Raw genomic sequence first — 57,671 nt, forward strand, 5'->3', positions numbered from 1 at the left:
TTTATCTCCTTGAATATGCTGGAGATACAATGCCTTTTTGCTAATTATGTTCCAAAAGGGATAAAGAGCAGCTAAAAAGGAATAGGAAAGATCTAAAGTTAAGATCGAGATCATCATGGTGGGGCATTTTCTTTTGAAACTTTTGTTTAAAGCGCGCTCATAGAGAGTTTTTGTTGATCATAAAAAAGGGGGGTGAAAACGACAAGGCATGCCTATAGGGCTTTATGAGGTCATTATAATATAGATGCTGTTTTATTTATATTCTTTCATAAATTTGAATTTTTATCTCATGACAATGTTTTGGTTGATAAACATATGATAAGCGTTACGAATGGGAATATATTTATGTTTCATAAATAAAAGCACATTTTGTATAGAGAGCTCTTTCTTTGTGTTTTCGCTATTGTATTCTTTTGACAAATGCTTTTCTTTTTGATTGTATCAAAAAGTTTAAAGAGAGATCTTGTTAGGATATAAAATGTTTCGTTCAACTTTTTTTAAAAATCGTGAAATCTATGGACCTCTTTGTATTGGCTTTGATCCGAGCCATAAAGTTTTGCAATCGTGGAAACTAAGCTTTGATTATAAAGGTCTAAAAGATTTTTGTGATATTCTCTTAACAGCAGTTGTTGGTAAAGTGGGTATTATAAAGCCGCAAGTCGCATTTTTTGAATTATATGGTGTGGAAGGTCTTCAAGCTCTCAAAGAACTGATTGAAAATGCACACGAACAAGGCATATTGGTTCTGGCGGATGCAAAAAGGGGGGATATTGGCTCTACTGCTGAAGCCTATGGTAAGGCTTGGCTTGGTCCAAGTAGTGCGTTCAAGGTGGATGCCATGACAGTTAATCCTTTTTTGGGTTTTGATGCTCTTATTCCTCTGATAAAGGTTGCAGAAGAAACAGGAGCAGGGGTTTTTGTGGTTGTTCAGTCTTCTAATCCAGAGGGGAAACAAATACGAAATGCGCTTATTGGTGATCAGACACTCTCTCTTCATCTTGCACAGTGTATTTGTGATTATAATAGTCAGTCTTCGGTTATTTATCATAATATTGGCCCCATAGGTGCGGTTATAGGAGCGACATTAGGATCTGAATCAAAAGACACAATCGAGCAGTTAAAAAATAGTCTGTTTCTCGTTCCGGGTATTGGCGCTCAAGGTGGAACAATGACACAACTAGCAAATCAATTTCCACAAAGACTTTGGCAGAATGTTATTCCCTCTGTATCACGCTCTATTACAGATGCTGGACGAAATATTGTTGATTTAAAAAATGTTATCAATCATTTTGCAGAACAAGCGCAAAGCACACTGATGTCTTGAGGATTTTTGCATCTGTAATAAATCTGAAGAATTCTGAAAGGGAGGGCTTTTGAGGGGGATGCTTCCGATTTATCCAGAATCAACAGTCGCTTTGAGGTTTCTTTCAACAAGCACAGATGTCTTTTCATTGAATGTTAAGCGGGCATTTCATGTTGAGCGGGGGGCTATGTTCCTATTGAAAATGCAAATATTTTCAGTAGATTGCCTTAAGGGTAAAGGTTTGCATCTTTTAAAAGCAAAAGCTTATGTATATTGTTACCAGTTTCCAGTTGATAAAGTTATTGCAGCGTTTGTTTCTATAAGATAGACACACGTTATCGGTGAATATATATATTGTTGTTAGAGAAAAATATGTTATCAAAACAAGAAAAAACCAAAGCCCGTTTACCCCGGGGGTTTGTTGATCGTACAAGTGCACAGTTGTATGCAACTGAAACAATGATTGCGCAAATTCGTGAAGTTTATGAACTTTATGGTTTTGAAGCACTGGAAACTCCAATTTTTGAATATACAGATGTGCTGGGTAAGTTTTTACCGGATTCAGATCGTCCAAATGCGGGCGTTTTTTCGCTACAAGATGATGATGAGCAATGGATGTCTTTGCGCTATGATCTTACCGCGCCTCTTGCTCGTTATTTTGCCGAGAATTTTGAAGTTTTGCCAAAGCCTTATCGCAGTTATCGTCTTGGCTTTGTTTTTCGCAATGAAAAACCAGGTCCAGGGCGGTTTCGGCAATTTATGCAGTTTGATGCGGATATTGTTGGAACACCAACGGTAGCAGCTGATGCCGAAATTTGTATGATGGCAGCCGATAGTTTGGAAAAACTAGGGTTTCAGCATCATGAATATGCCATTCGTCTGAACAACCGAAAAATTCTCGATTGTGTTTTAGAGAAAATTGGTTTGGGGGGAAATGAGCAGGCTGAAAAGCGCTTAACTGTCTTAAGAGCAATTGATAAGCTGGATAAATTTGGTTCTGAAGGGGTGCGTTTGCTTTTGGGAAAAGGGCGTTTGGATGAAAGTGGTGACTTTACAAAAGGGGCGGAGCTTAAGGAAAAAGAGATTGAGTGTATTCTTACCTTAACTGCTGCTGGAGCTGAAACAACAGAAGAAACGCTTGAGGCTCTTAAAGAAGTGGTTGGTGATCATGTTCAAGGGCGTGAGGGAATTCGTGAGCTTGAGGAAATGCAAGCAATTTTTGCCGCAAATGGCTTTCAGAATCGTATCAAGATTGATCCATCGGTGGTGCGTGGACTGGATTATTATACAGGTCCTGTCTTTGAGGCTACGTTGCTGTTTGATGTTTTCAATGATGATGGGCAGAAAGTTGTTTTTGGCTCCGTTGGTGGTGGTGGGCGCTATGATGGATTGGTGGCACGCTTTCGTGGTGAAAACATTCCAGCAACAGGTTTTTCAATCGGGGTCTCACGCTTGATCGCTGCTTTGCAAAATCTTGGAAAGTTGCCTATGAAGGAGACAACAGGGCCGGTTGTGGTGCTGATGATGGATAAAGAGCCAGAGGCGGTTGCTGGTTATCAAAAAATGGTGATGCAGTTGCGTGGTGCGGGAATTCGTGCTGAGCTCTATTTGGGGGCATCGGGGATAAAAGCGCAGATGAAATATGCAGATCGACGCCAAGCGCCTTGTGTGGTTATCCAAGGCTCACAAGAACGTGAGAGCGGAAAAATACAGATTAAAGATTTGATTGAAGGGGCGCGTTTGTCTCATGAAATTAAGGATAATCAAACATGGCGTGAAAGTCGACCAGCACAAGTGACGGTTTATGAAGATCAATTGGTCAAAACAGTACAGGATATTTTAGCCGCCCAAAAATGATAATGGTAAAAGTCTTTATCGAAGTGATTGTTCGAAATATTTTGGAAATTTGAAATTCAATTTTTAAAATTTGTGCTTTGCTCGTTTATACGTGTTGGTGCACGCGTTCAAAAGCGGGGTTTTGAAGTGCGTGCGGCATAAAAGAGAGATTTTTTAAGAGATAAATAAGCGCTATTTGCTATAAAACGTGCCCTTCTGAGGATGCGATGATAATGCGTTAAAATGAGCAAAAAAAATTGTAACGAACAAAAACTCTGAGAAAATTAAAGGGTTTCACGTAACGCTTCTGCAAAAGTTTATAAAAATATTGACAAGTTCATATTGGCTTCATCTTTGAATTCTCATCTATGAGTATCAAATCCTTTGATGTTCTCTTCTTGGACATTACAAAATCTAGCCTTATTGCAAAAGGAGGGAGAACTAGAGCGTTTTATCCTAAAAGACTTTTTAAGCTTCAAAAAACAATGGAATGACTTAAATCGAACAATTTTTTACAGGAGCATGTTTGGATGAATTGTAAGCTGCCATAATGGTAACTTACTAATAATATGCATTTTTCATAAAGTCAATTCTTTAACGGAGAAATGAAAATGGTCCAATATGATTTTACTCTGCTCTATGAACGAAATCCCTTTATTCTTGAAAGACCTGAGAATATTGGAAAATCATTTAAACTTCCTCCTTCAAATTTCGGATTTGAAGATCTTCCGCAAATTACCTTTTCAGGCGCCTCGTCGTGTCGGCGTATGATTTTTGGGTTATCATTTACTGGTATGAAAGCATTTTTTGTGATGTTGTGGCAGGTAGGGAAAATGTTAGATGAGGGGGATGATGTGGACTTATGGTTTGATCAGATAACATTGGATCATGATATTCTTGAAGAATTTTTGACTTGCGATCTTTCAATTCAAGAACCAGAATATCTTAATTTTGAAAGTTTTAAAGAAGGTATCAAAGAATTAGAAACAAATAAAATTGTAGCGAAGGGGACAAAAAAAGATTGTTATTTCATCAATCCAGATATTTTTGGTCTTCCTGAATGTGATGAAGATTTTGAGTTCGATGAAGAGGAAGAGATAGAAGCACACTTTACGGTAGAATACCCGAATAAACAACTTCTTTAACCGTTTTTCTCTTAGAGAAAAATAAAAGCTTAGAATAAATGGCTATGAGAACAGTAATGAGTCTGTTTATGGTATGTGAATTGGAATGTTTGCGGGATTTTTTTGATTGAATCTTCTTTATAAACGGTTCTTTATGCAGAGCAGTTTTTATACCATATTTGCTTCTTTTTATGAGACATAAGTTAATTTGAACTGTGCGCCTCTTCAAACAAATGTTTGATCTGTATTTTCCCTCTTGATGCTTTTGTGAACCTTGCAGTCTTGATGTTCACAGCTTTCGCCTTTGAAAGCATTTACGAGAAGCATTTTCACTCTTTTTAATCGTTTATTCATATGCCAATCCCACATGTTGTGGGCAAGAAAATGGTTTTGATGGTTGCAATATAAGAAGGGATAAAATGAGACACTCTTATGATATTCAGCTTTCACATTCAATAATGCAAAATTATAAATTATCTCTATAAATCAAACCATTTTCAACATAAAGGTTTTCTCAATATGAGGAGCTGAGCGTTGATTTTGCATAGTTTATCTATATGTTAATCCTTGATGTTTCCGAGAGAGTTTTTGCATGAATTTGCGCATTTGGCAATTGTATCCCCCTTTTTTGATAGCGTGCAACAGCTTTTAGCTCTTTATTTTTTAGCGCTACAACGGGATTTTTCATCGGCAATTTTCCAAGCTTTTGCAAAGCCGTTAAAACATGAAAGATTTATTGAAAAATTATTGTTGGAATATTTTCTCACTGAAGGCGCACAATCAACTTATCGTGTCTGCTTTCACGAATAGAGGTTGCAAAAAGTAAACGACACAAATTTCCTGAGGAGGGAGATTTGTGTCGTAAAATTTTGTTTAAATAGACGATTGGGGGAATTAGCTTTTCAAGGCTTTTAAAACATTTTGTGGTGAAGAAACTTCGTAAGGATCTGTTGCACAATTATCTGAAAAACCTGTTTCTTCGAACCATTGTTCAACTACACCATCATTAATAACAGCTGCATAGCGCCATGATCGCATGCCGAAACCAACATTGTCTTTTGCAACCAGCATACCCATTTTGCGCGTGAATTCACCAGAGCCATCGGGAATTAATTTCACATTTTTGATATTTTGTGCTTTTCCCCAAGCATTCATGACAAAAGCATCATTGACGGAAAGACAATAAATTTCATCAATACCCGCTTGTTTAAATTCATCATAGAGTTTTTCAAAATCAGGCAGCTGAAAGGTTGAGCAAGTAGGGGTAAAAGCTCCAGGAAGAGAAAAAAGAATAACACGCTTTCCTTTAAAGTAAGCATCGCTGTTAACTTCTTGCCACCGATAAGGATTGTCTCCATCCACTGATTCATCGCGTACGCGTGTGTGGAATGTTACATTGGGAACTGTTTTTTTCATCATTATGATGCTCCTGTATTCTTTTACGAAAATTTTGTTTTAAAACAGCCTTCGTATTTAAAAACATATGGCAAAAAGCGTTTTAAATAAAAGGGCTTCTTTAAAAATTCTTACTTCTGGTGAGTGTGCAAATATTTCACACTTCCGTCAAGTAGAATTAATGGTCGACTTTGGATACTCTTCACCTTAAAGTTAAAGGAAAGAATATGAAGGATTGATATGACCGTAAAGACAGTTTTAACCACGGCTTTTGAGGGGCAAAAACCGGGAACGTCTGGTTTGCGCAAAAAAGTGTCTGTTTTTCAACAACCCCATTATGTAGAAAACTTTATACAGTCTCTTTTTAATAACATTGGGCCTCTTGAAGGAAAAATGTTGATTCTTGGGGGGGATGGGCGCACTTTTAATCGTACTCTCCTTCAGATTGTGTTGAAGATGGCGGCGGCGCATGGTGTCTCTCTTATTAAAATGGGAAGGGGCGGTATTCTTTCTACACCTGCCGTTTCGCATCTTATTCGTAAAACTCATGCCCATGGTGGACTTATTCTTTCTGCAAGCCATAATCCTGGTGGTCCAGAAGGAGATTGTGGTATTAAATACAATGTTTCCAATGGTGGGCCCGCTCCTAATTCTTTATGTGATGCTATTTTTGCAACATCGCAACGTCTTTCTTTTTATAAAATTCTTGAAGCACCAGATATTGATTTAGATAGGCAAGGTACGATCTTTATGGGAGCCATGCGGATTGATATTATTGATCCTGTCGCTGATTATGTTGCTTTGATGCAGGAGCTTTTTGATTTCGACTGTATTGCCAAGGCCGTTGATCGAGGTCTTACTTTACGGTTTGATGCCATGCATGCGGTAACAGGGCCTTATGCTCATGAAATTTTTGAAAAATGTTTAGGATTTTCTGAAGGGACGGTGGTTAATGGTATTCCTTTGCCAGATTTTGGAGGCGGTCATCCAGATCCCAATTTGGTTTATGCCAAGGCTCTTTATGATTTATTGATGTCAGAGAAAGGACCAGATCTTGGCGCAGCCTCTGATGGTGATGGAGATCGTAACCTCATTATTGGTCGTCAACAATTTGTTTCGCCTTCGGATTCTTTGGCTATTATGGCTGAACATGCACACCTCATTAAAGGATATCGGAAAGGCGTGGTGGGGATAGCACGTTCTATGCCGACGGGGCGTGCTGCTGATCTGGTTGCGGAAAAAAAAGGACTAAACTTTTTTGAAACGCCAACGGGATGGAAGTTTTTTGGAACCCTTTTGGATGCGGGAAAAGTAACCTTTTGTGGTGAAGAAAGCTTTGGAACGGGCTCTCATCACATCCGCGAAAAAGATGGTTTATGGGCTGTATTATTTTGGTTAAATCTTTTAGCGGTAACAGAAAAAACTGTCGCACAAATTGTTCAACAGCATTGGCACACCTATGGGCGTTTTTACACGTTACGGCATGATTATGAAGAAGTCGAAGCAGACAAAGCTTTGGAAATTATAGAGCATTTGCGTGCGCACTTACCACATGCAGGAACTGAAATTGCTGGATTTTTCGTCAAAAAAGCAGATGATTTTACATATCATGATCCCGTTGATCAGAGCGTTAGTACGCAGCAAGGTATCCGTATTTTTTTCGAGAATGGCGCACGGTTGGTGGTTCGTTTGTCGGGAACAGGGACGCTAGGTGCTACTTTACGGCTTTATTTTGAACAATATGAAAGTGATCCGCGCAAACACAATTTTAATCCGCAAGACGTTCTTAAACCTTTGCAACAGGTGGCATTAAAACTGTTAAATATACAACAAGCATTGGGGAGAGATCACCCTGATATTATCACCTAAGATCATTGGAATGTTTTTTTGTAAAGGTATGATGATTGATCACATGGGTGTGATTTTAGGGGCGTGATTTTATGTGCATAAGGGAGATCTTCCATTTTCAAGCTCTCTTTGTTTTTTCCTCTCTTACATATCAATCGGATTCCTAAAACTGCCGGATTCTTAAAACTAAATGCTGTAGGAAATTATAATCGAGCATAATCGGAGCATTTATGTCCAATGGGTTTGCTCAATGGCTTGATAGAAATTTTTGTTTAATAGGGGAATGTTTCTCATACAAAACAAAATACGATCATTATTGCACATTTCATATGTTTGTTTTAAAGAAGCTTCTCTCTCAAGACACTAAAAACGCATCTTATGCGTGTTGCTTTGAAAGGGATAACCAGCCATCCATTGAGCAGCACCATTTTTACGCTTATGAGAGAGTAAGACGGCACCATTATTCACTTTGCCCGCTTTCAATGTTGGCTCTTATATTTGAGAGTGTTTAGTATTTTGGATAATCGTTTTACACGGCTTTTCCTACTTGTAACATGCAAAAGGCTTTGCTTGTTTCAATGTAAAAGGGGCTGAGAGAATCTCAGCTTATTTATCGGCTCTCATTCAATATACAAAACCATTAACTATGATTATAAATCAGTCTATTCTCTAATATTATGACTGTTATCTTTACTTAAATAAAAGGTTAATTGGGGACATCATTTTCTTGTTTCTCAATGCTGCAATAGTTTTTAGCTCTCTGAGAACGTTTTATTCAGAGATGTTCCTTTTCTAATTGTTTTGTTATCCATTCGTTAATTGCATTGGTGATGTATAAGAAAATGATTTTGATTAATTTATTAGAGAGAATGCAGTGCGTAAATTTTATGATATGCGGGGGGCTTATTTGAGTTGTATAATGATAATCATTTTTATAAACCCATGTATGGTATGTGATGAGGGCATTCATAAACACAGTTGGCAGATGAGAGTTGAAACAAAGGGAAATGTTTTTCTAAAATAATGGACAATAAGCACTTCTTGCTTTATGACCAGTCATAATGAATGATTTTTCTTTTAATAAGGGGAATTTATGACCCAATATCCCAAATGTCCTCGTTGTGATTGTCTTTATACTTATGAAGATGGTGAAAATTTTGTGTGTCCTGAATGCGCACATGAATGGCCACAAAAAAACGATGATACGGTTCTTGTCAATACTGTTTATGATGCCAATGGTCAGATTTTAACAAACGGAGATACCGTTATGGTGATAAAAGATCTGAAAGTAAAAGGCGCTTCATCTGTTTTAAAAGGGGGGACGAAGGTAAAGAATATTCGCTTGGTGGATGGGGATCATAATATCGATTGCAAAATTCCTGGGATTGGTCAGATGAGTTTAAAGTCGGAGTTTGTGAAAAAAGTTTAGGCATTTATTTTCTTGCAATTGTTTTTGCATTTCGTTGGTTTCCTATTTTTACATTCTTCTCTAATTGGGCATATTTTTCTCCAATGGGCTTCTTTTCTTGTTTCATAGATCACACCAATCAGATAGAAGCAATATGTTTTCCTTTATTGCAAAGCCATGTCTCGCAGAGAAATAGCGACACTTTCTTTTCTTTTAATATGTGGTTATGGGGGACTGGATGTTGACTCACAAGCAACAATAAAAGTATGCGCTTTATGAGAAGAACAACGCCGTAAAGTAGACAAACTTATTCCTGCTGAATTGAAAAAATATTCTTTCTTTTTTATCAGATAATTTCTCAAACAACCATAATAGATTTGGCTTCGATGTATTTATTTTTTATGGGTAGTTACACCTTTTTCGTTATATTTATGGAAATGAGATTGAAAATGATAGGGGGAATTCTTGATTTTAAGAATGGAAAAAGGACGCTATGATCTTGACAAGGTCGTACTGTCATTCATTTTCCAGCTCTTAGTTCTGCAACAGTCTCTTATAAAAGTGTGCATAAGCGCTATTAAAAATAGTTTTTGTTATTATCCAGTTTGTGCTGTGTAAGCGGACGATTTTGATTGGTGCAACATAAACAGAATTGAAATAAGAAGAATGTCAGAATTCTCATTCAAGTTGCAAAATGTGATCTTTGTCAACTTGCTGCTACAAAATATTGATTTATAATAATAAATTAGCGTTATTCATATTGAATTAGAACCCCGAATAACGTGGGATTCTCTCATTTCAAATCTGTTCCATGTTGAATCAATTAAAATCACTTGCTTGCACACCACACGCGGGGCTGGCGTGTGGGTAAAGTGAGGAAAGAAAGGAGTAAAAATGGCTCTTATGAATCGTCTTAAGTGCCAAGGGCTGTCGCAACATTGGGGGCTCGCAGATATAATGATGGTGCCGGCTTGCTACAAGAAGTATTTTGCATGATTTTATCGTTTGGAGAGCTGAGAAAGATGAAGCAAATGGGCACTCTATCTTGCAATGTTTTCTTTTTTGGGTTTTCTTTTTTGTAACGGGGTGTATTTTCTTGGTTAAAATTGCATGACAAGATGATGAGATAAAATAAATTTAAAGTGCACGCTCATGCGTTGTACTTCTGTGTACGTATAAATTGGTTTATTGAAACAACTTATGCTCTTAAAAGGGCAGAAAGCTTTTTAAGGCATATGTGGAGGAGCAAGGTGAGTGAAGATATCATTATTTGACAGATTTTTTAACAATACTCTATTTTTATGGCTGCATGGCTTACTTCTAAAATTTCAGGAATAAAATGACGTAAGATTTTTGCACTCCATGTTTGAGCGCTGTTGAAGAGGGGCAATCGGTGTGGTTATTTTACCTATTGAGGTCAATATTTATTGTGGCATGGCTTCAACGCCTAAAACTTCAGGGATAAAATGGCGTAAAAGATTTTCAATACCATGTTTGAGGGTTGCCGTTGAAGAGGGACATCCAGCACAGGCGCCGCGCATATTGAGATAAACAATACCATTTTCAAATCCACGAAAAGTAATATCTCCACCATCATTGGCAACTGCGGGGCGGATACGCGTTTCAAGGAGCTCTTTAATGGTTAAGACAATATCAGCATCTTTTTTGTCATAAAATTCTTCGTTAAGGGCATGGGTTTGTGCTTGTGTTGTGGCGTTGGTGGTGATCACTGGCTCATTGGATAGAAAATGTTCCATAATTGTGCCTAAAATGACGGGCTTAAGATGTTGCCATTCCCCTTCTTTTTTGCTTACGGTGATAAAATCATAACCTAAAAAGACACCATTGATATTGGGAATATTAAACAGTTTAGCCGCTAAAGGTGAGTTTTTAGCTGCTTCTTCACGGTCACGAAATTCTAATACGCCCTCAGAAAGAACCACGCGTCCTGGCAGGAATTTAAGTGTTGCAGGGTTTGGGGTGGTTTCAGTTTGAATAAACATAGATTCTCCTTTTATAATGAAGGCTTGGGAAGATCTTACATTGTATAATATTATATTTTTTAGGCAATAGATCTAATATCTTCATCGGCAAGATTGCTAGGAATAACAATGACAGGGATTGAAAAAGCTGTCCCTTTATTCCCGATTAATTGAACAAGGGGTCCTGGTCCTTCTGTATGTCCACTGGCTGCTAAAACAATGAGTGCAATCCTTTTATCTTCGTCGATCAGTTTGGAAATCTCATCAATTTTTTTTCCTTCACGCACCACTATTTCTGTTTCAAGCGCATGGGTGGTGCGGACTTCATTGGCAATGTCTCCTAATATTTTATGAGCACTTTGCTTTGATTCTGTACGCATAACGTTGTTAACACCCAGAAAATGTTGAAATTCTACACTATCAACGACACAAAGTAATACCAATGTTCTACTGGTATTTTGGGCATGCTGTGCGGCAAACGCAACGGCACGCCGACACTCTGGTGTTTCATCGATAATAACTAAGTTTTTTTTCTTTGGTTCTTTTTTCGGATTTTGGGGTTTGGAAATCATGCACTTTCTCTATTTTGTACAAACGATTTTTTTGCTCTCTACAGTTTTTAGTTTTATTATTTTTATGTATTGTGCAAAAATCCAATAATTTCACGAATTTTTTTCATATTTTCTTCTGCGAGCATACTAGCACGTTTAGCGCCATCATGCAAAACAGAGTCGATATAACCGCTTTCTTGATGAAGGCGACGTAATTCTTCTGTTATAGGGGCAAGCTTATGGACAACAAGGTCGGCTAGAGCTGTTTTAAAATGCGAAAATTGTTGACCAGAAAATTCTAAAAGAATCTTTTCTTTGCTAACTTTGGCAAAGGCGGCATAAATACCAAGCAGGTTATCTACTTCTGGTCGTTCTTTTAAAGCGGTTAGGGTATCGGGAAGAGGAGCCGAATCCGTTTTGGCTTTGCGTATTTTTTTTGCGATAAGATCAGCGTCATCGGTCAAATTAATGCGTGAAAAATCTGAAGGATCTGATTTTGACATTTTTTTTGTCCCATCGCGCAAAGACATAACGCGTGTGGCTGTTGTTCCGATAAGCGCCTCTGGGAGGGGAAAAAAGCCTTGTCTTTTTTCTTCATCTGTTTGCATAGAGATACCAAAATTTAATTCGGCAATACGCTGTGCATAGTCGTTGTTAAATTTTTGTGCAATATCGCGTGTGAGTTCAACATGCTGTTTTTGATCTTCGCCTACTGGAACATGCGTTGCACGATAAACTAAAATATCAGCAGCCATCAAAGTGGGATAGGCAAAAAGCCCGATGGATGCTTTTTCGCGATCTTTTCCCGCTTTATCTTTAAATTGTGTCATGCGTTGAAGCCAGCCGATACGGGCAACACAATTAAAAATCCAGGCAAGTTCAGCATGTTGAAAAACACGTGATTGGTTAAAAATAATGTGTTTTTGAGGATCAATACCGCAGGCTAAAAAGGCTGCTGTCACTGTTCTGGTGGATTCGCGTAAAGTAAGGGGATCTGGGTTGACTGTGAGCGCATGCATATCCACAACACAATAGAGGCAGTGATGAGAGTTTTGCAGTTCAACCCAACGCTGAATGGCTCCAAGATAATTGCCAAGATGTAAATGACCACTCGGTTGTACGCCGGAAAAGACAAGTGGTGTGAAGGTATCCATAGGAGTGCTCTTTCTTCAATTAAGGTTATTCATTTTATTGTTTTTGACAAAGTATAGATATTATGAGCGTTTTTTCAAATTTTTAAGCGTGTGAAAAAAGGAACGGGTGTTGAATAAAAAATAGGCACTAAAATAGATCAAAAATATGCCAATCATGATCCCAGCTAAGGTGATCGCGCGCAAGAAAAATGATGCTTGTGAGGATAAAGGAAAAGACAAAAAACCAAACACATTCAATCCGTAATAGAGGGCTAGTGCACTCAAAAGAGTTGCCATCATGAGACATAATATTCGCTTTATCAGTTGGAAGTCGTATTTCCAATAACCGCGTTTGATAAGGACACTCCACAGCAAAAGGGTGTTGGCCCATCCAGAGGTAATTTCAGCAATAACAATGCCTCGTGCAGATAGAATAGGAAATAATGTTAAGGCGAGACTGATATTGATGAAAACGCAAATACCTGTAAAAATCATCGGTGTTTTGGTATCTTCATGAGCAAAAAAATTAGGAATAAAGACTTTAATGAGAACAAAAGCTGGAAGTCCTAGTCCATAAAGTTCCAGTAATTGTGCAACATGGTGTGTTGATTGACTGGTAAATTGTCCTCGTTCAAAGAGCAAACTGACAATGGGAGTGGAGAGCAGCAAAAAAGCGATGGATGCTGGAAGTGTTAACAACAATGTTAATTCAATAGAGCGATTTTGTAAATGGTGGGTTTCTTTATGCTTTTTGCTCCGCAAAGCGCGTGTTAACTCTGGTAAAAGAACGGTTGCAACGGCAATGGCGATTACGCCTAAAGGCAATTGATAAAGACGATCAGCATACATCAAAGAAGAGACAGCACCCGATTGACTAGAAGCAATGTTGGTATTAATAAGCAAATTAATTTGCGTGATGCCACCTGTGATGGCTGCTGGGAATGCTAAAGTTAATAGCTTACGAACATTAGGACTTAAATGGGGCTGGCGGAAGGAAATTTTCATTCCACTTTGACGCAAAGCAAGGGCAATTAAGGTGAGCTGAAGAAGCCCTGCTGCCAATACACCCCAAGAGAGATTTAAGCCAATATGCCAAGCGTCAAGTTTATAGATCCAAGCATAGGCAAGCACACCAATCAGAATAATATTTAAAAAGAGTGGGGCAATGGCGGCAATAAAATAGCGTCGCAGCGCATTAAGCATGCCCCCCATCATGGCAGCAAGCGACATGCAGGTTAAATAGGGAAACATGATTGCAGTAAAGTGAATTGTAGCGTTAAATTTTGTTGCATCTTCGGTAAAACCTGGGGCAATAATGGTTCGTACCAAAAAAGGCATACTCAGTTCCATCGCAATCGTTAACAGTAAGAGCAGCGAAAAGAGAACGCCAAAGACTTCTTCTGCAAATTTGCATGCCGTTTCGTGACCTTCTTCAGTGATTTTTTTTGCAAAAAGAGGAATGAAAGCAGCGTTAAAGGCACCTTCAGCAAAAAAACGACGAAATGTGTTGGGAAAACGAAAAGCAGCGTTAAAGGCATCAGAAACAGGACCTGTCCCTAGGGCTGCGGCCATAAGCATTTCGCGTACGAAGCCAAAAATACGGCTCATGAGGGTTCCGGAAGCAACTGTTGCAATTTTTTTAATCAATGTCATAAAGATATATCAGCTTTGTTGTAAAGAGAAGCGATGACAGGAGAAATAAAGCGTTTTAAATCGTAAAAATCTGATCTCTATCCTAATCAAGGATACTTTTTGTAAGCGTTTTACGACGGTGTTTATCTTTCTGTCAACAATGGTGCTTGAAGACTTTTTTATGCTCCTTGTTTACTGTTGCATTAAAGTTTTTATTGTTGCCATAAAATAATTAAAATTTCTTTTTCAAACTGAAATATGCGAGTGATATCACAACAATTTGAAGGGATATGTAGGGATATATAATGATAATTTCTCTTTATGGTGTGATGTCGTGAATAGTGCAACCCAATACCGTTCTGTTTTATGTGAGGGGTGTGACCCTATTAAAAGAATGCAAATAAAATAAAAGCGTGGAGCAATGCGCAATTTTCATTATTAAAAAAAACAGCGCTTTAGATGTTTTTAAAAGTCGTAAGGCTGAGCTAAAAGGTGATGGTAAAGCTGGTGATTGGTTTTCACTTTTACGGCTTTATGTTCTCCCAAAATTTGTCTGCCCTCCTGTTTTAGAGATTACATAAACAAGAGGATAGGAAGATATGATCTTTCAACAGCATTTTTGCTGTTCAGGTTTCTTTTCACAGTTGATGAGGATAAAATCTGAGGAAATAAGATAAAATTACTCTCTCATGGTTTCCATTCTCGTTGAGGTGCAATTGATTTGCCGATGAAGGCAGAGGGGGGGTAAAGGCTATCATTTTTACCAGAGGGGGCAAAAAAGTTAAAGTTTATAAACCTTTTAGATATTCATTGCCATTGCTTTTATGTGCTCCGTTTTGTGAGGTTGAATATTTTCTTGTCTTTTGGGACTCTGATTGACGATTTCTATCATTTTTTGCACTTTAATTGCTTCTTTATCAAGGGTGTTGGAACATTTTTTTTCATTATTTTTCTTTATAGATTGATGCTGGATAGATTGATACTGGTTTGGTGCTAAGCGCTCATCGAATTTATGGTTATAAAAATACATGGGTTGTATATGCGGTTCTATCTCTTTTATCTGCTTGACTATTTCCATAATCTCTTTTGCTTTGATGGTTGATGTGCCAAGACTCTTCGCAAGTCTTTCAGGATTATTTTCTTTTATAACTTCATGCTCATTTGAAGATAAGCGCTCATTGATTTTTTTGATATAAGTCCTTATCTCTCCCCTTAATTCAGGAGAGTTTGATAAAGTTTCTTGCTGTTGTGCTTTTGACAAGGAAAGGAGATTTTTCATCCAAGCCTTAGGCATTTCTACCGACTGTTCACACCGCCTTTGTTTTACATGATGGGTATGGAGAATGTCTCTTTCTGTTTGTTTAGAAATATTGATATAACGATCAATGGCTCTACAGAGGGGCAAAATATTTTCTTCAGCATGGGCGCGCGCGTTGTTTTTGATGCCAAATACATTGCTACCAGAAAGCTTAGAAATCGATTGGGGAGAGGTGGTAATTTGATAGGTGAGTTGTTCTCCTTCAGTATGATTTTCATGGATCATCTCAATTCTTTCCCGCAAAATATGACGATTGCCATAAATGATTTGGCACAAAGTTTCTATTTCTTTTCTTCTTGCTTGAATGGATGCGTTGTTTTTTATCCTTGTGGCAATTTCATTGTTGGTAAGGGGGGCTATTGTTTGTGCGGGGATAAGCACTTCTTGCTGGTTTTGAATTTTTGGTGCTGTAAAGGAGAGGGCGTCACCGATTTTTAATGTCTGTATTTGCTCTGGGGTGAGATCTTTTTTATTTCCCAAGATGAAAATTCCGTTAGCATCAAGCATAAAGCCATTGGGTCCACTGCCTCTGTAAAAGCCTTTATAGGTATGACCTTCTTTTGCTGTTATAATAAGATAATGATGAATACTCTCAAGCCCGATATGTTTCATACTGTCCATGAATTCTTTTAAAATAAGTGTTTTTTCTGGATTTGAAATATCTTCAAGCAGATGTTTCATTTCTTCTTTATCGTTATGTTTTAGCGATGCAATACTGGCAAGATTCATACGTTTTTCTGTTACAAGAGAAAAGTCGAGTGTGTGGCCAGCAACTTGCCCAAGTTTTTCAAAAAACATTCGTTGCGTGCGTCCATTGCCTTCTCTGAAAGGATGTGTATAGTTGAGCTGTATCAACATTTCAGTGACATGTTCAACAAATGTTTCGCGGGTTAAGCCTTTTAAACTATTCGTTTCAGCAAGTATTTTATCTAAATTTTCTAGATTCTCCTGTATCTGTTTTGCTGAGGCAAAAGAAATCCCAGCTTTTTTCATCATTGGCATATAAGCAACGGTACCATCTTCAAATGTAAATGGTTTTTCGCGTGTTTGTCCGGCCCATTCAAAAGTATTTTTAAATAGGGTGTGATGAATATATTGGAGATATGTGGAGGTTAGTTTTTGTGGTGGCGCTTCTTGGCGCAGATGAATGATTGCTTTTGTTGTATCATGGGCACATTGCACTTTTAATTTTCCATAGTCTTTTATTCCATATTTATTCTTTAAGGTGATACTATTGGGGTAAAAGAAATTACGGTGTATTGTCTTATTTTCTTCGGTTTCAGGCGGTGAGGATAATTTCTCCTGTAAGGTGAGAGGGATGGTGTCCGTTTTTCTTGCACCAGTATCCCAGTATGCCATTGCTTTTTTTGGGGGCTGTTTTGTTCTTTCTTGATGATCAGAGCGTGTCTCCTTTGTCATTTTGACAGATATTGAATTATTTGTCGCTGTATTACTGCTCTGTAAAATGTTTTTTTGAAAATCTTTTTGCATTTGCCTCATAGCGGAAGCCGATTGAGCAATTGGTTGTGCCATTTGTTCTTTTTCTTGTTCTTGCAAACTTTGGGGCATAACTTCAACGCTGTCATGTAAAGCATGAGGGACAATCCACGGTGAAAAATGGGCTTGTTCTTTTTTCTTTGTTTGAATGGATGCGTTGTCTTTGCTCTTTTCAGTTATTTCATCGTTTTTAAGAGTGGCTCTTTTTTCTTCTGGAAGCAATGTTTTTTGCTGGGTTTTTTCTGGGTTTTGAACTTTTTGTGCTGTAAAGGAGAGGGTATCACCGATTTTTAATGTCTGTATTTGCTCTGGGGTGAGATCTTTTTTATTTCCCAAGATGAAAATCCCGTTGGCATCAAGCATGAAGCCATTGGGTCCACTGCCTCTATAGGTACCATGATAGGTTTCTCCTTCTTTTGCAACGACAGCGAGATGATAATTTTTTTCATCCAATCCAAGCTCTCTCATAGAGTTGGTGAATTCTCGTAAGAGGAGCAATTTTTCTGGATTTGAGATATCTTCAAGCAGATGCTTCATAGGCTCTGGGTTGCCATGTTCCATGGCAGCGGCGCGGACAAAGTCTTTACGTTTTTTGCTCACAAGAGAAAAATCTAGCTCATGTCCTGCTGCTTGAGAGAGTTTTTCAACAAACAGTCTCTTTGTGCGCCTATTGCCCTCTCTGAAAGGATGCAAGTGGTGCAAGTCTATCATTATACTAGCTGCTTGTTCAACGAATTCTTCGCGCGTTAAGCCTTGTAAATTATTCTTTTCAGCAAGCGTTTTATCTAACTTTTCTAGTCCCTCCTGTATTTTTCTGCCAATCGCAAAAGGTTTTGTAAATTCTTTCTTTTTCAAAATGGGCATAGAAGCAACAGTGCCATCTTCAAATGTAAAAGGCTCTTCGCGTGTTTGTCCGGCCCATTCAAATGCACGGGAAAAGAGGCGTTGATGAAGGTATTTGAGATAAGAGGCATTAAACTGCTCTGGTAGAGGTTCTTGGTGCAGTTTTATCATTTCTTTTTTTACATCATTAGAACAGCATTCTTTTAATATTTCTTTATCTTTGATGCGGTATTTATTTTTAAGCACTTTGCTATTGGGGTAGAAAAAATTTTGCGCTTCTTCATTGATTTGCTTTGAAATGGCTGCATTAATTACAGAGTGTTGTTCTTGCAATTCTTCCTGTGTAGAGGAGGCACAATGTTCTGTGTTTTCTTTCATGCATATTTCCTTTCAAATGGTAACATTATTTTTTGATTTTTTTTGTTTACATTTTTTGCCTTATGTTATTTTCATAGTGTTTTCTTCAAAGAAGAATGCCTATTTGAATGATTGAAAAAATTGACCTTATTCGCATGGAACAAAGTTAAAGTTTGTAATTTTTATAAAGTATTATCGTGAAATTTTATCAATGAATTCTGTAAAATAATGGGGTGTCTTATTCAAAATTTTCTGTATTTCATACACCGTCTTTGGTGCAATCTTGGCAAGATAATTGCACCAAAGTTTTGGATGAAAAGCCAACAATTAGGAGATTTATCACGACAAAGCCATTGCTTTTGATGTTTCGGCTCTGCGCGGTCGAACATGCGGCTGGTCTTCCTGTCTAGAAGTTTCTGCAACTTCTTGATGCCGCTTTGCTGTTGAGCGTTCAGGCAGCTTTGGGGGCTGCGATAAGCTTTGCTGCTTTTGTAATTTTTTATCGAGATCGGTAGGTGGTTGATAACGTTTTTGTTGTTCTGCCTGATGGTTTTGCACAATGGTTTCTCTTAACTGTTTTACAGTTTCAGCATACTCCTTAATGACGGTACAAAGAGTAGGAAGATGTTCTTCAGCGGCTTTGCGTGCTCCATTTTTTATGCCAAGGACTTGTCTACCAGCAAGCGGAGAAACAGATGTACAATCCTTTTCAATTTGAAATACAAGCTCTTCTCCCATCTCTGGAATTTTTTGCATATCTTCTATTCTATATTGCAAAATAAATGGATCCTTATAAACAATTTGGCACCAATATTGGATCTCTCTTTGACCATATTGAACCGATGGATCTTTTTGAACTCTGCGGGCAATTTCCTCATTTGAGAGAGGCTGTATTTTCTTTTCTGAATTGAGCGGATTTTGTAAATGTTGATTTGTTAGCTCTTCCTCTTGTGCTTGTCGCTGATGTTGTTGTTCCGTGTGAGAACCTTGTAAAATATTTTCACTTTTTGTATATTTTGAAGTATACACATAACCGTTAATGGCAGCACATAGGGTGGGAAGAGTTTCTTCAGCTTTTCTGCGCGCATGGTTTTTTATGCCAAGAACTTTTCTACCAGCAAGCTTAGAAATAGACTTAGGCTGTTCTGTAACATCCCATAAGAGCTGTTCTCCCATATCGGGGTTTTCTTTGATTGCTTCTATTCTTTCACTTAAAATAAGCCGGTCGCCATAAACCTTTTCGCACAAAAATCGTATTTCTTCTTGATATGCTACGAGCAATAGCTCTCTTTCCATTGTATTAATAGATGGTTTTTGTTCGTGAGACGATTTTGGTTGTTCAATTGCTGTGTGTGGAGAGGCAGGCTTTTGGACGACAGTATCGCTTTGTTTTCTGTTTTCCATACGGTGCGGTTTTCTTGAAGGCGGGACGGCATATGTTCCACTGTCTTGTGATGATGAACTGCTTTGCTGCCTGATTTTCATATGTGATAGTGTTTTGGGTCTAACACTTGGTTCGTGTGTTTCAGGATTTTGGATTTTTGTGCCGTTTTGCACTCTGTCTCTCATGCGTGGGGGTGTTTGCGGAGTAGGCGTTGCATAGAGATGTTCTCCCTCTTGAGCTGTTGTTTTGTTTTGTTGCTTATCTTTTGCGCGTGGAGGTCTTTGTGGAGCTGCTTTTGTGTGCGGAGAGGAGTGTTCTTGGATTTTTGAGTTGGGGATTTTTGTGCCGGTTTGTGCTTTTTCTCTCATGCGTGGAGGAAGGGGCGGAGCCACTTTTGTCTGTAGGGAGGGGGACTCTTTAACTGTTGGTTTATGTTGTTGCCTCTCTTTTGCACGCGGGGGTTTTTGTGGAGCTGCTTTTGTGTGCGGAGAGGAGTGTTCTTGGATTTTTGAGTTGGGGATTTTTGTGCCGGTTTGTGCTTTTTCTCTCATGCGTGGAGGAAGGGGCGGAGCCACTTTTGTCTGTAGGGAGGGGGACTCTTGAACTGTCGGTTTATGTTGTTGCCTCTCTTTTGCACGCGGGGGTCTTTGTGGGGCTGCTTTTTTTTGTGGGGGAGGCGCCTCTTGGTTTTTGGCGTTAGGAGGCATTGTGCTGGTTTGCATTGGGCTTTTCATACGAGGGGGTGGTGGTGGAGCAACTTTTGGGTGGGGGGATAAATTTTCTGGGCGTTTTTCTACAGTTGCTTTTGGCAAACTTTGAGAAACTTGGGAAGGAGGGGTTCTGGTGGGGGATTGTTCAGCCGGTTGTTGAAATTTTTCCATCATTTCGGTGATAAAAGGGGAGGGATTTCTTTTTTTCATACATGTTCCTTTCAAACTCTTCCAATATTGTTTTTAAATACTATTTAAAAATGTACGTTGGTTTTTATTCTGTTTTATGCTTTTTCATTTGCTTTTATGAGAGAGGATATGAAACTGAATGCTCTCGCACGATTTGACTCTCATGGTTCAGATCATAATCATTCTCTAAAGATTATTTTCTCAGTGTTTGGGTTAAGGGACAGAAAAATAAATTTTGTTTCAATTTTTCTCTCTTTCTTGGCGCAAACACCTCTTTCCTGTGTTGCGCCAAGACGTTAGATTCAACGTGAAAACTTATGTCTGTTTAGCTGGCAAAAGCCATCGCTTTTGGGGCGGCAGTTTTGCGAGGACGAATATCTGTTTCTCTTTGTTGCGTAGAGGGTGTTGCTCCTTCATGCGTTACTATTGAAGGCTCGGGACGTTGAGCAGACTGTGAGACGCTTTGTTGTTGGTGCAAGTTTTGCGCTCTCTTAGAAGGTGCTTCATTGTGTTCTTGTTTTGTCTGCTGAGTTTTTGAAAGGCTTTCTCTTACTTGTGTTACAGCTGTTGCATAATTGTCAGCGGCGTCAATGAGGTGAGAAAGACCCGCTTCAGCATGTCTGCGTGCTTTATTTTTAAAGCCACAAAAGTTACGACCAGTGTATTTGTTAAAAGACTGAGGATTTCCGGCAAGTTGCTGTGCCAGCTGTTCTATTGTTTCAGGGTTTCGGAAAAGCTCTTCTGTTTGTGATTGCAAAATGTTTGTGTTGCCAAAAACAACTCCGCACCAATATTGGATTTGGGCATGGTGTCTTTTGACTTTTGAATGTTGTTGAATTTGGGTAGAAATTTCTGTCTCTGAAAGCGTTTCTTTTTCCCTTTGGGAACGATCTGGTTTTTTTAGAAGTTCAGCGACGGCTTCCTTCCCCATAAAGCGTTCATAGTTTTTGAGTTCTTGCTCTGGAGATTGTAAGAGGCTCTCTCTTGCCTGTTTTACGGCTTCTGTATAACAATCAACGGTGATACTGAGAGCGGAAAAACACTCTTCCGCTTGTTTACGCACTCGATTTTTAAAGCCCAACATGCTGGTGCCGGAAAGTTTAGCAAGACTTTCAGGATGGGCTGCCATGCGCCATGAGAGCTCTTCTCCTGCAGCGGGATTTCTTTGAATTTCCTGCATTTTTTCTTGCAAAATGTTTGGGTTACCATAGGCACTTGCGGATAAATGTTGGATTTCTTCTTGATAGGTTCTAATTAATGAATGGTGTGGAAGCAATAGAATGATTTCTTCCTCTGAGAGAACTCTTGTTGTCCTTTGGGTAACTTGTGAAGTAACTGTTGAGTGTGTCGTTTCAGGTTTTTGCTGCCTTTTGGTAGAGCCGCCTCTTGTTAACGAAGCTGTTGGATTTGTTGATGCATGTACAGTTTCTTCACTTAAAAGAGATTGTCTTTCCTCATCTTCTTCCGGTATGGATGACAGTCTTTTGCTTTTTGAAGGTGTTTCTTTAGGAAGGGGGGCTGCGCCTGAGACCTCTGCCGCCGCTTGTTCATAGAGCCTTATAAGTTCTTGTATTGAAGAGGATGGAAAAGGATGAGGGTGTTTTTTTTTCATGCATGTTTCCTTTCAAAAATTGTTTTAGAAAACCTCTTTGGTGCATTCTTGCCTTTTATACTTGGATCGCTTTGAGACAAAAGAAATATCGAGCTGAATGAGCTTCCAAAGATCTGCGCTATTTGCAATCAGCTTAATGGACATTTGTGTCTTTTATATAGTTTTTTTGTGAAATATTATCAATAAGTTATGGTCAATCACAAAGTACATTTTTAGGACTATTTTTTGTAACATTCTAAAACAATTCTTGGCGCAATCGCAATAAAACGATTTGCGCCAAGAAATTCACTGAAAAAGAGATTATATGAAAAACAAAAATTGATCTGTTTTTATGTTTATGCCCCCTTACATGGCATAAGCTATCCCTTTTTCTCCTTGTCTTTGTCGTTGTGGACTGTGTTCTGGACTATTTTGTTCTTGTCCTCTTTCGTGATGACGATGATGGTGATGATGGTGATGATGGCGTCTTTGTTCCGCTAGAGGGGTTTGCGATAGCCTCTCTGTGGCTCTTTCTACAGCCTTTGTATAATCATCAATGGCGTCAACAAGCGGTTTAAAACCCTCTTCAGCTTCTTTGCGTGTTTGACTTTTTATGCCAAGTGCGGTACGGCCAGCGAGCTTATGTATAGATTCAGGATCTTCAGCAAGTTGATTTGAAAGCTCTTTTCCTTTATTGGGATCTGTAAGTATGCTTTGCAAATGTTTTTGGAAAATTGTATCATTGCCATAAACAATTTTACTCCAATGTATGACCTCTTCTGCACGTGCTTGGACCTGTGGATTTTTTAAAAGCATTACACTCTTTTGGTCAGTTGTGAGAGAAGGTGAAGATGATCTTCCTTTTTGTTGTGGAGAAACCTCTGTGTAGTTAGTTTCAGTTTCTTGTTGTCTTTGATTATGGTGTCTCCCTCTTGAAAGAGGAGAAACGCTGCTCACTGATGCGTATAGAACTTCCTCTTCACGTTTTGGGGGAGCAACCGTTGTGTAATCGGTTTCAGTTTCTCGCTGTCTTTGCTTAGGGTGTCTCCCTCTTGAAAGAGGGTCAATTTCGCTAACTGATGCGTATATTAGCTCTTCTTCTTGGTTTTGGGTGCGCTGGTTTCCTCTGTTTTGTTTATTAACTTGTGCATAGAGGGGCTCTTGGCTCTTGGCTTCTGAGTGTGGGTGACTTTTTTTCATGGCTGTTTCCTTTCAATATTTTTAGAAAACCTCTTTGGTGCATTCCCCACTTTTAGTTTTGATAACTTTTATATAAAGGAAGATATCCAACTGAATGACCGCCAAAGATTTCGCGCTATTCGGGAGTAGTGTAACGGACCTTTGTGTCTTTTATACAGTTTTTTTATGAAATTTTATCAATAAGTTATGATAAATTATAGGATTCTTTTTTAGAACTATTTTTTGTAATATTTTAAAACAACTCTTGGCGCAATCCCGATGAAACGATTTGCGCCAAGAAACTCACTGAAAAAAAATTACATGAAAAACAAAAACTATCTGTTTTTACGTTTATGTCCACTTACATGGCAAAAGCCATTCCTTTTTCTCCATGTCTTTGTCGTTGTGGGCTGTACTCTGGACTATTTTGTTCTTGTCCTCTTGCGTGATGATGATGGTGGTGGTGGTGGTGTCTGTGTTCTGCTTCTCTTTCTGGATTTTCTTGTTTTTGACCTCTTTCTCTTTCCTGTTCACGTGTAAACTGTTTATGGAGCTTTTGTGCCGTATGTATATGCCTCTCAAGAGCTGAGCAAAGGTGGGTAAACTCATCTTCAGCTTCTCTGCGGCTTGGAGATTTTACACCAAGTATTTTGTGACCTGCAAGCTTACCAGCGCTTTGAGGATTTTCTGCAAGGTCCCATAAGATTTGTTCTGCATTTTGAGGATCGTCAAGGATCTTCGCAAGTGGTCCATTCAAAGCATGTTCTTTTCCATAAACAACTTTGCATCGCTCTTGGATTTCTCTTACACCATATTGAAAGCTTGTGTTTTGTAAAAGCCTTGTTGTAACCACATCTTTTGGGGTTCTGGGAGGGGAGATTCTATTTCCGCCAACGCCTAGATAGATGGGATTTTCTAGTTGTTCAGACTCTTGCCCGCCTTCAGCCCCCATGCCAACCGTTGTATAGACAGATTCGAGTGATCTTTGGGGAGAGCGTCCACCATTTGCACCAAAATCAAGCTCTGCATAGAGATGTTCTGGTTCTTGGGGATGTCGTCCACCCTGTGCACCTCCACCAACTGTGTCGTAGGGTGTTTGCCAACCTTGCGCCGCCAGATCCGTTATTGAATAGGGGTTTACGAGTCTGTCGGTGCGTCGCCCATCACTCGGTCTCCCACCAAGTCTGTCATAGGAATTTCCTAGTGGCTTTTGGGGAGCATAGATCGTTTTTGGTGGTTGTTGAAGTGTATATTGTTGTGAGTTGCGCTGTTCTTTGGGTGGTTTGTTAACCTTTGCGTAGAGGTCTCCTACATTAGAAGCTCCTAGATTTTGTTGTTCAAGTGGCTTTTGGGGAGCAAAGACCGTTTCTGGTGATTGTTGAAGTGTATATTGTTGTGGGGTGCGCTGTTCTTTGGGTGGTTTGTTAACCTTTGCGTAGAGGTCTCCTATATTAGAAGCTCCTAGATTTTGTTGTTCAAATTGTCGTCTTAGTTCCTCTACATTGGTAGAAGGAGTTGGGTGACTTTTTTTCATGGCTGTTTCCTTTCAATATTTTTAGAAAACCTCTTTGGCGCATTCCCCACTTTTTTGATATTTTTAGGACAAAAGAAGAATATCAAACTGAATGGTCTCCAAAGACTTCACGCTATTCATATTGATATGTAATGGACATTTATGTCTTTTATACAGTTTTTTTATGAAATATTATCAATAAGTTATAGTAAATTATAGGATTCATTTTTAGGACTATCTTTTGTAACATTTTAAAACAATTGGTGGGCGTAATGGAGATAAAATGATTGGTATAAAGAGTTCTGTTGGAAGGCAAAAGTTCACGCGTTTTTAGCCGGTAAGAGCCAGCGATGAAGAGCGACTAACTTTCAAGCTGCGAGCTTGACATTGTGCTTCTTGGGTGTTCTTTACAGTATTCGCAATTTCTTTTGCTTTGCTTTCCGATGTCCCAAGGAGGCAAGCTAGTCTGGTATAATCTTTTTCTTGTATGGCTTTACGATCTTCTGAGGATAGACGATTGTGTAGTTGTCGTGAAAAGGTATGGAGTTCTTGTCGCAGTGAACGAGAATGCAATAAAGCTTCCCTTTGTTGTTCTTCTGGTAAGGCAAAAAGGTTTTGTAAATTTTTTCCAGGTTTTTCGACAGTGTGGTTCAGGCGATTTTGTTCTCTTTGGTGTTGCTCTAGAATTTCATCTTTTGTTTGTTGTGTTATTGCGCCATAATTTTTAAGGGCTTGGCTGAGTTGTGGAACAGCCTGTTCGGCTTGTCTGCGATTTGAACTTTTCATGCCAAGTATTTTACTCCCAGCAAATTTAGAAATTGATTGAGGGTTTTGTAGAGTTTCATCGGCAAACTGATTTCCTAAGTTTGGAGCTGCCGTTATGATATCCAATTTTGTCTTTAAGGCCTGGGTTTTACCATAAACAGTCTTTGATAAATTTTCGATTTCTTTTCGGCACGCTTCAACATAAGCGTCATTTGAAATCCTTGTGAATAACTCTTCATGGGTAAGAGGGGCTAAAGTTTCTTTTGGGATCAGTGTTTCTTTTAAGCTTTGAACGTTGGTTTTTTGAAAGCAGAAGCGGGCACCGTTTTGTAATGTTTTGACGAGTTCTGGGGTGAGATCATCTTTGTGTCCGACGACGAAAGCCCCTTCTATTTCCATGACAAAACCTTCTGCTGAAAAACCTCTAAAGATGCCTTCATAGGTTACATCTTCCTTTGCTGCAACAACAACACGATCGTTAATTTCATCCAGTCCAGCGTTTCTCATTTGGGAGATGAACTCTTTTAAAACAAGGGATTTTTGCGGATGGGTGATATCTTCAAAAAGATCTTTCATCGGTTGGGGATTGCCATGTTGCATAGCTTCAATACAAGCTGCTGTCATCCGTTCTTTTGTGATGAAAGAAAAGTCAATGGTATATCCTGCGGCTTGTCCAAGTTTTTCCATAAACATTCGATTTACGCGCCCATTGCCTTTTCTAAAAGGATGTGCGTGCTCGAGCGCCATAAAAACTTCAGCGGCACTTTCAGCAAATTCTTGGCGCAATAAACCTTTTAAATTGTTCTTTTCATTAAGTGTTTTTTCGAGTTGTTTTAGTTCTTTTTGAATCTGCGGTCCAATAGCAAAAGGAATTTCATAGGCTTTGGGACGCATCGCCGGCATATGGGCAGTGGTGCCATCTTCAAATGTAAAGGATGTATCACGGGTTTTTCCAGCCCATTCAAAAGTTTTGTAGAAGAGGCTCCAGTGGATTAGTTTTAGATAGGAAGCATCAAATTTTTGTGGGGGTGGTTCATGGCGAAAATTTACGGCTGCTTTAGTGACGTCATGGGTACTGCGTTGATACAGTTTTTTAGGGTCTTTGATGCCATATTTATTTTTGAGTGTTTTGGTTCCTTTATATAGATAATTTTGCTCTAACATGTAATCTCTCCTAAGTAGGTAGGGTGGTGGTTGATGAGCGTCTTAAACGCTGCATGTGAAAAATTCCCCTTCGCGTATTCTTTTGAGATTTTGGGTGTTATGAGAGGGAGTGCTTTTCCCTTCAGTGTATGGATGTTGTATCAATCGTTTTGTGATGCTTTTGAAAAGCTTTTCTGATGTTTCCTTTGTTTATTATCTTGTACTGTAAAATGCTGGTATTTAGGGCGCTGATATGAAGCCCATGAGTGGTCAGAAAATGGATTTTCTATAAATTGACTCTGGGTAAAATCTTCATTTTTTGAGGTGTAAGGAAGAGGTCAAAAAGAAAAATGTTGCTTAAAATTGTTGTTTTTTCCTTTAACAAAGTTGTTTGCAAGAGCGCTTTGATGAGGGGCGTGGATATAGCGGGTGTAATCGCTCTTGGTTAGTGGATGGTGCTGGTACTTTTCATACACAGCTCTCAGATTGGTGAATCTATGGGCAAAAGCAGTCATCAAAAATTTTTCTCCATTATATTTTTTTATTGCTCCATATGAATATCTTGCCATACGAACATCTTTTTTGTGTATTTTTGCAACAAAATGTTTTTTACTTTGTGTTGTTGCTCTTATTGTATGCGCTGCTTTAAGATTTAAGACCCATAAGAGAATAAAAACTTTTCTTTGGTTGGGGAGAAAAGCCTTTTTCAGCGCTTTATCATTAAAATAGAACACTTTATGATATCGTAAAGGGGGAAAAGCTTGTATAAGAATGATTTATTCATTTTGGTGTATATCTTGGATGTTTTTTGGGGGGAGGGAGAAAATCGATGTTTGTCGTGTGGGGGTTTTGAGAGCTTCTTGTCTCAAAGGCAAATCTTTTGTTGATTATGTTCTTTAATGGAGGAACGCCCTTGACGTAAAACAGAATACCATTGGGGTGCTAATTCACGGGCTTGTTTTAAAGAGACATCTTTTAACACACCCATTTGGCGACGGTGCTCATAAATGGTACAACGTTAAAGCCTCCCATGAAGTGTATAAAATCTATTGAGCTTTCCCATTTTTACGCTTCATAAAGAAGCCAGTATCCTCACATACTTTGAGTGCCTAATGTTTCGGACAAGACCTTGGTCCTTAGAGACGGTTCATAAAAAGGTATGCCTTTCTTGTACAGTTTCACTCTACATGAGGCTCTCGCTTGTGACATGCAGGCGACAGAGTTTTGATTGATGCAACACGACATGGAACAGATTTAAGATGAGAGAATCTTACGCTATTTAGTCTCTTATTTAACAAAAAAATATAAATTATCATTTATAAATCAATTTATTATATAAATTATAGATGAAAAACTTTGTAGAAATGGGTTCCTTTTCCAAGTGGAGATATTAGTGTCGCTATTGGTTGGGTGTATGGGCGTTTTTATAAAGACTTTTTAAAGACCATGGGCGCTGATAAAGCTGATAAAACGATGCACAAAATATAAAACAGAAAATATAAAAAGAAAAATCACGGATTTTTTGAACCTGTTTTTCTTGTATGCGGGCGGTTATTTTTTGTCAATATCGCATCATGGAGGATAGTTTTTCTTTTGTGGGGTAAAGTGGTTTTTTGTAGCTGCGGCTAACATTTTTTTCCTTCTGAAATAGATGGCGCAACCACATTGCGAAGGGGAGCCTTGCATCAGAATAATTTGTTCATCTTGACGCATTTCTCGAATAACTTCGTGGGGTAAAATGAGTGCTCTTTTTAAAATATTCATATAACCACGAAAATCGACTCCATATAAGACAAATAAAATAGGCTTTTGTAGCTTTCGTCAGTAGTAATCATGACGTTTAAAAGGAATTAACAATTATCCTGTCCAATTGCTTTGGATATGGTGTATATGCTATGTGCAAAATTGGTGGTAGGGCGCTTAAGTAGTCTGTTTTTTGCATGTATGATAAGAATATTAAAATATCTCTTCCACATAGGTGTTTAAATCAAAAAAACAAAGTTTCATATTTTTTAGTTGGCCATAGAAAGTGTATTTGAACGATTTTGTGTGCGTGTGTAGAATTGGCTATGAGCGTTCCTTGCTTTTTGAACAATGTCGGTAATTTCTCGTGCTTTCTGTTCTGATATACCAATACTTTGTGCAAGTGTTTCATAATCTTTGTTTGTGATCGCACTACATTCGTTTGATGAGAGACGATGTTCTAAACTGTTTATAAAAGTACGGAGCTCTTGGTGTAATTGAGGAGATTGAGATAAGATTTCTCTTTGTTTTTCCGGTGATAAAGCAAAAATATTTTGCAAGTTTTGACTGGGATTCTCTACCGCTTTTCCAAGGCGTTCTTGTCTAATTTTATGGTCTCGAGTGACTATATTATAGGTAGCTTCTATAGTATACACATAATTCTCAATTGCAAGAGAGAGCACATCAAGATAATTTCGAGCGTGTATACGTGCCGGATTTTGTAGACCGCATATACTAAAACCTGCAAGAGGAGAAACAGAGTGCGGTGCCTGTTTAATCTGATTAGCAAACTGTCTGCCTAATTCTGGATTTTTAATAATCTCTTCTATTTGTTCGTTTAATACGTTTGCGTCACCATAAACAGTTTTTGTGTAAGCTCGGACTTGCTTTTGAGCTTTGAGAACGTAACTATCTAGCGCAACTGTTTTGGCACATTCACTTTTTGTGAGAGGTGCTAATGTTTCTTTTGGAATAAGCGTGTTTTCAAGCTCTTTGCTGTTGGGGGCGGTAAAGGTAATGATATCACCAGGTTTTAGTGTTTTTAATCGTTCTGGTGTGAGATCATCTTTGCTACCAATGATGTAAGTTCCTTGCACATCGAGTATAAAACCTTCTGAATAACAACCTTTATAAGTTCCTATATAGGTTTCTCCTGCCTTTGTTGCTATAACAAGACGATCATCCACGTTGCGTCCCGTATTGTTTATATGGTCCATAAATTCTTTTAAAAGACGTATTTTGGGGGGATTGGAGATATCCTCAAAAAGATCTTTCAACAGTTGTGTATTGCTATATTGCATTGCTTCGCTACAGGCAGCCATCATACGTTTTTGTGTGACAAGCGAAAAGTCAAGCTGATGTCCTGCAGCTTTGGCAAGATTTTCAAAAAAGACTTGTTCTGTGTGCTCATTGCCATCTATGAATGGGTGGATTTTGTGAAGAGAATAAAATAGACTCGTTGCTTCCTTGACAAATTCTTCGCGTGTTAAGCCCTGCAAATTGTCTTTTTCGGCAAGCGTTTGATCTAATTTTTGTAAGAGTTCAGGGATTTCTTCACCGGTTGCAAAATTATTGCCCCATTCCATTCTTTTCATTTCTGGCATGGCGGCAATGCTATCGTCTGTAAATGCGAAGGGGATATGGCGCAGATGTCCAGCCCATACAAAGGTATTTTTAAACAATTGTTGGTGGATATGGCATAGATAAGTTGAATTAAAATATTCTGGCAGGGGTTCTGCACGCAGATTGATCATGGCTTTTTGCCTATCATGTGAGCATTTTTCCAGAAAGCGTTTTAAATCTGTTTCTCCATATCTATTTTTGAGAATTTGGGTACCAAGATAGATATAATTATGGGGTGAGGGAATTCCTTTTGTTTTTTCTTTTGCTTTTGGCATTGTTACATTCCTTATAATGTTACATTGTCCATGAGAGTGTGTTAAACTTTTTGTTTGAAAATCCCCCACGCATATTGTTTTGAGATGTTGAGACTTGGGTGAGGAAAAAATCCCTCAAATTCGTAGGTGTTTTTGAGTGTATCAATCTTTATCTTGGCACTTTTTTCTTTTACTGAGAGAGAATGGTTCATTTGGGTTGTTTTCATGCATATTGTCTTTTAATTTTTTTGTAGAAAAATTTCCCTATAAAAGCGGTGCCTTCAAAAGTTTCTTGATAGGATTCTCAAGGCATAGATATGATTGGTATTTATTATTTGGAGATGAGGAGAGTGCTTTATAAAGAAAATTGGCATTGGTAAGCACAGGCATAATACCATCATTTAAAGACTTTTCCCCATATTTTTCTTGTTGTATCAAGCGGGAATTCCTTCTTTATAGGCTTTTATGAGATAGAATCTCTGCTTTTATCCTTTGATGTTTTTGTTTTGATGCATGGCCTCCATTAGAGGGTGTTTTTTAGTTTTTCTGTGCTTTTGGGGCAAAACGGTTTTTTGCAGCTGCGGCTAACATTTCTTTTCTTCTAAAATAGATCGCTCGACCACAACGTAAAGGGGGTTGTCCTTGCATCAGAATAATTTGTTCATCTTGACGCATTTCTTGAATAACTTCGTGGGGTAAAATGAGAGCTCTTTGTTGGTAATTGATGTTGTAAGAGCTCTTTCCTAAAGATAAGCCTCTTGATTTGTTCGTTCCGGTTACTTCAACGGTCATTTGACCACAGCGTTCTGAAATGTCTTTGGCAGTTTGGAGATCTTTAATGGCAGCATAGCTGACAAAGGAACAACTTTCAAACCATGAACGTGCTCCTGCTTCTCCAAAGTGGTTGACCAACTGACCAGAGGATTGATAGAAGAGCATCAAGGATGTACCGTATTTACGTCCACGGTCGCGGGCTTCTTCTAAAATATTCATATAGCCTAAAAGATCAACTTCATCTAAGACAAATAAAACACGTTTTTTATAGTTACCGTCTGCTGTAACCATGGCATTGAGAAAGGCGCCAATAATCACACGTCCAATAGCTGGATAACTGTTTAAAATGCTTGCGGGGAGATTGAGAAAAACATCTGTATTGCCATTGGTAATATCTGAGGAAAAAAAATCATCTCCGCAGACAAGATCTGCATAATTGGATAAAGAAAGCCATTGGGTGTCTTTTGAGGCGGTGGTATAAACCCCTGAAAAGGTTTGCTCTGCCATTTCTGTAAAAATACCAACCATTTCACGAATAAAAGGAGAAGGTGTTGTTTCTTGAATCATGCGTAATTGATTAACAACAGCTGTTTCTGATTGAGAGAGAATACCACGCAATGTTTTTAAATTGCGCTCGCTGTCTTCATATTCATCAGAAAATACAACATGAGCAAGAAGAGCTGTTAATAGATTATGGGCTTGTGTTGAGAAATATTCCGCTGAAGAATTGTCTGATTTTTTATCTGTAAGAAGCAACTTTGAAAAGCTTACAATATTCGCTTCGCGTTGTGTGCGTGGTACGCTGTCGTCTAAAAGCCAATCGATGACATTAAAGTTTTTTGTTAACAATGAGTTAGGATCGAGAACAATGACATTTCTATTTCCCATTTTTTGACGCGCAAATTTGACCATTGGGGCAACTTCTGTTGAAGGATCAAGACAAATAATAGACCCTGGATAGGTTAAACACGTAGGAACTACTGTACTTGTTGTTTTATAGCCACCAGAACCAGCAAAAAAGATCATATGAGTTGAACCAAAATCAAGATTAAAGGTTAGCAAAGGGGCTGTTCCACCCTTTCCCCATGTTGTTTTATTGCCAGGTGCAAAGGGAATGTTGCACACATTATCTTGATCGACACGGTATCTTTCACCCACAACAATTTGCCCATTGGCAGGAAAGATTTTTGCTGCCTCTCTTAAATTCATCCAAGCGGCCTCACCAAAAATACCTTTTTTTGCGCGCTTGACCTTACTTTTAGGGGGAAGGGTTGTTACGAATTGCATGATGGAAAAAAAAACACCAATGATGATGCCAAAAACAACCATGGGGTCCATGAATTGAAGAGCATAGCCCCATGTTATTCCTTGTTGGCCAACATAGGGACTTAAGCGTTTTATTTCACCACCAATATAGTAAAGAGCGGTTGTTCCAAAAAAGACAACGGAGACAAAAGTGATCATTTTACGCAGGTGTAGTTTTTGCGAGAGACTATACAACAATGAAACAGCAGCCGTTAGTGCTAAGACTAATAAAGGCTCAGAACGAAGTGTCCAATAAATTTGATCGCTTTTTAGTCCATTTGTTATAAACAATAAAAAATGAGGGACAAGGAATATCGTTAAAGCACCTAAAGCGATCGGTGTTAAAATGAGTACCATTTGTGTTTTGGTATATTTCATTGTATTTTACTTTCAATTCTGTCAGAATGTGTTGCGAAATGCTCTTTTCCAGGTGTGTGATATGAACTCTCATCTCTTTTTGCAAAGGTGCAGATAACGCCAAACAGTTTTCGCTTATGAGCCTTTCTCATTAAGGAGGAAGGTTTTGTCTATTCTTAGCAGGCCATAGCGAATGCTTTGGAACGGTGCATTGTGCATACTTGTGCTTGCTGGTGTACTTCTTTGGTTTGCTTAATAATTTGTGTAATTTGTTTGGCTTTATTTTCTGATACACCAATGCTTTGAGCCAATGTTTCATAATCATTATTTTGAACTGCTTTATGTTCATTTGGTGAGAGACGGGTGTTGATCTTTTTTACAAAGTTGCTGAGCTCTTTTTGACATAAAGGATTTTTTGCTAAAGCTTCTTGCTGTAATTCTTTTGGCAAGGCGAAGAGGTCTTGCAAGCTTTGACTTGGCATTTCTACCATTTTTGCAAGGCGACTTTGTTCTGTTGCATGTTCTTGCGTAATTTCCTTTTCAGCATATTTTACAGCATGCGCAAAATTTACAACGGCAGTACAGAGCATCTCAAGATGATTTTTAGCGTTTGCACGTGTCTGATTTTGTAGTCCACATAAACTGAAACCGGCAAGATGAGAAATAGAGTGCGGTGCTCTTTCAATCTGGTTGGCGAGCTGTTGGCCTAAGCTTGGATTTTTGATGATTTCTACCATCTGTTTGTTTAATGTTTTTGTACTACCATAAACAATTTTTGACAATTGCTGGACCTGTTTTAGGCTTGCGTGGACACAAGAATCTTCTGCAACCATTTGGGCCGTTTCATTTTCTGTCAAAGGGGCTAATCTCTCTTCTGGAATGAGAATGCTTTCAAGCTTTTTTGTTTTGGGAACGGTAAAGGTAAATCTATCACCAGGTTTTAATGTTTTGAGTTGTTCTGGTGTGAGCTGTTCTTTATTGCCGATGATGTAAGCGCCTTTCACATTGAAAGCAAAGCTATCATAACCAGCACCCCTATAGGTGCCTGTGTAGGTTTCACCTTCTTTTGCAACCATAACAGGACGATCATTAACATTGCGCCCAAGTTCTTTCATGTTGCTTATGAATTCCTTTAAAAGAAGTATTTTATTGGGATTAGAGATATCTTCAAACAGATGCTGCATTGGTTCTAGATCACCATTTTCTGCTACAGCAACACTGGCGAGCATCATGCGTTCTTTTGTAACAAGTGAAAAGTCAAGCTGATGCCCTGCTGCTTGAGCAAGCTTTTCAAAAAAGACCCGTTGTGTACGTCCATTGCCTTCTCTAAAAGGATGAAGTTGGTTAAGGGCGTTAAATAAGCTTATTGCTTCAGCGTTAAATTTCTCGCGCGTTAAGCCTTGCAAATTATCTTTTTCGGCAAGCGTTTGATCTAATTTTTGTAAACCGTCTTGGATTTCATCGCCGAATGCAAAAGGATTTTCCCATCCTGTTCTTTTCATTTCGGGCATGGCGGCTATGGTGCCATCTTCAAATGTAAAGGGGAGATGGCGCAGATATCCAGCCCATTCAAAGGTATTTTTAAATAAGTGGTGATGAATAGAGCATAGATAGGAGCTATCAAACTTTTCTGGTAAGGGAGCTTCACGCAGATTAACCATTGCTTCTGCTGTATCATGTGAGCATTTCTCCAGAAAGGATTTTAAGTCTTTTATTCCATATTTATTTTTGAGTGTTGTGGTGTTTGGGTAGACATAATGATGGGGAGAAACTGTCTGTATATTTTTTGTCTTTGCTTTTGCTTTTGGCATTGTAGCTTCCTTATAATTTTACGTTGTCCATAAGAGTGTTAAATTCCTCGAGTGAAATATTCCCCTTTGCGTATTCTTCTAAAATTTTGAGTGTTGTAGGATGAAGCGCTATTCCCTCTATCGCATGGGTGCTGATGGCTGCTTCAACGGCTTCACGGCGTTTTTTTAATTCTTCTTCTGTTATCGATAAAAGATTTTCTCTATTTTCTGTTTCGTTGGTTTTCATGCATTTTTTCTCTTATTTGCAATCGTTGCTTTAAAAGAGCCTTTGCAGCCGGTGTGATTTTCTTTTACTCACCTCCAAAGATGTTTCGTTGTTTGAAGGGATCGTAATAAATTTCTGTGACCTTAAATTTTCCTTCAATCCGTTTGCATTGGATGATGATATCAATCATTGAAATCAACAGTCCTCGAATATCATCACGCTCTAAATCACCACCGCCTTCACTTTCTTTGACCAAAAGGGTCATCTGCTCAAAGGCTGCAAGTGCTGTTGATGCGTGAACCGTCGTAATGGAACCTGGATGGCCTGAATTGACATTGCGGATATAATAAAAGGCTGTACCATCTCGAAGTTCTTGCAAAAGAATACGATCAGGACGCATCCGTAAAGATGATTCAAGTAACTCTTTGGGGCCAACGGAGGCTAAGCCTTGTCCATCTTTTGAATAGAACATTGAGACATGGTTAGGGTGTGGGATCACCAATTCTTGCGTGTCTTCAATGGTGATAATACGCTCTTCTTGAGGAATTTTGGCGATTAATGCTTTTGATAATGTTGTTTTACCCGAACCGGTTTTTCCCGCAATTAAAATATTTTTCTGGCATTCTACAGCTTGATTTAAAAAAGAGACAAAGTCTTTATTACAGTAGGCATTGGCTAATTTATGCTCGATGATTTTGAGTTCGTTAAAACGAGAATGATAGTCATTCAAAGGTGTGAAAGAGACCTGTTCACAGAGCGAGAAGAGGCCTTTCTTGGCGAGCTCTTCGAGAGAAAAACTCTGCGATGACGGTTTGCGAATTGTCATACTAATCGTGTCTTTTTCGACAGCGGGTGGAATGACAATTTGAATACGCTCATTGCCTGGTAGCGTTGCAGATAATATTGGGTTTTTGTCCGATATGTTTTGCTTGGAATAGGATGCTACAACTTTCGCAATCCCCATAAGCTCATTAAAAGAGAGCCCCGGTGCTTCTATTGTTTTCCATCCATCAAATCCTTCAGTCATGACTTGATAGGGACGATTGATAACAATTTCAAAGAGTCTCTCATCTTTCAAAAAAGCACTGATGGGTTCAAGTTTTGTGAGAACAATCGCAACGGTTTCATCGCTCATGGTATGTAAGTTTGAGTTCATTCTAAAGTTACCGCCGAATTTTTGTAAAAGTTTCTTGAAACAGCTCGATTGATAATCTGTTTTTTGTTTTCGATGACTTTCAATTTATAAACGCTGGAAAAATCTAAATCGCGGGCAACAAAGATATTCACCATTTCCCCTTGGTTTTTGGATAATGTTGGAGGAATATTGGCGTAATTTTCTACGAGAATGTTTGCGATGTTTTGTCCTGAAGAGATTGTTTCAGTTTCTTCTTTTTCCTGTTTTTTTGATAAACGTTTATTGGCATAATGTGTTGCATCTTTTATTAGTGAGACAAGAAGCGCAGACCCAATCCTCTCAAGCCAATGGTTATCAATATCTCCATCCATACCAGAACGCCCTAAAGCATCCGTTGCCGGTGAAGCTAAGGATATAATGATACCATTGGGGGTTTTTGCTCTATTCCATAGTACAAAGAGACGTGTTTGGCCTTTTTTCAATCCGGCGCGATATTCACCAACAATTTGGGTGCCTTTATCAAGAAGCACAACACGACCATTGTCTGATAAGATATCTCTGGAGATGATACAACTGGCAAAACCTTGTTGATCACTGTTGATGGCTGTTTCTAAAATACAAGGAATAGAAGTTCCCATCGCGATGATGTAGTTTCGATTGCCAAGGGTTGAAGCACGAATACCTTCAAGCACTGTGGGTTTGAGAAGATGATTAAAACGTTGTGTCGTTTCATCAGGTTTACTTTCAAGTTGGTGAGGCAAAGCACCATTATTTGTTTGTGAATCTATTTTGCCTTGTTGTGTACTTGCATAAGCTAATACAGGAGCACGTTGTGCTGCCTCCAGCAGTGAGTCATCAGAATTTAATTGATTGATGTTTGGTGTTGGTAGCTCGACTTTTGGTAATAGAGCGTTATTTCGTTGAGGCTGTTCAAAGGGGGGAGGGGTAGGCTTTGCAGGACGAAAAAGCTCTGTTTGTTTTATAACTTTTCCTTCTTTTGAAGATTCAATTGGTTGCTTTTTGTCTGTAACAAGTGTTGAATAGGCTAAATAAAGACAGACACTGAAAAGAATAATAAGAGCAATAGCTTTCCCCACATTGTTCTGTTGACTTTTCCCTTGAGCATTTTTTATTGTATCGCGATCATTAATGCTTTTTTCATCCACGGTGTTATTCATGGCTGCTTCCTAGGTTCACTTTACGTTGTACAGATGGTGATGTCGTACCTGTTTCAGGATTAATTCCTTTTGGTACGAACCTTTTGTTAAAGATGCACAATACTTCATTCCCACGTCGTAGCGTGAATTGTGCAGCTGTTGCATGAACAATAACCTTGTTGCCTTTAATCGATTTGGGAATAAGCGCTTCTTGCCCATCAGGCGATACAATGTAAATGGCAGGGATTTCAATGTTGCCTAAAAAGGTAAAGGTTGTTGTTTTCCCATTATCATAGACAGAAGCAGGTTCAATAAGAGATGAGCCTTGAGCTTCATAAGCCCAATTGCGTGGTCCAAAATCTTCATGGATATTTAAAATATCATTGACAAAGTTTTCTTCACGTTGTTTTTCTTTTTCTGCTTCGGCTAATTTCTTACGTAAGGCTTCATCTTCTGGATAACGAAACTTTACTAGGAAATACGTCTCATTGCCGGCTGAAACATCGCCTTCACGGACTTGTAGCTCGAATTGATAAGAGCGTTGTGTTCCATCTTGGCGGCTTGTGACAATTTGTAAATTTGTCACAGGCTGGACTTCACGTGGTTTGAGAAAAACAAAGTGTCCAGCCGGTGCAACTTGCCAAGCAACCGAATTTCCAATTCCTACATAGGTTACTTCTTCATCAACGGCAAATTCTAGTTGAACCGAAGAGCGAATGGAGCCAATGATTTGTACGACGTTGTAGGGGTCATAATTGACAAATCTGATGCGGTTATCTTTACGTGCACTGACAGGCGCTGTTTCTGCAAGTGAGAGAACTGTGTGAAAGCTGAGAGTGATCGTAAAAATTAAAGAGATTGTTTGTAAAAGTCTGATCATTTTATCACCTCTGGATCAGATCTATATTCCGATACTTGAAAACCAAGAGGGTTGATAAGACGATCAGACGTTGAAATGTGTGCGTTCACGTAGGAAAAATTTAAGATTGAAATCCAATGGGAAATATTTTCTTTTTCATTCAAGTCTCTGATCGTTTTATAGTAACGAACTTGGATAAGATCTTTACTTATAAAAGAGATTGATTTGATTGTGATCGTAGCAATCATGTTATGATAAATATTTTGCGGACTTTCTGGATTATTGCCTGCGTACCATTTTGCAAAACGGTTTTGTTCTTTTGGAGAAGATAAAAGAGAGACTAAGCGAAAATTGTTTTCTGCTTCTGATGCTTGAAAACCTTCACGAGCGCGAACATATTGGCTGGCAAAATAACGCGTTATCGCTTCATCATAGTCGTTAGGAGATTCTTTTAGGGCGCTTACAGTATCAATAATGCCTGTTGAGTTATCAACGCGGATAACAAAAGGCTCTACCGTTTTCAAAGGCGTCAAAGCTGCGACAGCTAAAGCCAGCGCAATTGTCATCAATCCAAAAAGCACTGTTAAAGCCATGGAGATTTTCATCCGCACGCGCATGCTATGCATGCGATCAATGTCAAATGAGCGCGCTTCTTTTATATATTCTTCAAGGGCATCACTTTTCACGCATAACCTCCACAGTTTTATCAGATCGTGCTTCATGAATAACCGGCTTTAATAAAGCTGAATTGGCTGTTACTTTTTCACTTTCCAAAGTATTGAGAATGATGGGAGTGGTAACAGGCTTTACGCTCTTTTCTGGGTAGACAATGTTTTTATTGTCCCAATTCCACTTATCTTTATTTAAAGCGCGTGTATGTTTGCCATTACAGCGTGGTGGTTTTTTAGGGCCACTCAAAGAGGCACAACCAGTAAGAGCGATTGTTAGGACCATAACAAAAGTTATTTTTCGTTTCATTTTTTGAACTCACAAATATCTTGGAATACAATGCATGAGAGCCTTTGTTCTGAACATTTTTACAAGTTTATGTGATGCAAGATTTTGATTGGTTTTGTTGTTAGACCCAAGATGTTAGATCTTATCTGGAACAGGATCATGGCGTGTGCGCCAAAGGGCGCACACAAGGCAAAAACAAAAATGCTTATTCTTTTAAAAAGGTGCTTTATCTTAAAATCGACCACGACCGCCTCCAGATTTACCTGCTTTTGCTGCCGCCCCTGCCGCACTTCTAACAGCGTTACCGGCAGCTCCTGAGATTTGTGAAGTGGCACTTTTTACTGCATTGCCACTCGCTCTTGCACCATTGGAAAGCATTGTAAAAATCTGTCCTCCTGAAGAGACACCAGCGTTAAAGTATGGTCCGCCAGAGGCCAGCGCTGTTGCAATACCAGGAAGCGCACGGAAGATAATAACTCCTATGATCGAAATGACGATGACAGGGGGAAAAAGAACATAAATTGATTCATATGAAACTTTGAGAACCTGTAGGATAACTTGACATATAATGGTTCCAAGCATGATTACGAGAACTTGTAAAATGGTAAAATTGATCAAAGTTGTAATCCATGCATCGGAGTATTTTCGCGTTGCATTGAACAAATACAAACTAATGAATAGAGGCCCAAGACCTATAATCATGACGAGTGCAACTTGTGCAAACATTTGCACAATAAAACCACCTATACAAAAAAGAATAACCGCGAGAAGCATGATAGAACCAAGAAGACCTACAATGATCTTTTCAAAAAACCAAGCATTGTATAAGACTTCTTGATAACGCGAACTTGCCTTTAACAAAATATAATCAAAAACATTGGAGCTCGCAGGATTACTGTTAAGCGCATTCCCAATAGCATTGGATAAATCATTGAAGAAAATATCCTTGACATAAGTATTAAATGTATCCGCATTCGTTGCCATTGTTGTAACAACAACGATTTTAACAACATTATTGAGAAGACTATGCATGGAAAGCGCAACGCGACCTGTCATAACATTATAGCCATAAAGAAAGATAAAAATGATTGCGGCGAGATTTAAGGGCGCTGAAATAGCAGAAGACAGCCCACTCACCGTTGTGTCCATCACATTATCAAGGGGTTTTAAAATATACCCAGAAACGCTTTCAAAGGGAGAAAAACTAAAGTCTGACATTTGTACTTGTACTTTCAAGTTTTTCTTTTAATTCTTTTTCTTTTTCTTTTAATTGTGCCTCAAGATATTTATGCTTTTTTTGTTCCTTTTCTTCACGTAGCTCATCTTTTGTCTTCGTATCTCTTGCTTGAATCATATCAAGAGACTGAAGTTTTAAAGAATTCACTTGCAGATTAGCTTGAAGAAGAGAAAGCTTTACTTGAATCTCTTGTCGAAGGGCTTGCAATTCTTCTGGTTTTGTTTCTGGTTTTGATTTAATATTTTCAAGTTGTTGACTTATGTCTTTAATTTTTTTTGCAGTATCAGTTGCACTTTTATAAATGCTTTCAGCTGTTTCAGATTTTGCAGTATTTAATTTTTGTGTGTTCTCGAGTGCTTGTTTATAATATTCATCTACATCGGGTGTTGTTTGCGCTATTGCATGAGAAATAAAAGAAAAAGATAACAGTGTAACTAAGCCATATTTTTTCATTGATTTTTTCTCCTTTGATAAAATATGGGCAGCCATTTGTCAGGGGCAGCTCCATATTCGTTGATAATTTCATTCATGAGTTCAATGTTTTTTGTTGTGCCGCTTAAAACGGCGATCTCATCATTCATTCCACGTAAGTTAAGCTCTGCAACGACGGAACTTTGTCCTTGTTTGATGAGAAAACGACGGGATTCTCTGCTTAACTCTGACTGTATCAGTTCAAATTCACGCTCAGTAAGTTTGAAAGCTTCGACATAATCATTGTAATTTGCTTTTTGATTTGGAAAAAATATTTGGGTGGGGCATTGCTCAATGATTGTGTGCGCGATTGTTGAGTTCAAAGCATCTTTAGGACTTTGTGTTGCAAAGAGCATCATGCCATTTTGTTTACGAATTGTTTTTAGCCGATCTTGCGCAAAAGCTTTAAATGAATCATCTTCTAAAGCTTTCCAGAATTCATCAACGACGATAATGATGCGCCGCCCATCAATCAAATCAAGAATGCGGTGAAAGAGATACATCATTAAGGGGCGTCGAATTTCTTCATTATCTAAGAAATCGGTCATGTCATAGCCAATGAACTGCGCATTTAAATTGAGATCATCTTGGTCATTATCAAAAACCCATCCTAAATCATTGCCTCTAATCCAGCGTTGCAGCCGTATGGCAATCCCTTCTTTGGATGTGTTGTCAAAAAACAGTTGAAGGGCACCAAGAGAGCGCTGGGTTGGGGGTAAGTTTTCTAAGGAATCGATGGCTTTGGCGATATCTTGTCGCTCTTCTTCCGTTACGATTTGCCCTTCAGCGGTTACCAGCTTTAAGATCCAATTACGAAGAAATATTTTATTTTTTTCGGTGTATTCCATGCCCTTTAAGGGAGCAATACCCGTGGGTTGCCCATTTTTTAAAGGTTTGTATTTCCCTCCTCCAGCCCGTACAAAAATCTCTGCTCCTTGATCTTTATCAAAAAAAACCATTGTTGGATTGTGTTTTTGTAATTGTGCAAGAAGAAAATTAACAATCACTGTTTTACCAGATCCTGATGGACCACAAACAAATGTGTTTCCAAGATCGCCATAGTGAAAATTAAAATAGTAAGGTGAACCAGCCTGTGTTTTTAGCAATGCGACAGCAGCTCCCCAAACATTATCGTTCAGTTTGCCAACAGGGAAAGAATGGAAGGGCGATAAAGCGGCAAAATTTCTGCTGGTAATGGCGCCTGAACGCGCACGATAGCTAAAGTTTCCAGGAAGCTGTGCCCACCATGCTGCTTCCAATCCTAAATCTTCTCTGGCAATCACGGCTCCTCCATTGGTTAAATGGGAACGTGCTTTTGATAAGTTTTCAGACAATATTTTAGGATGATCAGCAAAAACAGCTAAAGAAATGTGGTGTTCTCCCAAAACAAAACGGTTTGATTCTAAATCATCTAGCGCTTCATCCAGTGCATCGATTTGTGAGCTAGCACGGTCAGCTGCATTGATCATTTGATTTTGTTTGCGGCTCATAATCGCACTGGCGGCTGCCTTACTTTTAAAAACAAAGGATTGTGTTAAGATGAATTCAAATGGCACCGTAAGCAGACCATCAGTCATACCTGGGCGTGTTTTAGAAGGATACTCTTTCCATCCAAACATGCCCACAAAGCGTTCATTGCTTTCATGGCGAATTTCGATAATTTCTTTCCCAAAAATAACACGATCCGAGTAAATTGTTGAAGCAATAGTTCCAAATGTGAGAGGAATACGCTCACGTCTTCCCCCCACTAGCTGGTGGAGAAATTCACTTTGTTCGGCAAATAAAAGTCCTTCATGTTCATAGATTGATAGTAGACGGACTTCATACTCTTCCAAACCTTGCATAAGATCTTGACTTAACTCTTCGAGTTTACGAATAGCTTCCTCATCGGGCTCAGATTGTGTTTTCTTGGCTTTGCTCAAGCGCTGAAAAAATGAAACCAGCTTTTCTGTTTTATCCGCGGCCGGATTCCAAAGCAGTGAAATAAATAGATCATTTCTATACAGTTCTTGCGAAACCATTTTCTTTTTATATTTTTCATCTAATGTTGTTGCAAAAGATGAAAGAAAATGACCTTCTGGGTATATCGTTTCACGGCGGCGGATGATGTGAGAATATAAAGCAAGCCGCTCGTCTGCGATATTTTTAAAAAGGGTGTTTAATTGGTTGTGTAAAGAATTTAATTGATCAATATCCGCAGTGTCAAAATTTATACCCTCAACAGCCATCACAACCATTAAACAGCGTGAATTTAAAGCAACGACATGTTGGTTGATGTAGCGTATATAGGGAATATATTCTTCAGGCAAAGTTTCCCGTTTCATTATTGACATCTGTTTCACCAGTTTCGTTCCTTCAGCTTAGTTCCTTATAAGTGCGGATAAGGCGTAAAGGGGAGGTTGAACCTCCTCCCCATCTGTTGAGGTTTTTTTGTTTTCCTCGGGTATTGAGCCATGCAAATAATACGCGAAATTGGTTGTGATCGTACTTTGTCACTTCTCGCAAAATAAAGTGCATCCCAATCCCAAGACCAAACATGGTAAAATCACTGGTTAAAATGAAAAGAATGGATGTTGCCATGACATTAAGCGCCATCGCTTCCATTGTAACACCAGCAAACATGGCCGGGCGCGTACAGGCAAGGAAAAGAGTATCTTCGTTCATTTATGTTGTGCCCGCTAATTTAGTGACGAGAGCAGGGGCACCAAAAACAATAGCAATCCCCAGAACACAGTAAGCTGCTTTGCGTAAATCAATAAAGCCGTACATCCAGCCAATCCCCACAGCAGCAACACATATAATTGCAATGAGCCTTGCCGTTGGACCCGTCATCATTGTGACAATGTTGCCTAAAACACCATCAAGATTTCCCAGACCACCTCCACCAGTAGTAGAAGCAGCATAAGAAAGATCAGATACAAAAACTGCCGTAAAAAGCAGCATGGTCACGATAAAAATGATGTTTTGGAATCTATTATCTGTCATTTTACCTCTCTTTAACAAATAATATTTGTTCATATGTCGACATTCCATTGCCTCTAACAAACTAAAGAGTGCTGTCATTTGATGACAGTTTAATTCTTCTCGTTTGTTTGCTTTAAAAGCCTTGATCGTGGATCTGTTCACTCTCAAGCTCTTCTTCGTAAAGAGACAGAAGTCTTTTCAAATTGAGATTGTGTTACATGAAAATGGCAATTTTAAGTTGTGTATATTGGTAAAAATAACAATATTAAAATAATGAAAGAAAGAATATCATTCTTTACAAAATGTAGTTAATCTGCAACACTTATATTTGGATTTTTTCTTTAAAAACAAGGGGATTGCTGATCAATAATCTGACATGATAGGAAAAAACGAATTTTTTGAGCGAGCGTGTTAAGAGATGCTATTTAAATTGATTGTTATTATTTACATTATGGGGGCGACAGTGTGGGGATTAAGCCAATATAAAGATAAAATGGATTTCAGCATTCTTAAAACATTTGAGACGCAAGATATCCAAGATATTGTCGATCTCTATCGAGAAGAAAAAAAGTTGGGTAGATCTATCACCAAACAGCAATTAGAAAAAAATGAACCAGCTCTCGATTTGCAGAAGAGTGTTTCATTAAATGATGTTGCAAATAATGTTGTTGTTTTTCATGGTAAGGCTTCTGTTACAAGTGGGGTTACATTTAAATTACTGACGCCTGCTGCACAATCTTGGCGCTCACATATCTCCCGTGATATTCATCTTTATGGTGTGGATACATGTGCACCCCGTCAAAAAGCAAGATTAAATGATCAAGAATGGCCCTGTGGTGCGGTTACAACGGCTTGGCTTGTCACCAAAACACTTGGACAGGATTTATCCTGTAAACAGGCTTTGATGCACAATGGTGTTTATTATGCGCAATGTTTTGTTCAAGGGGTTGATTTAGCTGAGGCAGGTCTTACAGAAGGTATGTTGGTACTCTCAAAAGAGGGGAAAAATCCTATTCCAGCCCAGTATCATCATGCGGAAGAAAAAGCACGTGGCAACAAGATTGGTCTTTGGTCGAGTGATTTCACTGAACCTTTAAAATGGCGGCGAGATAATGGATCCTATAATCCCTTTGCTAGTCCATGATTGGTTTTAATGAACATATTTACTTAAATTTTCATAGAGAAAACTTTATCAATAAAATTGTACCAAATCGTAGAGCAAATTTGAATAAACGGTGAGATTATTTTCGTTTATGAAGTAAATGGATGGTACTTCCCTTTTCAAGGGAGGGTTGCTTTCAAAATCGCTTCTCTATTTTTACTTATGTGTTTTATAAAAGCGGGAAAATGTCATTGTTGGTGGCAAAGCATTTTTGAGTATTTGTGTTTGAAGGAGAAAGTGAGGCGATAAAAAACGCTCAAGAAACGGATTTCTAGAGCGGTGTTGATAAAAGTAAAAAATGAACAGCCCCAAAAATGGTGTAACGTTTAATATAATGGATAGAATCTTTCACAATGCCTTAAAAGAATTCATAGCAAAAGTTTTTTCATCAGAATTTTGTCTTCAGGATTGGATCACGTTTTTTACTTCTTTAAAAGTGATCAATCTGTTGCCTTCCTTGAAAAGCTTTCATAATTATCTGCTTTTAAATTCAGACTTCCAAATGATGGATGGATTTCAAATAGACTCTACACGAAGAAATCTTCGTAAAAATGATTTGCCTTGTTGATTGTTTTCTATATATCACAAAACCTTTCTATCTTTTTTGTTATGGCTTTGTGGTTCAATGATCGTGAGATTTAAGTATTATAATGCTCATAGGCTTTCTATAGGGCTAGGGGCGATGCCTATTGCAATGTAACTATTTGAAATCAGTTGAACAAAAGCATTAATGCGCCTTCTGATTTCATCATTTGTATTCAGTTTGGGCTCTTTCCCTTCTTATTGTATTTTATGACAAACTCATACGATGGCTATTGTGAGCTCTTCTTGCGTTACTTTACTCAGAGTGTTCACTTTGAAAGCAAGCAAGTGGATAGTGAGGTTGTATTCTCATACAGTGTGAAAATTCAACCCTCATTTGGGTGGGATAATATTAACAGATAAGGTATTTAAAGAGGGATAAAATGAAAAAAAATTATTTTATTATGCATGGCTCTATTATTCGTCTTGGGGTGTGAAAAAAAACTATAGCGTAGAAGATTGAAAAAAAGATGCAAAATTAAGAGAAGAATGGGGAACGAAGTGTTTTCTTTCAGGACAATTTGTTAAGGAATCTAAAAATTGTCAAAATGTCTTACAAGCAGATACTGAAATGTTTTTCTCGCCAAAGCTTGATGCTATAGACCGTGGTCATGTATTTTAATAAATATATATTACTCAACAGTAAAGTGTGATATAAAAATTCTAAAATAAAGAAGTTACGGCTCAACGAATGCTCGCTTCTTCAATTGTTATAGCGGAATTTTTTATCATTTTTCATCTTTTAGATGAGCTCCCCAAATCATATTCGCAATCCTATTGTTTGTTTCAACTTTATCAGATTGAGGATTATAATCATGAGAGAATTGGATAGCATTGTCTTATAGAAATATCTCTCAAGGTATCCAAGCCTATTTTGCGACGCTGTTCGTAAAGGGTATAAGGGTAAATCCATTGAGCCCCCCATCTTTACGCTTATGAAGAAGCAAGCCGGCGCCATCATTATATTTGCCAGCCCCCAATGTTGCGACAGATCTTGCATTAAGACGGTTCATAAGAGCCATTTTTTAATCCTTTCTTATACAAATTTGATCCACACATTCATCCCGCTTTTGACGTGCAAGGGAATGATTTTGATTGATTCAAGATAAGCAGGTTTGAAATGAGAGAATCTTACGTTATTCGAGCCTCTCAATCAACATACAAAACAGTGAATTATCATTATAAATCAATGTTTGCCTTATGATAGAGTTGGTGTAGCATTGAGATTTTAGAGGAAAAATATGCCTTTAAGACTTTATAACAGATACTAAGTCTTTAATAGCAGGTATATTAAATGTACATCATTTAAAATAAATAGAGCGTCCATAGAGAAAAGGGGGGCCGCTCTTTAAATACGGATAAATACTTATTCTGTTGTGCTGTAAAACGCTATTGTTTGCGGGTGTGGTGATATAAGACATAAAACTTTATACATGGGGTGTTTTGATAAGAGAGTGTGATGAATATTCAAGGGAGGGCTTGTTTATATAATTTTGTGAAAGGAACCATATGAAATGGGAATCTGAGAAGGAGCTATTTTTGAGAAGGCGGATCGTTTATCAACCGGTTTGAGGAGGGGGGCATCCTTTTGGGGTGTGGGGAGAAAGACAAGAATAGGGTGTGTAGCACTTTATAGCTATGCTTTTAAAGCGTTTTAATTTTGATCACAAATTAAGTTTAAAATCGCTTTCTGCTTGACAGATGTGAGGACTCTAAAACTTTTTAAAAGCAAATATTCCTCTTTGCTCGAGGCGATTTCATCATAATGGTACGGGGTGTTGTCTTTTTTGATGATATCAGTGTAAAAAAAGGCAAGTGGAACATTCAAAATATCGGAAATTTCCTTTAAACGCCCTGCGCTCACGCGATTTAAGCCTTTTTCATATTTCTGGATTTGTTGGAAAGTGACACCTAAATGATGCCCTAATGTTTTTTGAGACATTTTTAGCACTTTTCGCCTAAAGCGAATTTTTTTGCCTACAAAAAGATCAATATTAAGATTTTGAGCTTGCATTTTCCCCCTCCAGGTGCGAGCGCCCTCGCATTGGTATTCCGGGAGCTTGAAAACACTGAACCCTAGTCAGCATTTTGCTTTTAGTGCTTGGAGCACCTGGACATAGCAAAATCTCCCGGAATTCCGGGATACCCACATAGTGGGTTTATTTTTACGCTAGGGTTTCGGGTTTTCAAGACCCCTTTTGATCGTTGCGTATGCGATCAAAACATTTTTCGATTCATAAAGTAATTTTAGGAGATTGGCAATAAAAATAGTTTTTCTTGAGACGGATAGATTTTTTTAAATAGGAGGTTGTTTGCCTTTCAAAGTTTTAAGGTTTGCTTACTCAACTCATGACATCAGATATGCATTTTACGAAGGTAAAGCTTGGTTTTTAAGCTCAAGTCACCGCTTACGGTATTGCTCTTAACCAATAACCAAAATGGCTTGTTTTGATGCGTCTGAGATATCATGATGATAGGGGAAAGCTTTTATGAGTAAAGAGCCCTCATGCAAAATAAACTCAAAACATTATAGATCTTATTGTTGTATGTTCACATGTTTGTTTTAGAAGATATTTCTCAATGTTAGCGCCTATTTTACAATGGTGCTTCGTAAAGTATGTAGCGTAAAAGCCTCTATGAATGGGATAAAAGCTATATTGCTATCTTTACTGAAAAAAAGATGCTCGGACGGCACATACTCTCTGCCAGTTCAAAATATTACGACAGTTTTTGCCTTGAAAGGGAGCATAAGAGCTATTTTTTCTTTCTTCACGTGTTTTTATCTGTACGCTCTCTGCTTATAATGTGTAAGCGAAAAGGTTTTGATTGATTCAATATAAACAAATTTGAAATGAGAAAATATATTGGGCTTTCTCATGATGCATGTTTTTAAGAGGGGGATACGTTTATTTTCTCAGTGAAGAATTTGAGTATTTTAGATAAAAAACTCTATCAACGTCGTTGTTGTTAGAATTAAAATTTTTATGAGAAAAATGAGCATTGGGGAATGATAAGCTTTTGCTATCAAGCATTTTAGAATTTTGCACAACTTAATGATAACTTAGTTATTTTATCATTTCTTATGATCTCTATAGACGATAAAAAGTTGGGATATGGTTTGAGAAAGCAGATGACACAAGTATTATCTTTCGGTAAGTAGTTTTGAAGTAAAAGACAGCTTTAAATGACAAATAGAGATAGGTGCTCCATGAATGAACTTACCCATATTGAGACTATTATAGCGCATTATGATGCTGTTTTTTGTGATGTGTGGGGTGTTGTGCATAACGGTGTACATGCATTTGAACCAGCGTTGAAGGCGTTGTATAAAATCCGACAAATGGGAAAAACTGTCATTTTATTAACCAATTCTCCTCGGCTACGGGAAGATGTTGCTGCTCAATTACAAAGCATGAATGTTCATAGCGACTATTATGATGCCATTATCACTTCAGGGGATGTAACGCGCGATCTTATTCAGACTGCTCCACGTAAAGTTTTTTTCATTGGTTCACAACGTGATTTGGTGCTGTTTGAAGGGTTAGAGTGTGAATTTGTTGAAGAATGGGAGGCTTCTGTTGTCGTCTGTAGCGGTTTTCTTGAAGATTTTGACGAAGAACCCTCTGCTTATGAGGAGATGTTTCTTCGTATGCGGGCGCGGAATTTACCTTTTATTTGTGCGAACCCAGATGTGATTGTCCATTATGGAAATAAAGAATTTTGGTGCGCTGGTGCATTGGCTCGTCTTTATCAACAATTAGGGGGGGAAGTGCGCATTGCTGGAAAACCTCACGCGCCTATTTATGAATGTGCCTTTGAAAAACTTCAAAAAATACGGGGAACAGTAGAAAAAAGTCAAGTTTTAGCTATTGGTGATGGTCTTTTAACGGATATTAAGGGGGCGGCTCACTTTGGTCTTGATGCCCTTTATATTATGGGGGGGATTCATCATTATGATTATACGCAAAAGGGTGTGGTTGATAAGCAAGCTTTGCATTCTTTTCTTGAACATCATGGTTATAAACCACAAGCAATCATGTGGGCACTTCAGTAATGACTAAATTTTTGCGTCTTCAGGGAATTCATATATTTCCCTCGGCTTGGCGGGGAGCAGTGTTGGCACTTGGAAATTTTGATGGTGTTCATTGTGGGCATCAGGTGGTGTTGCAAAAAGCACTTGATTTCGCGCGTATAAAAAAGAAACCAGCTGTTGTTTTAACTTTTGAACCCCATCCAAGAAGTTTTTTTCAACATTCAGCTCCTGTCTATCGTTTGACAGAGGCAGTTGAAAAAGCTGAAATTTTTAAAACCCTTGGTTTTGACGGCGTGATTGAACAGCCCTTTGATGCACAGTTTGCCGCTCTTTCAGCGGACGAATTTATTAAGTCGTTTTTAAAGGAAGTTTTTGATGTTTCAGTTGTGGTGACAGGCGAAAATTTTCAATTTGGTCATCAGAAAAGTGGAGATGTACATCTTCTTTGCCAAAGGGGAGAGAAATATGGATTTGAGGTTGTGCAAGTTCCTTGCGTTGCTCGTCCTCAAGAGTCACAATCTTTGATCATTTCCTCGAGTTTTATTCGGCAACTTCTCTTACAAGGGGAAGTGGACAAAGCAGCCCATTTGTTAGGGTATCACTATCGGATACGCTCCAATATTATTCAAGGTGAAAAACTTGGACGTCTTTTGGGATTTCCTACCGCTAATCAAATGTTGCCTTCCCAAGTTCGTTTGGCTCATGGTGTTTATGCGGTACGTTTGCGTCGTGCGAACGGTGTTTTGTATGATGGTGTTGCAAGCTTTGGTTGTCGTCCAACGGTTGTTAAGGATGGGGCGCCCCTTTTGGAAACCTATTTGTTTGACTTTAACGACGACCTTTATGGGGAAAGCTGTACCGTTTCTTTTTTCCAGTTTTTGCGAGGACAAGAAAAATTTGATGGACTTGAACCTTTGATTGCGCAAATGCATCGTGATGAAAAGAAAGCAAAAGAAATTTTAAAGACAGTACAACCATTATCAAAGTTGGATAGGCTGCTTACTTTTAAAAATATGTCCTAAACTGATCTGAAAAAGAGAGAAGAGCCGTAAAAATAGCACTTAAAGTGATTATAATCACAAAGATATATTCCAAAACATCGTGGAATATATGTTTTTTCCGTTGTTGAGAGGGAGAATCGAATATCTGAAGATCTGATTTTGGCATCATTTTTTTCAAAGTTAACTTTATGGTTTTTGTTGTCATTCAAAACTTTACTGCTTGTTTCTTTCTGATCCGTTAAAACTCATCATAAAAGATGCAGTAAAGAATAAGCACCCAGCCTATTTAGCAATAATAGACGTGAAGAGGGAGAAAGGCTGTTTTTAAAATTTCTTGCGATTTTAAGCTTATAGTTTGATAAAATTTAATTGATGACTTTTTTTATTTTAAAAGTTTATTGTTTCTTCTTTCTAATTTGTTTTATTATATCATTTATGCCGTATCATCGTTTATGATGAGAGTTGGTTTGTGTAACCTTACGCATGTGATATTTTGTATTATGTGATGAATATTTTTAAAAAAGGTTTGTTTGTCAAGTCTCGTGAAGAAGATCAGTGGTTAGCAGCAGTTTTCGTGCTAACCAATCACGTAAAAGAGAATGAAGCTGCTGGAAGATGCTTTAACTCTCCTTTCTCTTGTATATTGTGATGGGAAATGCATATTAAGGAGACTGCGAGTGATTGCAAATAAAAAGAAATCATTGCGAGAAGTAGGTGTATTTGTTTCAAAATTTCTAATGCTTTTGATGGATAAAGGCACAATTTTGTTGTCGTAATACGTCAATCTTTTAGATTCTCAAGCTAAGAACTATCCATATATTTCCTTTGTCCTTCACAAATGTAAAGCCTATAATGCAAAGAAAAGGCAGTCTTGTAAGGATATAAAAACACAAAGCCAATAATGTTTTGTTGTTTTTTGATAGAAGTATTGGATAAAAGTTAGAACATCTTTCCAATCTATGTTCGACCTATTCATGACTTTATGGTGTTGTTTTTCTCATAAAACTTTTTCTTTAGTGTTCCTCAATGCGAGCAGTATGTTTGAGATAAAGATTAAGGCGCTTTAATGCTCTCTCTACTGTTACAGCTTTTGTATGCTAGATGAGGAGAGCCCTATTGCATTATCCATTTGCGTATTCTCTGAAATCAATCTGCAGCCTTATTGGGGAAAATATGAAGTTATCAAGGGAAAAATCAGTCCAGATGACTGTCTTTTTTAAATTCGGCTTTGCTACTTTCAAAAGTGTCCAGAGTAATATCTCTTAAATCATGAAAATAACAGTTTCAGGCTTTTGTTGTTCTTTGAATAGGATATCAGATCCCACAGGTAAAATAAAATGCTGGAATATCCTTGTTTTGCTAATTTATGCACTTCTTTTAAAGAAATATCTCTCAACGCTTCTCATATTTATTTTCATGATGGCTCTCATGAATGGTATCATGCATGTTTCGTTGAGCGCTATCATCTTTATGCCTAATAAAAGAGCAATCCGACACCACCAGTTATATTGACAAGCCTTCAGTGTTGTACAGTCTTGGCTATTTGAGAGCGTTTATGAGAGTTTGTTCTTAACTCGTTTTATTTCACACGAATACTTCCTGCTTGTGACATGCAAGAAACACGCTTTTGATTGCTTCACTATAAATAGACTTAAAATGAGAGAATCTTACGGTATTAGGATTTCTCACTCAACGTGCAAAATAATTAATTGTTATAAATCAATATGTTGTAGTTAATCATAGATTATGGCTTACGGCTTTTTTTATAAAATACTCTGCACGCCTTTTATTCGGAATATGGGGGTTTTTTAGTGGTTTTACTGTCGTTTTAGGTGTATGTGGCGTACGAATGAGCTCGTATTGGTAAAGGAAGAGAAAAAGAAAGTGGAGCAGTGATAAAAGGTGGGGTAAAAATAAATTTTCTTGATCATCATATGAATTTTCACGCATTTTTATGGCTTCGGGTGTGTATGCTCGTTGTATATTGAGGAGCAAAGCTTGCTTGTAGAGTTTTATGAAGTGGCAAGCCAAGGGAAAGGTGCAAGACAAAGATTATTGACAGATTGTTTTTTACAAATCGATGTGTATTTAAGAATCTTCGTCTTTTAAGGTGCGGAGGAAGTGTGTGAACCCTCTGTTTAAAGACGCGCTAAACGATAAAGATGCAGCGAGCGTGCTCCGTGATGACAATAGGCAAGAAGAGGCAGAGAGGCTGTTTTTAAAATTGTTTGCATGGCTTCAACAGCTGACTTTTCTATAGTTGGAGGAGAAATGGGAATGTGATAGGCTTTTATGCCATATTCATTTGCGACCGTTTTAATGCTAGAAAAGTCAGGTTGATGGAGCTCTTCGTGATCGGGGCGGTTACAGATAATTGTTTTAAAACCAGCTTGTGCCAATGTTTTGATATTTTCTATGCTAATTTGGGCGCTGATAAAAATATCAGGTTCAATTTGTTGTAAATTCATTTTTGTTTATTCCCAATTGCACGATCTTCACGATGCCCTCTGGTCTAGTATATAGAAAGAACATAATGAAGGTAAGTTTTTCAGTGGCATCTTAACAAAAATATTCTTTTTGTCGAGAAGATCTATTTGGGAAAAATGAGCTGTAAGATGCAAAATATCTCATTCCGCAACATGTTCGTTATGCGATTTATAAAAGACGGATGTTTGGTCTTTATGGATAATCTATAGTGTTTACTCAGCATAGACATTTCATTGTGTTGTTTGTTTACGCGCTTGCTAGAGGTATCCTTACTTTTCTTAAGCCCATTTTACTCTGTCGAGAGTCAAAGAGTATAAAATTCATGGATCACCACCCTTTTTACACTTATGAAGAAGGAAGTCGGCACCATTATTATATTTGCCAACCCCCAATATTGTAATAGTTCTTGATACTTGAGATTCTGCATAAGAAGCATTTTAATCCTTTCTTGTACAGTTTTTACTCACACGCTAGCCCCGCTTGTAACGTACAAGAGATATGATTTTGATTAATTTAATATAAGAGGCATGAAATGAGAGAATCTTCCTGATTTCAGCTCTCTCATTCAACGTACAAAACAATGAATGCTTCTTATAGTTTGTTGTATATTCAGAGTGGAGCTTGTTTGTAGAGTTGCATTAAGTGGATTGCATGAAGGGAGAAGCCCAAAAGGCAGGCGCAAAATAAGAAGCTGGATCATTTACAGAGCATTGTTTACAGATCGACATGGATTTAAGAATCTTCGTTTTAGGGTGGAGGAAGAAGAGCATGCCTCTTTTAAATTTATTTTGTTATTTTCAAGAACATCATCTTCATAATGTTTTGCTCATGCTAAAAGAATATTATAAAGACAAAATTGCGGACTATTGTTATTTATCCTAAAAATGGGCAAAATGGTTATTTTGCACGTATTGGATGCTTGTTTCTTTTATTACTTTCTGTATAATCGTAAAAACGATAATGCTGAAAGGCGTAATAAATGATCATTGGACTTTTGAATCAAAAGGGAGGTGTCGGAAAAACGACGTTGAGTGTTAATCTTGCGGCCAGTTTTGCGCGTACCGGTGCACGGGTATTGCTTATTGATGTTGATCCACAGGGGAGCGCATTGGATTGGGCTGCTGCGCGTGAAGATGCACCTTTGTTTTCGGTTATTGGTTTACCGCGTGCAACGGTTCACAAAGAGATTACACAGATTGGTCATGGTTATGATCATATTATTATCGATGGTCCTCCGCGTGTAACTGATCTTGCTCGTAGTGCTCTTATGGCTTCGGATTTGGTGCTTATACCTGTTTTGCCTAGTCCCTATGATATTTGGGCAGCGGATGGAATTGTAAAGCTGATTGACGAAGCACGTGTTTATAAAGAAAATCTCAAATCTGCTTTTGTTATTAATCGTAAAATCGTCAATACAGCGATAGGGCGTGATGTGAACGAAGCTCTTGGCATATACCCCGTGCATGTTCTTTCTTCTAGCGTTGCGCAGCGCGTGATTTTTGCAGAAGCAGCAGCACAGGGGAAGGCGGTTTATGAAGTTGATAAGCAAGGACCAGCAGCAGCAGAGATTGAAGCGGTTGCAGCGGAAATCAAGGAGTTAGCGCGATGAATAAAAAAATTAAAATCGGCACAAAACCAACGAATAAATCAATTCCTTTAACAGCGGATGCATGGGTAGGAAGCCACAAAGGGAGCATGAGTGGAGGGATGAAGCGCCTCACGATTGATATACCAGAAAGTTTGCATCGGTTGATTAAGGTCAGTTGTGCAAGTCGTGGAACTAAAATAGCTGATGAGGTCCGCGAATTGCTTTCACAAAAATACGGAAAAGTGTAAAAAATGATACGATAATTTCGTTGGTTTGAGTGCTTTTTCTAGAGATGATATCGATTGTTTTTATACGAAGTTAATAATAAAAGCGCTCTTCTTTTTTCACGATAGTTGCTTCATTTAAGTTGTTTTTCATAAGGTTCTGTATCATCTCATGAAAGAGCTATGAGTTTGCGAAAAATTCTCCATTTCAAATTTTTCCCTATAAATGTGATAATCATCATACTACTTGTCATCTTATATCTCTAGATGAATAGATAAGTTTATTCTTCCATAAAAATTATCTTGATAATGATTTTAAACATCAGGTTATTTTTGTTTATTTTACTTAATACATAGGTAAATAATATAATTAAGAGTAGCGTTGATTATTTTTTTCTGTTATGCAGCAATCCATTTTATTAAATTATATTCATGTTTATAAAGGGGGGATAAAAATAAGTAAAATTTACTGATATTGACGCGCTATAAGTTATTCCTAATAAACAAAAGAAGTCATTGAGTATACTATAGACAATATTTCTTACATTTATATGATTTTATAGTCTTAAATAGTTAATGCCAGTCGTAATGATATGCAAGACAATAGGCTTTTTTCTTTAATTGGAATGTATAAGATTGCTTGTTTAGCATTTCTATTGGCTTTTAAAAAGTGCAGGGGGACTTAAAGCTTTCTTTCTTTTCCGGTGGTTTAGAAATGATAAGAGTGCAATTAGTTGACTAAAAGCTGTATTCTTTCGTTTGCAGAGAATTTGCAATGGGTATAGGCATAACGAATTTTGGGTAAGATATTCGTACTGTTTCTCGTTACCAAGAGGTTCTTGAAGGAAAAGAAATGATTAAAAAGCTTTTTGAGAATGTCAAGATATCAGAATTTTTACTGAAGTTTTAACACTTCAAATACAAAGAGCTGCCGTGCAGATAATGTTACAAATGCAAGTCTGATAAATGAAAGAGGCTCTTATGATTTAACATGTTTGCGTTGGAAGTGTACGTATTTGCAAAGGAAAATTAGACGCAAGGTCACAATATAGGAGGGGATGTGAACCCAAAGATATTGTTAATAAAATATAAAACAAAGAGAGGGGTTAAATCATGAACAAGATCATTATAACAGCGCTACTGCTTTGCGTGGGACTTGCTGTTACTGGTTGTGAAAAAACTTATAGTGTAAAAGAATTTAAAACAAATGAAAAATTATACGAGGAATGGGCAAAGAAATGTGAGAAGGATGATTCACCGCTCAAATCCTCTCAAAATTGTAAAAACCTTCGACAAGCATATGTAGAACTTTTTTTAAGGCCCTAAATTGTGTCCTAAACTTTGTAAATTTGAAAAAAGGGGAATTTTATTGATGAATAAAGCCATTATTACAGCATTGCTGGTTTGTACTGGACTTGTCGTTGCTGGTTGTGAAAAAACTTATAGCGTATCGGAATTTAAGAAGGATCCCAAATTACTCGAGCAATGGGCAATGAAATGCATGATATCAGAGGATTTAGATTCTCAAAATTGTAAAAACGCAGATAAAGCGTATCGTGAAGTTCATGCCCGAGATTGGCCTGGTTCAAGCTTTGTACATGATGACGAGAAAAAAACTGAAGAGAAAAAGGAAGGGAATTAAATCATGAATAAAGTCATTATTACAGCATTACTGGTTTGTACTGGACTTGTTGTTGCTGGTTGCGAAAAAAACTACAGCGTAGCGGAATTTAAGAAAGATAAAACATTACTCGAAGAGTGGGCAAAAAAATGTGAAAAGCTGGATCAATCTTCTATGGAGAAATCTAAAAATTGCCAACATGCCAGACAAGCATATATGGAACTGATGTTTGGCATTAATTAAAAACATACAATTCAATAAATAAGGAATTGTTTAGTTCTTGATTCTATTACGTTTTTAGGCTCTCTCTAACTTTTAGAGAGTCTTTTTATGGCTTCAAGAATTAGTCGTTTACGATCAGTACTCTTTGTGTAAACGGATGCTATACTGTCATTGTTAAGCCCAAAAGTGCTTTCAATTGTAGATAGTATTGCCTCCCAATGAGTTGTTATGTGTTACTGCTAATTTTTTAATGTTTTGGTTACATGTATTTAAAATATTGAGATTAAATCTATCTTTGGGGTGTTTTTTTGCGTTTATCACAAATAAATGTTTCATCACACTAAGATCGTCTTTAAGTGTTGCGGCTAATTTCGGAAAAATTAGGAGGAAACATTTGTTTGGAAATTACTTTCTCTGTTTTAATAAAGAGAAAAACATTCTGAATAGAATTATTATCGTTTCATACTCAAATGTTTTTCTCAAACTATTTTTAAAAAATTTCTTTTGATTTGAGAATATTATAACATTAGTTAAGTTGTGAGACAGTTTTGCTAGGACGGTTTTGCCGGATGTGTGAGGAATTGAGCGCTCTCCACATCTTTTCATTTTTCTCCTCTCTCTTTTCTGAGTTTACAAGGGTTTTCCTTGTTATTTTTTTATCTTAATTGTGTCGTGATATTATCATGTTGAGCGGTGGAGCTCATATAAAACTTTACGTATGAGGTGTTTTTTGTTCTCGAGTGTGTGATGAATATTTTTCTAAATAACACTTTGATTTATAAAAATGATTTAATTATTTTATGCTGAATAAGGATCTCGAATATAGTAAGCTTCTCTTATTCCAAATCTGTTTTCGGTTGAATTAATTAAAACCATCTTCTTGCATGGTACAAGCGGGGAGCGCTGTGTAGATAAAAACTGTTGGAGAAAGAAGTAAAAATGCCTCTTATAAACGATCTCAAGTGCTAAAGGTTATTGCAACATTTGGGGCTGGAAAAGTGTGTGATGCTGCTGGTTTATTCTCTCATAAGGGTAAAGATGGTGTTCAATGGATTTATCATAAGCTTCATGAAATATTATCCTTTAGGATTGTGAGATGTCCTGAAGGGGGAAGCAAAAGGAACTTACTCAATAAGGAGACAAATTATTTACAGATCGGATCTGGTAAAAAATTTCGTTTTTTAAGCTGGGAATGAAG

The 57,671-nt window shown here is 38.0% G+C and carries 42 protein-coding genes and 3 pseudogenes; 15 read left to right on the plus strand and 30 right to left on the minus strand.

What is annotated here, in order from left to right:
• Positions 1-478: 478 nt before the first annotated feature.
• The 4 genes from pyrF to ACFIK1_RS06445 all read left to right on the plus strand — a co-directional run bounded on the left by pyrF (position 479) and on the right by ACFIK1_RS06445 (position 5,073).
• Entirely contained in the window at positions 479-1,324 is an 846-nt protein-coding gene (gene pyrF / locus ACFIK1_RS06430; RefSeq protein ID WP_375634394.1) for an orotidine-5'-phosphate decarboxylase, read from the plus strand.
• 351 nt (positions 1,325-1,675) lie between these two features.
• Positions 1,676-3,160, plus strand: coding sequence for a histidine--tRNA ligase (hisS, locus tag ACFIK1_RS06435; RefSeq protein WP_375662366.1), 1,485 nt, complete (start codon positions 1,676-1,678; stop codon positions 3,158-3,160).
• A gap of 590 nt (positions 3,161-3,750) precedes the next feature.
• The gene (locus tag ACFIK1_RS06440) at positions 3,751-4,284 is read left to right on the plus strand and encodes a replication protein (protein ID WP_375662367.1); all 534 of its coding nucleotides are present in this window, start codon (positions 3,751-3,753) and stop codon (positions 4,282-4,284) included.
• A gap of 567 nt (positions 4,285-4,851) precedes the next feature.
• A complete protein-coding gene (locus tag ACFIK1_RS06445; protein WP_375662368.1) occupies positions 4,852-5,073 on the plus strand; it encodes a hypothetical protein in 222 nt (73 codons plus the stop codon).
• A gap of 84 nt (positions 5,074-5,157) precedes the next feature.
• Here the strand turns inward: ACFIK1_RS06445 and ACFIK1_RS06450 are convergent, their stop codons facing one another.
• Positions 5,158-5,682, minus strand: coding sequence for a peroxiredoxin (locus ACFIK1_RS06450; RefSeq protein WP_375634401.1), 525 nt, complete (start codon positions 5,680-5,682; stop codon positions 5,158-5,160).
• Between the two features lie 216 nt (positions 5,683-5,898).
• Here ACFIK1_RS06450 and ACFIK1_RS06455 point away from each other — a divergent pair, with 216 nt between their 5' ends.
• A complete protein-coding gene (locus ACFIK1_RS06455) occupies positions 5,899-7,527 on the plus strand; it encodes an alpha-D-glucose phosphate-specific phosphoglucomutase (RefSeq protein WP_375655288.1) in 1,629 nt (542 codons plus the stop codon).
• Between the two features lie 1,072 nt (positions 7,528-8,599).
• On the plus strand, positions 8,600-8,935 hold the full coding sequence (locus tag ACFIK1_RS06460; RefSeq protein WP_375618296.1) for a zinc ribbon domain-containing protein YjdM: 336 nt from the start codon (positions 8,600-8,602) through the stop codon (positions 8,933-8,935).
• Positions 8,936-10,338: 1,403 nt separating this feature from the next.
• On the opposite strand, the gene ACFIK1_RS06465 is transcribed toward ACFIK1_RS06460, so the two are convergent.
• From ACFIK1_RS06465 to ACFIK1_RS06590, 26 genes and pseudogenes are all read right to left on the minus strand, one after another.
• Positions 10,339-10,917: a NifU family protein gene (locus tag ACFIK1_RS06465; RefSeq protein ID WP_375662369.1), complete on the minus strand. Its 579-nt coding sequence runs from the start codon at positions 10,915-10,917 to the stop codon at positions 10,339-10,341.
• Positions 10,918-10,976: 59 nt separating this feature from the next.
• Positions 10,977-11,468 carry a universal stress protein gene (locus ACFIK1_RS06470; protein ID WP_375662370.1) on the minus strand — a complete coding sequence of 164 codons (492 nt, stop codon included), beginning with the start codon at positions 11,466-11,468 and terminating at the stop codon, positions 10,977-10,979.
• Between the two features lie 62 nt (positions 11,469-11,530).
• Positions 11,531-12,601 carry a tryptophan--tRNA ligase gene (trpS, locus tag ACFIK1_RS06475; RefSeq protein WP_375662371.1) on the minus strand — a complete coding sequence of 357 codons (1,071 nt, stop codon included), beginning with the start codon at positions 12,599-12,601 and terminating at the stop codon, positions 11,531-11,533.
• Positions 12,602-12,661: 60 nt separating this feature from the next.
• Positions 12,662-14,233 (minus strand): murein biosynthesis integral membrane protein MurJ, encoded by a 1,572-nt coding sequence (gene murJ / locus ACFIK1_RS06480; RefSeq protein ID WP_273790944.1) that lies wholly within the window; start codon positions 14,231-14,233, stop codon positions 12,662-12,664.
• A 778-nt stretch (positions 14,234-15,011) separates the two neighbouring features.
• Entirely contained in the window at positions 15,012-18,248 is a 3,237-nt protein-coding gene (locus ACFIK1_RS06485) for a BID domain-containing T4SS effector (protein ID WP_375662372.1), read from the minus strand.
• A gap of 318 nt (positions 18,249-18,566) precedes the next feature.
• Entirely contained in the window at positions 18,567-20,531 is a 1,965-nt protein-coding gene (locus ACFIK1_RS06490) for a BID domain-containing T4SS effector (protein WP_375662373.1), read from the minus strand.
• A 304-nt stretch (positions 20,532-20,835) separates the two neighbouring features.
• Positions 20,836-22,122 carry a BID domain-containing T4SS effector gene (locus ACFIK1_RS06495; protein ID WP_375662374.1) on the minus strand — a complete coding sequence of 429 codons (1,287 nt, stop codon included), beginning with the start codon at positions 22,120-22,122 and terminating at the stop codon, positions 20,836-20,838.
• 345 nt (positions 22,123-22,467) lie between these two features.
• On the minus strand, positions 22,468-23,301 hold the full coding sequence (locus ACFIK1_RS06500) for a BID domain-containing T4SS effector (protein WP_375662375.1): 834 nt from the start codon (positions 23,299-23,301) through the stop codon (positions 22,468-22,470).
• A gap of 340 nt (positions 23,302-23,641) precedes the next feature.
• A complete protein-coding gene (locus ACFIK1_RS06505) occupies positions 23,642-24,814 on the minus strand; it encodes a BID domain-containing T4SS effector (RefSeq protein WP_375662376.1) in 1,173 nt (390 codons plus the stop codon).
• A gap of 309 nt (positions 24,815-25,123) precedes the next feature.
• Positions 25,124-26,722: a BID domain-containing T4SS effector gene (locus tag ACFIK1_RS06510; protein ID WP_375636859.1), complete on the minus strand. Its 1,599-nt coding sequence runs from the start codon at positions 26,720-26,722 to the stop codon at positions 25,124-25,126.
• Between the two features lie 856 nt (positions 26,723-27,578).
• Positions 27,579-27,698: pseudogene (locus tag ACFIK1_RS06515) on the minus strand (integrase); the annotation flags it as partial.
• A 575-nt stretch (positions 27,699-28,273) separates the two neighbouring features.
• Positions 28,274-28,465: pseudogene (locus tag ACFIK1_RS06520) on the minus strand (type IV secretory system conjugative DNA transfer family protein); the annotation flags it as partial.
• A 248-nt stretch (positions 28,466-28,713) separates the two neighbouring features.
• Complete coding sequence (locus tag ACFIK1_RS06525; RefSeq protein ID WP_375662377.1) at positions 28,714-30,342, minus strand: BID domain-containing T4SS effector; 1,629 nt, start codon at positions 30,340-30,342, stop codon at positions 28,714-28,716.
• A 516-nt stretch (positions 30,343-30,858) separates the two neighbouring features.
• Positions 30,859-32,778 (minus strand): Ti-type conjugative transfer system protein TraG, encoded by a 1,920-nt coding sequence (traG, locus tag ACFIK1_RS06530; RefSeq protein ID WP_375662378.1) that lies wholly within the window; start codon positions 32,776-32,778, stop codon positions 30,859-30,861.
• 155 nt (positions 32,779-32,933) lie between these two features.
• Positions 32,934-34,568: a BID domain-containing T4SS effector gene (locus ACFIK1_RS06535; protein ID WP_375662379.1), complete on the minus strand. Its 1,635-nt coding sequence runs from the start codon at positions 34,566-34,568 to the stop codon at positions 32,934-32,936.
• 10 nt (positions 34,569-34,578) lie between these two features.
• On the minus strand, positions 34,579-34,794 hold the full coding sequence (locus ACFIK1_RS06540) for an antitoxin VbhA family protein (protein WP_375662380.1): 216 nt from the start codon (positions 34,792-34,794) through the stop codon (positions 34,579-34,581).
• Between the two features lie 64 nt (positions 34,795-34,858).
• Complete coding sequence (virB11, locus tag ACFIK1_RS06545) at positions 34,859-35,929, minus strand: P-type DNA transfer ATPase VirB11 (RefSeq protein WP_375662381.1); 1,071 nt, start codon at positions 35,927-35,929, stop codon at positions 34,859-34,861.
• Complete coding sequence (gene virB10, locus ACFIK1_RS06550) at positions 35,926-37,086, minus strand: type IV secretion system protein VirB10 (RefSeq protein ID WP_375662382.1); 1,161 nt, start codon at positions 37,084-37,086, stop codon at positions 35,926-35,928. The genes virB11 and virB10 overlap by 4 nt, the downstream gene beginning before the upstream one ends.
• Entirely contained in the window at positions 37,079-37,945 is an 867-nt protein-coding gene (gene virB9 / locus ACFIK1_RS06555) for a P-type conjugative transfer protein VirB9 (protein ID WP_375662383.1), read from the minus strand. The genes virB10 and virB9 overlap by 8 nt, the downstream gene beginning before the upstream one ends.
• Positions 37,942-38,646 carry a virB8 family protein gene (locus tag ACFIK1_RS06560; RefSeq protein WP_375610599.1) on the minus strand — a complete coding sequence of 235 codons (705 nt, stop codon included), beginning with the start codon at positions 38,644-38,646 and terminating at the stop codon, positions 37,942-37,944. The genes virB9 and ACFIK1_RS06560 overlap by 4 nt, the downstream gene beginning before the upstream one ends.
• Entirely contained in the window at positions 38,600-38,902 is a 303-nt protein-coding gene (locus ACFIK1_RS06565; RefSeq protein WP_375610598.1) for a type IV secretion system protein VirB7, read from the minus strand. The genes ACFIK1_RS06560 and ACFIK1_RS06565 overlap by 47 nt, the downstream gene beginning before the upstream one ends.
• A 210-nt stretch (positions 38,903-39,112) precedes the next feature.
• Positions 39,113-40,099: a type IV secretion system protein gene (locus ACFIK1_RS06570; protein ID WP_375610597.1), complete on the minus strand. Its 987-nt coding sequence runs from the start codon at positions 40,097-40,099 to the stop codon at positions 39,113-39,115.
• Entirely contained in the window at positions 40,086-40,571 is a 486-nt protein-coding gene (locus tag ACFIK1_RS06575) for a type IV secretion system protein VirB5 (RefSeq protein WP_375662384.1), read from the minus strand. The genes ACFIK1_RS06570 and ACFIK1_RS06575 overlap by 14 nt, the downstream gene beginning before the upstream one ends.
• Positions 40,568-42,922, minus strand: a complete 2,355-nt coding sequence (locus tag ACFIK1_RS06580) for a VirB4 family type IV secretion/conjugal transfer ATPase (protein ID WP_375634398.1) — start codon at positions 42,920-42,922, stop codon at positions 40,568-40,570. Before ACFIK1_RS06580 ends, ACFIK1_RS06575 begins: the two co-directional genes overlap by 4 nt.
• Positions 42,923-42,944: 22 nt before the next feature.
• Positions 42,945-43,253, minus strand: coding sequence for a type IV secretion system protein VirB3 (locus ACFIK1_RS06585; protein WP_212112790.1), 309 nt, complete (start codon positions 43,251-43,253; stop codon positions 42,945-42,947).
• Positions 43,254-43,574, minus strand: coding sequence for a TrbC/VirB2 family protein (locus tag ACFIK1_RS06590; RefSeq protein WP_375634396.1), 321 nt, complete (start codon positions 43,572-43,574; stop codon positions 43,254-43,256).
• Between the two features lie 397 nt (positions 43,575-43,971).
• On the opposite strand from ACFIK1_RS06590, the gene ACFIK1_RS06595 reads away from it, so the two are divergent.
• Positions 43,972-44,697, plus strand: coding sequence for a hypothetical protein (locus ACFIK1_RS06595; RefSeq protein WP_375662385.1), 726 nt, complete (start codon positions 43,972-43,974; stop codon positions 44,695-44,697).
• Positions 44,698-46,131: 1,434 nt separating this feature from the next.
• Here the strand turns inward: ACFIK1_RS06595 and ACFIK1_RS06600 are convergent.
• A pseudogene (locus ACFIK1_RS06600) lies at positions 46,132-46,319 on the minus strand (integrase); the annotation flags it as partial.
• A 632-nt stretch (positions 46,320-46,951) separates the two neighbouring features.
• The gene (locus tag ACFIK1_RS06605; RefSeq protein WP_375613566.1) at positions 46,952-47,311 is read right to left on the minus strand and encodes a helix-turn-helix domain-containing protein; all 360 of its coding nucleotides are present in this window, start codon (positions 47,309-47,311) and stop codon (positions 46,952-46,954) included.
• 1,194 nt (positions 47,312-48,505) lie between these two features.
• On the opposite strand from ACFIK1_RS06605, the gene ACFIK1_RS06610 reads away from it, so the two are divergent.
• Together ACFIK1_RS06610 and ACFIK1_RS06615 are read left to right on the plus strand one after the other, a co-directional pair.
• Positions 48,506-49,351: a TIGR01459 family HAD-type hydrolase gene (locus ACFIK1_RS06610; protein WP_375662386.1), complete on the plus strand. Its 846-nt coding sequence runs from the start codon at positions 48,506-48,508 to the stop codon at positions 49,349-49,351.
• Complete coding sequence (locus tag ACFIK1_RS06615) at positions 49,351-50,352, plus strand: bifunctional riboflavin kinase/FAD synthetase (RefSeq protein ID WP_375662387.1); 1,002 nt, start codon at positions 49,351-49,353, stop codon at positions 50,350-50,352. Before ACFIK1_RS06610 ends, ACFIK1_RS06615 begins: the two co-directional genes overlap by 1 nt.
• Before the next feature lie 2,117 nt (positions 50,353-52,469).
• Here ACFIK1_RS06615 and ACFIK1_RS06620 read toward each other — a convergent pair.
• Positions 52,470-52,799, minus strand: coding sequence for a TIGR01244 family sulfur transferase (locus tag ACFIK1_RS06620; protein ID WP_375632881.1), 330 nt, complete (start codon positions 52,797-52,799; stop codon positions 52,470-52,472).
• A gap of 998 nt (positions 52,800-53,797) precedes the next feature.
• Between ACFIK1_RS06620 and parA the strand changes: the two genes are divergently transcribed.
• The 6 genes from parA to ACFIK1_RS06650 all read left to right on the plus strand — a co-directional run bounded on the left by parA (position 53,798) and on the right by ACFIK1_RS06650 (position 57,669).
• Positions 53,798-54,427 (plus strand): ParA family partition ATPase, encoded by a 630-nt coding sequence (gene parA / locus ACFIK1_RS06625; RefSeq protein WP_273790968.1) that lies wholly within the window; start codon positions 53,798-53,800, stop codon positions 54,425-54,427.
• A complete protein-coding gene (locus ACFIK1_RS06630; protein ID WP_273790969.1) occupies positions 54,424-54,654 on the plus strand; it encodes a plasmid partition protein ParG in 231 nt (76 codons plus the stop codon). The genes parA and ACFIK1_RS06630 overlap by 4 nt, the downstream gene beginning before the upstream one ends.
• 1,089 nt (positions 54,655-55,743) lie before the next feature.
• Positions 55,744-55,956: an EexN family lipoprotein gene (locus ACFIK1_RS06635; RefSeq protein ID WP_375632883.1), complete on the plus strand. Its 213-nt coding sequence runs from the start codon at positions 55,744-55,746 to the stop codon at positions 55,954-55,956.
• Positions 55,957-56,002: 46 nt separating this feature from the next.
• Positions 56,003-56,272, plus strand: coding sequence for an EexN family lipoprotein (locus tag ACFIK1_RS06640; protein WP_375632897.1), 270 nt, complete (start codon positions 56,003-56,005; stop codon positions 56,270-56,272).
• 3 nt (positions 56,273-56,275) lie between these two features.
• A complete protein-coding gene (locus ACFIK1_RS06645) occupies positions 56,276-56,494 on the plus strand; it encodes an EexN family lipoprotein (protein ID WP_375614687.1) in 219 nt (72 codons plus the stop codon).
• 941 nt (positions 56,495-57,435) lie between these two features.
• Positions 57,436-57,669: a hypothetical protein gene (locus tag ACFIK1_RS06650; protein WP_375662388.1), complete on the plus strand. Its 234-nt coding sequence runs from the start codon at positions 57,436-57,438 to the stop codon at positions 57,667-57,669.
• The last annotated feature ends 2 nt before the right edge of the window (positions 57,670-57,671 follow it).

This window comes from Bartonella sp. OC16QHHD (genome assembly GCF_042194035.1).
In the GTDB taxonomy this organism is placed as follows: domain Bacteria; phylum Pseudomonadota; class Alphaproteobacteria; order Rhizobiales; family Rhizobiaceae; genus Bartonella.

What these genes read in the sequence shown, in the direction of transcription:
- ACFIK1_RS06630 (WP_273790969.1), top strand. Translation starts at nt 54,424, where the DNA reads ATGAATAAAAAAATTAAAATCGGCACAAAACCAACGAATAAATCAATT.
- ACFIK1_RS06640 (WP_375632897.1), top strand. Translation starts at nt 56,003, where the DNA reads ATGAATAAAGCCATTATTACAGCATTGCTGGTTTGTACTGGACTTGTC.
- ACFIK1_RS06510 (WP_375636859.1), bottom strand. Translation starts at nt 26,722, where the DNA reads ATGTTAGAGCAAAATTATCTATATAAAGGAACCAAAACACTCAAAAAT.
- ACFIK1_RS06605 (WP_375613566.1), bottom strand. Translation starts at nt 47,311, where the DNA reads ATGCAAGCTCAAAATCTTAATATTGATCTTTTTGTAGGCAAAAAAATT.
- virB10 (WP_375662382.1), bottom strand. Translation starts at nt 37,086, where the DNA reads ATGAATAACACCGTGGATGAAAAAAGCATTAATGATCGCGATACAATA.
- ACFIK1_RS06500 (WP_375662375.1), bottom strand. Translation starts at nt 23,301, where the DNA reads ATGAAAAAAAGTCACCCACACTCAGAAGCCAAGAGCCAAGAGCCCCTC.
- ACFIK1_RS06565 (WP_375610598.1), bottom strand. Translation starts at nt 38,902, where the DNA reads ATGAAACGAAAAATAACTTTTGTTATGGTCCTAACAATCGCTCTTACT.
- virB11 (WP_375662381.1), bottom strand. Translation starts at nt 35,929, where the DNA reads ATGAACTCAAACTTACATACCATGAGCGATGAAACCGTTGCGATTGTT.
- ACFIK1_RS06460 (WP_375618296.1), top strand. Translation starts at nt 8,600, where the DNA reads ATGACCCAATATCCCAAATGTCCTCGTTGTGATTGTCTTTATACTTAT.
- ACFIK1_RS06590 (WP_375634396.1), bottom strand. Translation starts at nt 43,574, where the DNA reads ATGACAGATAATAGATTCCAAAACATCATTTTTATCGTGACCATGCTG.
- ACFIK1_RS06615 (WP_375662387.1), top strand. Translation starts at nt 49,351, where the DNA reads ATGACTAAATTTTTGCGTCTTCAGGGAATTCATATATTTCCCTCGGCT.
- ACFIK1_RS06450 (WP_375634401.1), bottom strand. Translation starts at nt 5,682, where the DNA reads ATGATGAAAAAAACAGTTCCCAATGTAACATTCCACACACGCGTACGC.
- ACFIK1_RS06635 (WP_375632883.1), top strand. Translation starts at nt 55,744, where the DNA reads ATGAACAAGATCATTATAACAGCGCTACTGCTTTGCGTGGGACTTGCT.
- ACFIK1_RS06505 (WP_375662376.1), bottom strand. Translation starts at nt 24,814, where the DNA reads ATGAAAAAAAGTCACCCAACTCCTTCTACCAATGTAGAGGAACTAAGA.
- pyrF (WP_375634394.1), top strand. Translation starts at nt 479, where the DNA reads ATGTTTCGTTCAACTTTTTTTAAAAATCGTGAAATCTATGGACCTCTT.
- ACFIK1_RS06595 (WP_375662385.1), top strand. Translation starts at nt 43,972, where the DNA reads ATGCTATTTAAATTGATTGTTATTATTTACATTATGGGGGCGACAGTG.
- murJ (WP_273790944.1), bottom strand. Translation starts at nt 14,233, where the DNA reads ATGACATTGATTAAAAAAATTGCAACAGTTGCTTCCGGAACCCTCATG.
- ACFIK1_RS06440 (WP_375662367.1), top strand. Translation starts at nt 3,751, where the DNA reads ATGGTCCAATATGATTTTACTCTGCTCTATGAACGAAATCCCTTTATT.
- traG (WP_375662378.1), bottom strand. Translation starts at nt 32,778, where the DNA reads ATGAAATATACCAAAACACAAATGGTACTCATTTTAACACCGATCGCT.
- ACFIK1_RS06610 (WP_375662386.1), top strand. Translation starts at nt 48,506, where the DNA reads ATGAATGAACTTACCCATATTGAGACTATTATAGCGCATTATGATGCT.
- hisS (WP_375662366.1), top strand. Translation starts at nt 1,676, where the DNA reads ATGTTATCAAAACAAGAAAAAACCAAAGCCCGTTTACCCCGGGGGTTT.
- ACFIK1_RS06540 (WP_375662380.1), bottom strand. Translation starts at nt 34,794, where the DNA reads ATGAAAACCAACGAAACAGAAAATAGAGAAAATCTTTTATCGATAACA.
- ACFIK1_RS06455 (WP_375655288.1), top strand. Translation starts at nt 5,899, where the DNA reads ATGACCGTAAAGACAGTTTTAACCACGGCTTTTGAGGGGCAAAAACCG.
- trpS (WP_375662371.1), bottom strand. Translation starts at nt 12,601, where the DNA reads ATGGATACCTTCACACCACTTGTCTTTTCCGGCGTACAACCGAGTGGT.
- ACFIK1_RS06560 (WP_375610599.1), bottom strand. Translation starts at nt 38,646, where the DNA reads ATGAAGCACGATCTGATAAAACTGTGGAGGTTATGCGTGAAAAGTGAT.
- ACFIK1_RS06585 (WP_212112790.1), bottom strand. Translation starts at nt 43,253, where the DNA reads ATGAACGAAGATACTCTTTTCCTTGCCTGTACGCGCCCGGCCATGTTT.
- ACFIK1_RS06465 (WP_375662369.1), bottom strand. Translation starts at nt 10,917, where the DNA reads ATGTTTATTCAAACTGAAACCACCCCAAACCCTGCAACACTTAAATTC.
- ACFIK1_RS06535 (WP_375662379.1), bottom strand. Translation starts at nt 34,568, where the DNA reads ATGCCAAAAGCAAAAGCAAAGACAAAAAATATACAGACAGTTTCTCCC.
- ACFIK1_RS06575 (WP_375662384.1), bottom strand. Translation starts at nt 40,571, where the DNA reads ATGAAAAAATATGGCTTAGTTACACTGTTATCTTTTTCTTTTATTTCT.
- virB9 (WP_375662383.1), bottom strand. Translation starts at nt 37,945, where the DNA reads ATGATCAGACTTTTACAAACAATCTCTTTAATTTTTACGATCACTCTC.
- parA (WP_273790968.1), top strand. Translation starts at nt 53,798, where the DNA reads ATGATCATTGGACTTTTGAATCAAAAGGGAGGTGTCGGAAAAACGACG.
- ACFIK1_RS06570 (WP_375610597.1), bottom strand. Translation starts at nt 40,099, where the DNA reads ATGTCAGACTTTAGTTTTTCTCCCTTTGAAAGCGTTTCTGGGTATATT.
- ACFIK1_RS06580 (WP_375634398.1), bottom strand. Translation starts at nt 42,922, where the DNA reads ATGTCAATAATGAAACGGGAAACTTTGCCTGAAGAATATATTCCCTAT.
- ACFIK1_RS06495 (WP_375662374.1), bottom strand. Translation starts at nt 22,122, where the DNA reads ATGAAAAAAAAACACCCTCATCCTTTTCCATCCTCTTCAATACAAGAA.
- ACFIK1_RS06470 (WP_375662370.1), bottom strand. Translation starts at nt 11,468, where the DNA reads ATGATTTCCAAACCCCAAAATCCGAAAAAAGAACCAAAGAAAAAAAAC.
- ACFIK1_RS06490 (WP_375662373.1), bottom strand. Translation starts at nt 20,531, where the DNA reads ATGAAAAAAAGAAATCCCTCCCCTTTTATCACCGAAATGATGGAAAAA.
- ACFIK1_RS06620 (WP_375632881.1), bottom strand. Translation starts at nt 52,799, where the DNA reads ATGAATTTACAACAAATTGAACCTGATATTTTTATCAGCGCCCAAATT.
- ACFIK1_RS06485 (WP_375662372.1), bottom strand. Translation starts at nt 18,248, where the DNA reads ATGAAAGAAAACACAGAACATTGTGCCTCCTCTACACAGGAAGAATTG.
- ACFIK1_RS06525 (WP_375662377.1), bottom strand. Translation starts at nt 30,342, where the DNA reads ATGCCAAAAGCAAAAGAAAAAACAAAAGGAATTCCCTCACCCCATAAT.
- ACFIK1_RS06645 (WP_375614687.1), top strand. Translation starts at nt 56,276, where the DNA reads ATGAATAAAGTCATTATTACAGCATTACTGGTTTGTACTGGACTTGTT.